This window comes from Sphingosinithalassobacter sp. CS137 (assembly GCF_014334115.1).
Classification (GTDB): domain Bacteria; phylum Pseudomonadota; class Alphaproteobacteria; order Sphingomonadales; family Sphingomonadaceae; genus Sphingomonas.
On the sequence record NZ_CP060494.1, the window covers coordinates 1834111 to 1890110 of the forward strand.

The 56000-nt window shown below is 66.2% G+C and carries 54 protein-coding genes and 1 tRNA gene (2 of these 55 only partly in view); 30 read left to right on the forward strand and 25 right to left on the reverse strand.

Translation table 11 applies throughout. The features are described 5' to 3' along the window. Both H7V21_RS09025 and H7V21_RS09030 read left to right on the forward strand, forming a co-directional pair. Positions 1–6, forward strand: partial view of a WecB/TagA/CpsF family glycosyltransferase gene (locus H7V21_RS09025; RefSeq protein ID WP_223177010.1) — the final stretch only. The gene continues 837 nt to the left of window position 1, outside the view; only the last 6 of its 843 coding nucleotides appear in the window; its start codon lies off the left edge, out of view; its stop codon occupies positions 4–6. Positions 7–8: 2 nt separating this feature from the next. Next, positions 9–1187: a glycosyltransferase gene (locus H7V21_RS09030; protein ID WP_188053201.1), complete on the forward strand. Its 1179-nt coding sequence runs from the start codon at positions 9–11 to the stop codon at positions 1185–1187. A 108-nt stretch (positions 1188–1295) separates the two neighbouring features. On the opposite strand, the gene H7V21_RS09035 is transcribed toward H7V21_RS09030, so the two are convergent. Then, positions 1296–3095, reverse strand: a complete 1800-nt coding sequence (locus H7V21_RS09035) for a hypothetical protein (protein ID WP_188053203.1) — start codon at positions 3093–3095, stop codon at positions 1296–1298. A 147-nt stretch (positions 3096–3242) separates the two neighbouring features. Between H7V21_RS09035 and H7V21_RS09040 the strand changes: the two genes are divergently transcribed. Genes H7V21_RS09040 through H7V21_RS09065 form a run of 6 tightly spaced genes read left to right on the forward strand, consistent with a single transcriptional unit; the run spans position 3243 to position 8012 of the window. Continuing rightward, a complete protein-coding gene (locus tag H7V21_RS09040; protein WP_188053205.1) occupies positions 3243–3653 on the forward strand; it encodes a hypothetical protein in 411 nt (136 codons plus the stop codon). 14 nt (positions 3654–3667) lie between these two features. Beyond that, positions 3668–4462: a glycosyltransferase family 2 protein gene (locus tag H7V21_RS09045; protein WP_188053207.1), complete on the forward strand. Its 795-nt coding sequence runs from the start codon at positions 3668–3670 to the stop codon at positions 4460–4462. Beyond that, positions 4455–5414 (forward strand): flippase-like domain-containing protein, encoded by a 960-nt coding sequence (locus H7V21_RS09050; RefSeq protein ID WP_188053209.1) that lies wholly within the window; start codon positions 4455–4457, stop codon positions 5412–5414. The genes H7V21_RS09045 and H7V21_RS09050 overlap by 8 nt, the downstream gene beginning before the upstream one ends. Beyond that, positions 5411–6883, forward strand: a complete 1473-nt coding sequence (locus tag H7V21_RS09055; RefSeq protein ID WP_188053211.1) for a hypothetical protein — start codon at positions 5411–5413, stop codon at positions 6881–6883. Before H7V21_RS09050 ends, H7V21_RS09055 begins: the two co-directional genes overlap by 4 nt. Further along, the gene (locus H7V21_RS09060; protein WP_188053213.1) at positions 6880–7278 is read left to right on the forward strand and encodes a capsular biosynthesis protein; all 399 of its coding nucleotides are present in this window, start codon (positions 6880–6882) and stop codon (positions 7276–7278) included. Before H7V21_RS09055 ends, H7V21_RS09060 begins: the two co-directional genes overlap by 4 nt. Beyond that, positions 7275–8012 (forward strand): glycosyltransferase family 2 protein, encoded by a 738-nt coding sequence (locus H7V21_RS09065; protein ID WP_188053215.1) that lies wholly within the window; start codon positions 7275–7277, stop codon positions 8010–8012. Before H7V21_RS09060 ends, H7V21_RS09065 begins: the two co-directional genes overlap by 4 nt. A gap of 23 nt (positions 8013–8035) precedes the next feature. Here the strand turns inward: H7V21_RS09065 and H7V21_RS09070 are convergent, their stop codons facing one another. The 6 genes from H7V21_RS09070 to H7V21_RS15890 form a co-directional block, all read right to left on the reverse strand. Then, positions 8036–8830: a class I SAM-dependent methyltransferase gene (locus tag H7V21_RS09070; protein ID WP_188053217.1), complete on the reverse strand. Its 795-nt coding sequence runs from the start codon at positions 8828–8830 to the stop codon at positions 8036–8038. A 20-nt stretch (positions 8831–8850) separates the two neighbouring features. Then, entirely contained in the window at positions 8851–10053 is a 1203-nt protein-coding gene (locus H7V21_RS09075) for a hypothetical protein (RefSeq protein WP_188053219.1), read from the reverse strand. A 4-nt stretch (positions 10054–10057) separates the two neighbouring features. Then, entirely contained in the window at positions 10058–11482 is a 1425-nt protein-coding gene (locus tag H7V21_RS09080; RefSeq protein ID WP_188053221.1) for a lipopolysaccharide biosynthesis protein, read from the reverse strand. After that, entirely contained in the window at positions 11413–12285 is an 873-nt protein-coding gene (locus H7V21_RS09085; RefSeq protein ID WP_188053223.1) for a hypothetical protein, read from the reverse strand. Before H7V21_RS09085 ends, H7V21_RS09080 begins: the two co-directional genes overlap by 70 nt. 100 nt (positions 12286–12385) lie before the next feature. Then, entirely contained in the window at positions 12386–14032 is a 1647-nt protein-coding gene (locus H7V21_RS09090; RefSeq protein WP_188053225.1) for a hypothetical protein, read from the reverse strand. Positions 14033–14149: 117 nt separating this feature from the next. Beyond that, a complete protein-coding gene (locus H7V21_RS15890) occupies positions 14150–15550 on the reverse strand; it encodes a sugar transferase (RefSeq protein ID WP_262503795.1) in 1401 nt (466 codons plus the stop codon). Between the two features lie 398 nt (positions 15551–15948). On the opposite strand from H7V21_RS15890, the gene H7V21_RS09100 reads away from it, so the two are divergent. Continuing rightward, positions 15949–16839, forward strand: coding sequence for a replication initiator protein A (locus tag H7V21_RS09100; protein WP_410482656.1), 891 nt, complete (start codon positions 15949–15951; stop codon positions 16837–16839). Between the two features lie 37 nt (positions 16840–16876). On the opposite strand, the gene tldD is transcribed toward H7V21_RS09100, so the two are convergent. After that, complete coding sequence (gene tldD, locus H7V21_RS09105; RefSeq protein ID WP_188053229.1) at positions 16877–18307, reverse strand: metalloprotease TldD; 1431 nt, start codon at positions 18305–18307, stop codon at positions 16877–16879. 18 nt (positions 18308–18325) lie between these two features. Further along, positions 18326–18556, reverse strand: coding sequence for a zinc-finger domain-containing protein (locus tag H7V21_RS09110; RefSeq protein ID WP_188053231.1), 231 nt, complete (start codon positions 18554–18556; stop codon positions 18326–18328). Positions 18557–18620: 64 nt separating this feature from the next. Here H7V21_RS09110 and H7V21_RS09115 point away from each other — a divergent pair, with 64 nt between their 5' ends. Beyond that, on the forward strand, positions 18621–19547 hold the full coding sequence (locus H7V21_RS09115; protein ID WP_188056451.1) for an ABC transporter ATP-binding protein: 927 nt from the start codon (positions 18621–18623) through the stop codon (positions 19545–19547). On the opposite strand, the gene H7V21_RS09120 is transcribed toward H7V21_RS09115, so the two are convergent. Further along, entirely contained in the window at positions 19522–20508 is a 987-nt protein-coding gene (locus H7V21_RS09120) for a hypothetical protein (protein ID WP_188053233.1), read from the reverse strand. The genes H7V21_RS09115 and H7V21_RS09120 overlap by 26 nt on opposite strands. A gap of 62 nt (positions 20509–20570) precedes the next feature. On the opposite strand from H7V21_RS09120, the gene nadB reads away from it, so the two are divergent. Then, entirely contained in the window at positions 20571–22175 is a 1605-nt protein-coding gene (nadB, locus tag H7V21_RS09125) for an L-aspartate oxidase (RefSeq protein WP_188053235.1), read from the forward strand. Here nadB and H7V21_RS09130 read toward each other — a convergent pair. Then, positions 22172–23395, reverse strand: coding sequence for a cation:proton antiporter (locus H7V21_RS09130; protein ID WP_188053237.1), 1224 nt, complete (start codon positions 23393–23395; stop codon positions 22172–22174). The genes nadB and H7V21_RS09130 overlap by 4 nt on opposite strands. Before the next feature lie 164 nt (positions 23396–23559). Here H7V21_RS09130 and H7V21_RS09135 point away from each other — a divergent pair, with 164 nt between their 5' ends. The 4 genes from H7V21_RS09135 to H7V21_RS09150 are packed head-to-tail and all read left to right on the forward strand — an operon-like array spanning position 23560 to position 29795. Next, entirely contained in the window at positions 23560–24633 is a 1074-nt protein-coding gene (locus H7V21_RS09135) for a serine hydrolase (RefSeq protein ID WP_188056452.1), read from the forward strand. Positions 24634–24689: 56 nt separating this feature from the next. Next, entirely contained in the window at positions 24690–27449 is a 2760-nt protein-coding gene (polA, locus tag H7V21_RS09140; RefSeq protein WP_188053239.1) for a DNA polymerase I, read from the forward strand. Further along, on the forward strand, positions 27446–28282 hold the full coding sequence (locus H7V21_RS09145) for a hypothetical protein (RefSeq protein WP_188053241.1): 837 nt from the start codon (positions 27446–27448) through the stop codon (positions 28280–28282). The genes polA and H7V21_RS09145 overlap by 4 nt, the downstream gene beginning before the upstream one ends. Next, on the forward strand, positions 28254–29795 hold the full coding sequence (locus H7V21_RS09150) for a lipopolysaccharide biosynthesis protein (protein WP_188053243.1): 1542 nt from the start codon (positions 28254–28256) through the stop codon (positions 29793–29795). The genes H7V21_RS09145 and H7V21_RS09150 overlap by 29 nt, the downstream gene beginning before the upstream one ends. Before the next feature lie 18 nt (positions 29796–29813). Here the strand turns inward: H7V21_RS09150 and purH are convergent, their stop codons facing one another. The 5 genes from purH to htpX are packed head-to-tail and all read right to left on the reverse strand — an operon-like array spanning position 29814 to position 36168. Then, complete coding sequence (purH, locus tag H7V21_RS09155; RefSeq protein WP_188053245.1) at positions 29814–31403, reverse strand: bifunctional phosphoribosylaminoimidazolecarboxamide formyltransferase/IMP cyclohydrolase; 1590 nt, start codon at positions 31401–31403, stop codon at positions 29814–29816. Positions 31404–31443: 40 nt separating this feature from the next. Beyond that, complete coding sequence (locus tag H7V21_RS09160; RefSeq protein ID WP_188056453.1) at positions 31444–33171, reverse strand: heparinase II/III family protein; 1728 nt, start codon at positions 33169–33171, stop codon at positions 31444–31446. A gap of 5 nt (positions 33172–33176) precedes the next feature. Next, a complete protein-coding gene (rpe, locus tag H7V21_RS09165; RefSeq protein WP_188053247.1) occupies positions 33177–33836 on the reverse strand; it encodes a ribulose-phosphate 3-epimerase in 660 nt (219 codons plus the stop codon). Positions 33837–33888: 52 nt separating this feature from the next. After that, positions 33889–35187 carry an RsmB/NOP family class I SAM-dependent RNA methyltransferase gene (locus tag H7V21_RS09170; protein WP_188053249.1) on the reverse strand — a complete coding sequence of 433 codons (1299 nt, stop codon included), beginning with the start codon at positions 35185–35187 and terminating at the stop codon, positions 33889–33891. Further along, on the reverse strand, positions 35188–36168 hold the full coding sequence (htpX, locus tag H7V21_RS09175) for a zinc metalloprotease HtpX (protein ID WP_188053252.1): 981 nt from the start codon (positions 36166–36168) through the stop codon (positions 35188–35190). It lies immediately after the preceding gene. 67 nt (positions 36169–36235) lie between these two features. Between htpX and H7V21_RS09180 the strand changes: the two genes are divergently transcribed. Then, positions 36236–36403 (forward strand): DUF1674 domain-containing protein, encoded by a 168-nt coding sequence (locus H7V21_RS09180; protein ID WP_188053253.1) that lies wholly within the window; start codon positions 36236–36238, stop codon positions 36401–36403. A 3-nt stretch (positions 36404–36406) separates the two neighbouring features. Here the strand turns inward: H7V21_RS09180 and H7V21_RS09185 are convergent, their stop codons facing one another. From H7V21_RS09185 to tsaD, 3 genes are read right to left on the reverse strand one after another with little or no spacing between them, the layout of a single operon-like run. Next, positions 36407–36952 carry a DUF1697 domain-containing protein gene (locus H7V21_RS09185; RefSeq protein WP_188053255.1) on the reverse strand — a complete coding sequence of 182 codons (546 nt, stop codon included), beginning with the start codon at positions 36950–36952 and terminating at the stop codon, positions 36407–36409. Beyond that, the gene (locus tag H7V21_RS09190; RefSeq protein ID WP_188053257.1) at positions 36949–37926 is read right to left on the reverse strand and encodes an NAD(P)H-dependent glycerol-3-phosphate dehydrogenase; all 978 of its coding nucleotides are present in this window, start codon (positions 37924–37926) and stop codon (positions 36949–36951) included. The genes H7V21_RS09185 and H7V21_RS09190 overlap by 4 nt, the downstream gene beginning before the upstream one ends. Next, positions 37923–38963: a tRNA (adenosine(37)-N6)-threonylcarbamoyltransferase complex transferase subunit TsaD gene (gene tsaD / locus H7V21_RS09195; protein WP_188053259.1), complete on the reverse strand. Its 1041-nt coding sequence runs from the start codon at positions 38961–38963 to the stop codon at positions 37923–37925. The genes H7V21_RS09190 and tsaD overlap by 4 nt, the downstream gene beginning before the upstream one ends. Before the next feature lie 39 nt (positions 38964–39002). Here tsaD and hemC point away from each other — a divergent pair, with 39 nt between their 5' ends. Genes hemC through H7V21_RS09230 form a run of 7 tightly spaced genes read left to right on the forward strand, consistent with a single transcriptional unit; the run spans position 39003 to position 44808 of the window. Next, on the forward strand, positions 39003–39920 hold the full coding sequence (gene hemC, locus H7V21_RS09200; protein ID WP_188053261.1) for a hydroxymethylbilane synthase: 918 nt from the start codon (positions 39003–39005) through the stop codon (positions 39918–39920). Further along, positions 39917–40591 carry a uroporphyrinogen-III synthase gene (locus H7V21_RS09205; RefSeq protein ID WP_188053263.1) on the forward strand — a complete coding sequence of 225 codons (675 nt, stop codon included), beginning with the start codon at positions 39917–39919 and terminating at the stop codon, positions 40589–40591. The genes hemC and H7V21_RS09205 overlap by 4 nt, the downstream gene beginning before the upstream one ends. Positions 40592–40622: 31 nt before the next feature. Beyond that, positions 40623–41519, forward strand: a complete 897-nt coding sequence (locus H7V21_RS09210; protein ID WP_188053265.1) for a hypothetical protein — start codon at positions 40623–40625, stop codon at positions 41517–41519. A gap of 10 nt (positions 41520–41529) precedes the next feature. Next, positions 41530–42714, forward strand: coding sequence for an acyl-CoA dehydrogenase (locus H7V21_RS09215; protein WP_188053267.1), 1185 nt, complete (start codon positions 41530–41532; stop codon positions 42712–42714). Then, complete coding sequence (locus H7V21_RS09220) at positions 42714–43244, forward strand: GNAT family N-acetyltransferase (RefSeq protein WP_188053269.1); 531 nt, start codon at positions 42714–42716, stop codon at positions 43242–43244. Before H7V21_RS09215 ends, H7V21_RS09220 begins: the two co-directional genes overlap by 1 nt. After that, entirely contained in the window at positions 43241–43696 is a 456-nt protein-coding gene (locus H7V21_RS09225; protein ID WP_188053271.1) for a GreA/GreB family elongation factor, read from the forward strand. The genes H7V21_RS09220 and H7V21_RS09225 overlap by 4 nt, the downstream gene beginning before the upstream one ends. Then, entirely contained in the window at positions 43693–44808 is a 1116-nt protein-coding gene (locus H7V21_RS09230) for a CaiB/BaiF CoA transferase family protein (RefSeq protein WP_188053273.1), read from the forward strand. Before H7V21_RS09225 ends, H7V21_RS09230 begins: the two co-directional genes overlap by 4 nt. A gap of 35 nt (positions 44809–44843) precedes the next feature. On the opposite strand, the gene H7V21_RS09235 is transcribed toward H7V21_RS09230, so the two are convergent. From H7V21_RS09235 to H7V21_RS09250, 4 genes are all read right to left on the reverse strand, one after another. Next, a complete protein-coding gene (locus tag H7V21_RS09235; RefSeq protein WP_188053275.1) occupies positions 44844–45641 on the reverse strand; it encodes a DUF72 domain-containing protein in 798 nt (265 codons plus the stop codon). Further along, positions 45628–46677, reverse strand: coding sequence for an AI-2E family transporter (locus H7V21_RS09240; RefSeq protein WP_188053277.1), 1050 nt, complete (start codon positions 46675–46677; stop codon positions 45628–45630). Before H7V21_RS09240 ends, H7V21_RS09235 begins: the two co-directional genes overlap by 14 nt. Before the next feature lie 91 nt (positions 46678–46768). Then, positions 46769–47188, reverse strand: coding sequence for a DUF2147 domain-containing protein (locus H7V21_RS09245; RefSeq protein WP_188053279.1), 420 nt, complete (start codon positions 47186–47188; stop codon positions 46769–46771). A 76-nt stretch (positions 47189–47264) separates the two neighbouring features. Then, positions 47265–47339, reverse strand: a tRNA-Gly gene (locus tag H7V21_RS09250). A 199-nt stretch (positions 47340–47538) separates the two neighbouring features. On the opposite strand from H7V21_RS09250, the gene H7V21_RS09255 reads away from it, so the two are divergent. From H7V21_RS09255 to H7V21_RS09265, 3 genes are read left to right on the forward strand one after another with little or no spacing between them, the layout of a single operon-like run. Further along, entirely contained in the window at positions 47539–48435 is an 897-nt protein-coding gene (locus tag H7V21_RS09255; protein WP_188056454.1) for a tetratricopeptide repeat protein, read from the forward strand. Beyond that, a complete protein-coding gene (locus tag H7V21_RS09260) occupies positions 48432–49040 on the forward strand; it encodes an LON peptidase substrate-binding domain-containing protein (protein ID WP_188053281.1) in 609 nt (202 codons plus the stop codon). The genes H7V21_RS09255 and H7V21_RS09260 overlap by 4 nt, the downstream gene beginning before the upstream one ends. Continuing rightward, positions 49037–49219 (forward strand): Trm112 family protein, encoded by a 183-nt coding sequence (locus tag H7V21_RS09265; RefSeq protein ID WP_188053283.1) that lies wholly within the window; start codon positions 49037–49039, stop codon positions 49217–49219. The genes H7V21_RS09260 and H7V21_RS09265 overlap by 4 nt, the downstream gene beginning before the upstream one ends. On the opposite strand, the gene H7V21_RS09270 is transcribed toward H7V21_RS09265, so the two are convergent. After that, entirely contained in the window at positions 49216–49581 is a 366-nt protein-coding gene (locus H7V21_RS09270; RefSeq protein ID WP_188053285.1) for a hypothetical protein, read from the reverse strand. The genes H7V21_RS09265 and H7V21_RS09270 overlap by 4 nt on opposite strands. A gap of 62 nt (positions 49582–49643) precedes the next feature. Then, entirely contained in the window at positions 49644–50861 is a 1218-nt protein-coding gene (locus H7V21_RS09275; RefSeq protein WP_188053287.1) for a UbiH/UbiF/VisC/COQ6 family ubiquinone biosynthesis hydroxylase, read from the reverse strand. A gap of 146 nt (positions 50862–51007) precedes the next feature. Here H7V21_RS09275 and H7V21_RS09280 point away from each other — a divergent pair, with 146 nt between their 5' ends. The 4 genes from H7V21_RS09280 to ribA form a co-directional block, all read left to right on the forward strand. Continuing rightward, complete coding sequence (locus tag H7V21_RS09280) at positions 51008–53305, forward strand: FtsK/SpoIIIE family DNA translocase (protein ID WP_188053289.1); 2298 nt, start codon at positions 51008–51010, stop codon at positions 53303–53305. An 87-nt stretch (positions 53306–53392) separates the two neighbouring features. Next, the gene (locus H7V21_RS09285; RefSeq protein ID WP_262503799.1) at positions 53393–54013 is read left to right on the forward strand and encodes a LolA family protein; all 621 of its coding nucleotides are present in this window, start codon (positions 53393–53395) and stop codon (positions 54011–54013) included. Positions 54014–54218: 205 nt separating this feature from the next. Then, entirely contained in the window at positions 54219–55013 is a 795-nt protein-coding gene (locus H7V21_RS09290; RefSeq protein WP_188053291.1) for an exodeoxyribonuclease III, read from the forward strand. 20 nt (positions 55014–55033) lie between these two features. Continuing rightward, positions 55034–56000, forward strand: partial view of a GTP cyclohydrolase II gene (gene ribA / locus H7V21_RS09295; protein WP_188056456.1) — the 5' portion only. 71 nt of this gene lie beyond the right edge of the window; 967 of the gene's 1038 nt are visible here — the first part of the coding sequence; it begins with the start codon at positions 55034–55036; the stop codon falls past the right edge of the window.

Sequence of the window (56000 nt, forward strand, 5' to 3'; positions counted from 1 at the left end):
TCGTAGTGATGCCCGACCAATTACGGATCCTGGTCGTCCACAATCGCTATCAGCAATATGGCGGAGAGGATTCAGTCGTTGAAGCGGAGATCGGACTGCTCCGCGCCGCCGGCCATGATGTCACGTTTCTGGCGGCGGACAATGAGCACATCACCGGTGTCGTCGCGAAGGCGAAGACCGCTGCGTTGACCATCTATAATCCTTATGCCCGTGACCGGTTGAAGCGGGTGCTGGCGGAGGCGCGCCCCGATGTCGTGCATGTCCACAACATGTTCCCGACACTCAGCGCGTCGATCTTCGACGCGTGCCGGGAAGCCGGCGTCCCCGCAGTCTGGACGCTGCACAATTTCCGCGTGGCCTGCGCCAACGCTTTCCTGTTCCGCGATGGCAAGCCTTGCGAGGATTGTCTGGAGAAATCGGCGCTGCATGCCGTCTTGCATCGTTGCTATCGCAATTCGTTGTTCGGATCGATGACGCTCGCCGCCTCAATCGGCTATCATCAGGCTGCTGGCACATGGCGAAACAAGGTGACCCGCTTCGTCGCGCTGACCGACTTTTCCCGGCAGAAGCTGCTGGCGGCGGGGCTTCCGGTCGAGCGCGTGACTGTGAAACCCAATTTTGTACCCGACCCCCTGGCCGGCGGCCAGGTAGGGCTGCAACCCGCCGAGGCCGCGCTGTTCATAGGGCGCCTCAGTGTCGAAAAGGGTGTGAAGACGTTGGTGGAGGCGTGGCGCGAGGTGGACGCACCTCTGCGGATCGTGGGCGACGGGCCCGAGGGCGCGATGCTGCGCGAAATGGCGCCTCCCCATGTCCAATTCCTTGGACGCCGCTCGCGCGAGGAAGTGTTTGCGGAGATCGCGCAAGCCGCATTCGTCGTGGTGCCATCGCTCTGGTATGAGAATTTTCCGATGACGGTTGTCGAGGTGATGGCGATGGGTAAGCCTATCCTCGCATCGGACATTGGCGCGCTGCGGGAAATCGTCACGTCCGAGATTGAAGGTGCACATTTCGCGCCCGGCGATCCCGCTGCGCTCGCCGCCGCAGCGCGCGCGATGCTGGCAAATCCCGACCGGCTGCAGACGATGGGCGCGAATGCGCGTCGGCGATACCTTCGGGATCTTTCGCCAGAGCGTAATCTGGAGATGCTCGTCGCTATCTACAGGGACGCCATGCGGGAGGCGACGTAGCGCTGCCTGCCGCATGGAACCGCGCGATCGGTCTGCGCAGCAACGGATCGACCAATGCACGGGCGGTTTTCGCAAACCGGATATGGCCCGGTTGATGAAACCCGCTCGCTAGCGCGCTGCACGACCTGTCGGCTCGCGTAGTTCAGCTTCCGCCACAGCGTCCCCTGCCCGCCCGTTCGAGGCACCGGGCGGTACCGTTTCCAACGCAGCACGTGTTGGGGGAAGGAGGAACGATTTCACCAAATATCCGGCATCGCTCCCGATTTCCGGTCGGCTGCCGCGCAGGCGGATATCGATGAACGGCGCAGCCCGCTCCTGCGTGGGTGCGCCGGCGACCATCCTGCCCGCCATGCCGGAGAGCTGGCTCATCGGCCTGGTGGTCACCAGCAGCACCGGCAAATCGCTCCCACCCCATTCGCGCAGACAGGGAAACAGCTGTTCCGCCGCCAGGCGTCCCGCTGCCTTTTCGCCCAGAAATGGTAGCGTGGCTCGGAAGTGATGGACGATGTCGCCATCATGCCCAAAGGCTTCGGCATAGCGCTCGCACGCCTGTGACCCCTGCCGCGACAGCGGGCTGTACCCCGCGAGCGCAAGCGACCAGAGCGCCAGGCGGTCGCCGTTCCAGTCGTGCGAGAAGATCACGCCATTCGGATGCGCCGCCACATAAGCGGCAATCGAATGCAGGGCGTTGCGGTTGCTGGTTTCCAACTGCCCCAGATATTGCCACCACCACAGGGCCGTAGGTACTTGTCCGACGAACGGGCGCGGCCCTTCCTCGGTCCGGCCGAGCGGATAGGCAAACGTCGCCACGAGAAAGATCCCGACCAGCGATGCGACCGCCTTCTGCCAGCGATGACCGGCCAGCGAAACGGCGGAGCGCAGATGCTGCAATCCCCATACGGCGAGCAGCATCGCGGGCGGGGTGATCGCAAGAAGTTGCCGCGAATTATAAAGATTGCCGAAGGAAAAGGCGACGAACAGCAGGATCGGTCCCAAAAGCATGAGCAGGATTGCATGCTGTCGCGCGATTGCCAGGCGGATAGTGCCGACCATCGCCAGCAGGACAAAGGCAGGCTGAGCGAAGATCATCAGCACGGTGATCTTGTTGAGCGGCGCCAGCGGCCGTGCCCACATTGCAATCGCCTTGCCGGAAATCGCCAGCGCCTCAAAGATGGACGTGCCGTTCGCCAACAGGAAAATATTCGGAATAGCTGCGGCCAGCACGCCTGCCGCCGCCAGTTTCGTTCCCCGGCTACGCCAGTCGCCTGGCTGCAGGAGCAGCCACAGCGCGAAAAAGGGAGCCGCCAGCAGCGATTCCAGGCGCAATATGATCGCCACGCCCAGCAGCATGCCGGCAACCAGGATCTGCCACCAACGAGTGCCGTAAGCCAAGGTGGCGGCTGCGGCGCAAACAACCGCAGCGGAGGTGAGGCTGTCCGTCGCCAGATAGGCGGAGAAGAAGACGCTCTGCAGCAATGCGGTCAGCAGGATCGTCCAGCTCCATTCCAATCCCGTCACGCGGCGCGTGAACAGCAGCAAGGAAGCAACCATCAGGATCAGGCTGCCGACGGCGATCCCGCGGGTGGGAAGCAGTGGATCGATCGCATTCAAGGGAACGAAGAGGCTCAACAGCCAATTACTGCCGAGCCGGCTCAACAGGAAGAATTCCTGGTTGAGTGGATAGATCTGGTCCGTCAGCGCCGGGGTGCCCGCATGCAGATGCATTGCCACGGCCAGCGCGTTATACTGAAAGCCTTCGGTAAGGCCGCTGCGCAGGGCGGGAAGCGACTGAACGATCAGCAGGAAAAGGCCGAACGCCCATGCGATCCAGGTTGCGCGGCGATCGGCTGTGGTTTCCGGCACGCGCATGGAGCGGAATGCCGAAGCGACGTCGACCTGCCACTGCACCCTGGTTTCCCCCTATTCTTTGTAGCTTGCGCTATCCGCTCCCACTGCACCGCGCAACTGCGATTTCCTCTTGACGCTGCCGCCCGGCGCCCGGTACGCCGCCTAAATCTATCGGGGGGGGCGTCTGCGACGTCGAAGCGCAGCGGGATGAATAAGAACAGTTTTCATAGCCTTGGTGTTCGGATTTTCCGCTTTGGCGCTGTATCCGGCCTTGGTCTCCTATTAGATACGATTGCCTTTCTTGTTTTGCATTATTTTGGACTTCCCCCAGCGGCGGCAAATTTCCTGTCTGCAGGCCTTGCTGTCACTTTTGTATTCTTCGCCTCTGTAAAACGCATCTTCATTTATGAAGGGCATTTTGTTTTTCGCCTGCTGGCCGCTTATGTCGCCTATCAATTCCTGGCGATTGCCGCAGCGTCCGCGGCGGTCGGATTTCTCGCAACGATATTCCCGAGCCTGCTGGCCAAACTGCTCATCCTTCCGGCAACATTTGCGGCGAACTTTGCCTTTATGTCTTTCCTGACTGGGAACATGTCGCATAACCGGGCACGGTCGTAAGAAGCGGACACATCATGCAAGAACGCACCCTCCTGTTCATTCCGATGTACAATTGTGCGGCGCAGATCGGGCGCGTGATCCGCCAGCTCACACCTGAGGTGCAGGCGCATCTTGCCGGGGTGCTGGTGGTCGATAATCGCAGTACTGACAATGGCGCCGATGTAGCGGTGGCGGCGCTCGGCGACCTCGCCATCCCGGCAACGCTGGTGCGCAACGACGCCAATTACGGGCTCGGCGGATCGCACAAAGTAGCGTTTCAGCATGCGTTGGCGGGGGGGTATGACTATCTCGTCGTGCTCCATGGCGACGACCAGGGAAGCATCGCGGATCTATTGCCGCTTCTGGAGCGACGCGCCCACGAAAATTGTGATGCACTGCTTGGTGCGCGCTTCATGCAGGGCGCACGGCTAGAGGGCTATTCGCCGGCACGCACGCTGGGCAATCACGTCTTCAACCTGCTGTACTCGGCGGCGTTGCGCCAGCGCGTCCATGATCTTGGCAGCGGTCTCAACCTCTATCGTGTCGCCGCGTTGAAGGACAAATGGTGGTACCGGAACGCAGATGATCTGACGTTCAACTATCACATGCTTCTGCGCAGTTATGCCGCAGGCTGGCGAATTTGCTATTTTCCGCTCAGCTGGCGTGAGGACGATCAGGTTTCCAACGTCAAGCTCTTCCGCCAGGCGACGCGCGTTGCGTCGCTTCCGCTGCTATATGCCCTGCGTCGGCGCCGTTATCTGGAGACCGATTTCTCCAAATACGCACCGGGCCAATATACGAGTAGCGTTCAGGCCTCACTGCATGGCTGAAACCCTTTCCAGGAAATCGGCGGCACCCGCGCTTCGCTGGCTGCGCGCAATTGCCTTTCTGGTGGGGCAGGCGGTACTGCTAGCCGTCACCGTTGCCGTTGCGGTCAAGCTTGCTACCGGGGTCCCCGGGACGCTGCATCCGCTGATGTTGCTGGCGACGATCCTGTATCTTGGCAGCCATTTGCTGCGCATTGCGCGTCTTGCGTTGATCATCGCCGATCCGCGGTGCAGTCTGCGTGTTCTCACCAGCTTTCACTTCTGGGCCGCTGCGGCGTCGCTCGCCATTCCGTTCAAACTTGGCGACGCATTGCGGGCCGGCGCGCTCGCGGCGGTCGTTGGCGGGACACGACACGGCGTGACCTTTGTCTGGATCGAGCGCCTGTTCGATGCTGCCATCTTCATGCCGCTGCTGCTGGTGGTGGCGCTGCTGGCGCCCGGATCGATTGGCATATTTGGCGGCTTCCTTGCGCTTACCATTGTGTTCGTACTCGCCAGTTTCGGGATGCTGCTGCTTGCGCCGGATAATCTCCGTCGGGCCGCTACTTTCATTCTGCGGCGCTACAACAGTCACGCCTCCATCGCCGCATTGCACCTTATCAAGACCGCGCGAAGCTTCCTAAGCGAGGCAGTCGACAAGCTGCGCGGCCGGACGCCGCTACTGCTTGCATATAGTCTGTTCATCTGGATTGCCGAACTTGCCGCGCTCTGGATCGTGTTACTGGCGACGAGCGGTGGCCAGGACCCAGTGGTGGCGCTGCTGGCGTTCTTTTCGTCCGTGGTCGAAGGGCGGACGCTGCCCAGCAGTCTGGATGGGGGTGTGGCCAGGCCATTCGATCTTGGCGTTGGATATGTGCTCGTCACTCAGCTGCCGTTGGCATTGTGTGGATTGCTTGCCAGCTGGCATTTTGGCCGGTGGAGCCTGACTGCCGCCGGACGGAGAAGTGCACGATGAGCCTCACGCTATTGTACGACAGCTCCGCCCCGGCCGCGCCCTCCATCACTGCGCTCCTGGGGATAGCGAATTTTCGCGATCTGGTCTTTCGGCGGCGCAGCCTGCTGCACTGGCTTACCGGCGGCGCGCGCGAGGCTGGATTGGAAGACCCGATCGAACTGCGCTCGACCGCAGACTGGCAAGCATTGATCGATGGCATCGATCCGGACGCCCCCGATGACGCGCTGTATCTTCTGTGTCCCGCGAATATCGGTGTGCTGGCGGATGCGGCACAGCTTGGCCTGTTCTTGCGGCAGTCGGCCTATGCCCCCGCACTTTATCATATTCCGACGCTCAACGCGGGCGGCCGTGCGGGATGGATGCTGCTTTCCGCCAGGCTCCTGCGCGAGCGCGGTGCCAATCTTGCCAGTGCCGAAACGCGGCAGGAGGTGGGAGAGACCCTGATGGAAGTCAGTGGCCGTATCGGGCTGGTCGATCTCAATGAAGAGAGTGCGCTGCTCGAATTTCTCGGGGGCGGTTTCGATGCGCGATATTTCAACGAGCTTACACTGAATCGTTACATCGTCAGAAAAAGCTCGGCCGATCGCACCAAGCTAAAGCGCGAATTTGATTTCCATGCGCTGATTCCTCCGGAAATGCGCATGTTCTTCCTCACTCCGTTCGATTTTGCAGAGGACGAACAAAGCGCACGGTACCAGATGGAGCGGCTGTTCGTTCCCGACATGGCGTTGCAGTGGATCCATAGCGGTCTGCAGCAGAAGGAGTTTGAGCAGTTTCTCGACCGGCTGTTCTATTTCGTCTCCCGGCGCGCCGAACGACCCGCGAGCCAGGAGGAAGTAGCCGCCGTTGCCGACGCGCTATACTGGCGGAAAGTCGAGGAACGGATCGAGCAGTTGCGGAAGCTTCCCGCCTATCCAGCGCTTGCTCCGCTGCTGGAGCGTGCGGTGGGCGGCATAGACAATCTGCTTGCAAGGTATCGCGCGGCTTTTGAAAAGCACCGGCACCGGCTGCTGGGAAACAAGCTGGTGGTCGGGCATGGAGATCTGTGCTTTTCGAACATGCTTTACAGTAAGCCGACCCAGTCACTGAAGCTGATAGATCCCCGCGGTGCCACGAATGCAGCGGACCTTTATACTCACCCCTATTATGACATCGCCAAGATCAGCCATTCGGTTCTCGGCAACTATGATTTCATCAACCATGACATGTTCGAAGTGCAGGTCGACGAGGAACTGCGCCTGAGCGTCGAACTGGACCGCAGTCCCCCGGCATGGGCCGGTACGCTGTTCCTTGAGCGTGTGCGGGAGGCGGGCTTCGACCCCTATGTCATGCGCCTTGGAGAAGCTTCGTTGTTTGTCAGCATGTTGCCGCTGCACATTGATCGCCCGCGCAAGGTGCTGGGCTTTGCGATCAATGCGGCGACCATTCTTGATCAACTCATCGGGCGACCTGCAGGAGTTCTGACGTGATCCGACGTGAAAAGTGCATCGTCTTCGATATCGACGGCACGATCTGTACGATCAAGACTGCTGACCAGAGCTATGACGATGTCGTGCCGCACCCGGAGGTGCTGGCGAAGCTGCGGGAGTATCGCGCGCTTGGCTTTTACATCATCCTCGCGACGTCCCGGAACATGAATTCCTACAACGGCAATGTCGGCTTGCTGGTTGCCCGCACTGCAAAGCAGTTGTTCGCGTGGTTCGACCGCTACGATATTCCCTATGACGAGCTACATGTGGGCAAGCCATGGCCAGGCAGAAACGGCTTCTATGTCGATGACAAGGCCATTCGCCCCGACGAGTTCGTCAACCTCGACTATGCCCAGATTCTGGCACTGGTGGGCGATGCGCAGGAGGCCGAATGACCACCGCGATCATCACCATGGCTGGCTTTGGAAGACGCTTCCTGGATGCCGGCTACACGGTCCCCAAATATTGTATCGAAGTGCACGACCGCTCGCTGTTCTGCTGGTCGATGGCCAGCCTGCGCGGGTTCATCGAGGCGGGCGCGGACTTTGTCTTCATTGTTCGCAGCGCTGATGCGGCGGCGGATTTCATTGCACGTGAGGCGCGCAAGGCGGGGATCGCACGGTTCGAGATAGTTGAGCTCGACGCGCCCACCGATGGACAGGCAACCACGGCCATGCTCGCGGCACCCGCTGTGGCGCGCTCGGCCGAGCCGATGCTGATCTACAATATCGACACGTTCGTGCATCCTGACATGCTCCCTGCGCCGAGGGTTCGCGGGGAAGGCTGGATTCCCTGCTTTGCCGCAGAGGGCGACCATTGGAGCTTTGTCAGAACCGATGCCAATGGTCGGGCCGTCGAGGTGCGCGAAAAGGTCCGGATCGCGCCGCATGCGACGATTGGCCTTTATTGGTTCGGTTCGTTCGATCTATATGCGCGCACGTATCACGAATTCTATGCAGATCCGGCCAATCTGGAAGCGAATGAGCGCTATGTCGCGCCGATGTACAATCATCTGATCCGCCAGGGCTCGCCGGTCTATATCCACGATGTCCCGCTCGAAGCGGTGGTTCCGCTTGGCGTGCCTCGTGATGTGGAAGCGTTCAGGGAGAGTGACCCGCCACACCTTTGAGGGGTGATCGCGCCCTGAGTCCCTCACGCGTCGGGCTTGCGCGCCAGGATCACCAGATTGTGGAACAGCGCGTCCGAGCGAGGCAGGATCTTGCTCGTCCCCAACCCCAGCAATGTGGTAGGAAAGATCAACCCGAGTTGTATCAAGGGCCGGAGCGGACCCAGTTTAACGCCAATCTCTTGATGCAGATAGGCAATCCACAATTGGGCGATTGAACGGACATAATTGCCTGACTTGCGAAGTTCTACGACCTCATAGCCTGCCCTGGCGAGAAGATGTGGCACCGCGAAGCTGGTGTAGCGGGCAAAGTCGTAAGGTGCCTCATGCTCGTCCCAGGCAAAGGGAACCGAAAACAAAAGCGTTCCACCCGGGCGCAGTACGCGCCGGATTTCCGCCAGCATCTCCTCAAGATTGAAGACATGCTCGAAGGTTTCGAAGCTAACGACCGCATCGAACGAGCTGGCGTCGAAAGGGATGGTCTTGCCGTCGTAAAAGACGTCGACCTCGCTATTCTTGTGGTCATGCCCGCTCTCGCCGACGTCGAGCCCGATATAGGCTTCGGCATGATCGAACAGATGGCGATAGGGTTTCGATCCGCAACCAAAATCAAGGATGCGACCCTTCGCCTGCGGCGCGAGCACAGCGATCGATTGATGCAATGCCCGGCGAATGAGGAAATAGGGGTTCGCGACCAGCCCGATCAGGCGAGGGTCGAATTTTTCGCGCTTGAGCAGGCGCGCAATACGCCCCTGCCCGCCGTTTGCCCGGTTCGGAAGCATGGCCGCCGCTTCTCGACCGTCGATGGATCGCGCCGGCATGTTCGTCTCCTCCGCCATCGTCAGCTTAGTCCCGCCGCCTTTCGCTCGACGAGCAGCCATGCGAGCAGCATGCTGATGCCGATCTGCGTGTCGATTGCCGTCATCGCTGGCGTCACGGCGCAGCTGATTACCAGCAGTGCGGCCGTGGGTACCGCAGTGGGCGTGACGGCCCCGCGCACTACGCTGAACATCCAGAGCGCAAAGCCCCCAGCCCCCAGCACTCCCATGCGCAGGGCAAAATCGTAAAAGGTGCTGTGCGTGGAAATGAACAGGCGATTGTCGGCATCCTCGGTCGTCAGGCCCCAGCTGATGCGGCCCACGTCGCCGAACCAGTTAGTGATATATTCGGTCCCGAAACCGACCCCCAAGCCGTGGCTTTGCATAACCGCCAACTGCGCGTCGCGCCAAAAGATCGTGCGCACGCCAGAATTTCCGTCGAGGGTGTAGATCGCGTCATAGTAGAAGGGACTGATCAGCTGGAACGCCATCAGCGCGATGAAGAGCATGATGAGCATGGTCGTGCGTCCGCCGACCAAGCGCGCTCCCATATTGATGAGCGCGAACAATCTTGTCGCAGCTGAGGTGGACACCAGTGCGGTGAATAGCGTCAGCAGGATTTGCAGGCGCCACCGCCCGTCGACGCGATGCGCGGCGATTCCAAGCATGAGAAGCAGGGGCAGGGTGTCGTTGTTCGGGCTGTACAGGCCGTAGATGCCGAGCGGCACATCGGCATACCAGTACAAATCCTGTTCCCAGAAACTGGCGATGAAGCGGATAACGAATGCGATCGCGCAAAGCAGCAGCGCATATTCGATGATAAACCGCCGATATTGCCAGAACAGCAGAAACATCGCCGTCGTCAAGATTGGCGTCGTGACAAGTGGAATCCACTGGCGAAGCGCCGCAAAATCGTCGTGATAAATAGTCCAGGCACTGGGAAGGACATCAAAGCGCGAAAGGATTATATAGAAGAACGACAGGACGACCAGAAAGCGCTGGCCGGGAAAGAATTTCAGCTGGCGGCTCCCTGCACAGGCAAGCGCGGCCAGCCCGACGATAAAGATATAGGCCAGCTCTCCGAACTCACGCGTGATCGTGAACAGACTACCATAGAGAAGCGCGGGAATGGCCAGCAGGCCCCAATAGTCGCCCTGAATCGGCGCGACGGCGTTACTCGGGCCGAGGTTGGGCGGCGCGGCAATGGCGGGCGGTCGGCTTGCCATTGCTTCAGGCCTTCCCTTCGCGATAGGTGCGCGCCGAGTCCAGACATATCCGCCGGCGTAGCGCCAGCGCCAGCCCCGAGACTTCGATAATATAAAGGCAAAGCAACGCGATTGCCAAACCCACGATGCCGAACAGGTGCAGCAAGGGAATGACGATCAGTAACGATGCTCCCACTCCCGCCAGGTTCGGCAGAAGAAGTTGGTCGCTTGCGCCCAGGGCATGAAGCCAGGAAGAAAGCGGATTATGAAGCAATATGGCGACGTACATAAGACTGAGCCAGGGCAGAAGAACCGAGTATTCGAGATATTTCGGGCCGACGAGAGCTGATACGACAGGGCGCCCGAACAGCGCGAAAAATGCCAGCAGCACCAGCCCGAGCAGGACGAACAACAGGCTGAGCTGGCGCGTTACCTGATACAGGCGGGCATTGCCGTATTTGCGGTGCAGCTCGACATATTTGACCGGCAGAACCACGACAATCGCCTGATAGAGCAGATTGAGTACGCTGGTAATCTGAAACATGGCGCGAAACCCCCCGACCGCCGCCGGGCCGAGCAGAACGCTCGCCATGGCGAGGCCCGCATCGGGGCCCAGCCTGGACGACAGCGCGGTCGGTACCATCCATCGAGAATAATGCCACGTCCTTCCCGCAGTGGCCCAGAAGGCTGCGGCCGATAGCTGCGTTCCCTGGATGATTGCAACCAGGCCGATCGCCGCCAGCAGGAGCGTCAGGGCCGCCAGACCCCAGGTGGCCGCGCCGAGCAGCGTCAAGTCCGTCGCCCCTCGAATGCAAAGCAATACCAGGCCGATCGAAAGCAGGGCCCGCGCGCCTTCTAGCAGGTTGAGCAACCCCAGCTTGCCAGCGACGATCAATGCGCGACGATTATATTCCACCAGCATCCAACCGCAGGCAAAGGGGCCAAGGCCGACCCCCAACCATGTCGGCATATCCAACCATGCCGCTCCGGCGACACCCGCCAGCCCGGCAATGATGCCGGCCCCCGCCGCATAGGCGAGCGCCAGCAGGCTAATCCCCACCAGGCAGTCCTGATCCACCGAGCCGTCATCGGCACGCGACAGGATCTGTGCGGGAATCTGAACGAGGACATAGTGGAACGCCGTCAGGACGGCGACGACGATCCAACCAAGCGCCCAATAGCCGAACAAATGGGGTCCGAGCGCTCCTGCGAGCAGGATGTTGACTGCGAAATTGCCGCCGCTCGCAAAAACCTGGCTGACCAGTGCACTCGCGAACAACCGCTGTCCGCTCGCCAGTGCCAGCAGGCGAGCGACCCGCGAAGTCCGGTGATCATCCATCAAGCGCTGTCCGCCTACCCTGTCTGTTGCCGGTGAGGCCTTCAGCGCACCGGCGAGGTCCGCTTGCGCGCAACGAACATCAATGCGACGTTCGTTGTTACGAGAACGCATTCATAGTCCCGCTGCAGCAGTACGCCGACCACTTCCCACACGGACTGCGCGGCAAAGGCGATATCCTCGACCACAATGAAGCCGCCTGGCCGCACCCGCTCGGCTGCAAACTGGACAACAGCGAGATTTGCTGCCGGCGAATGCAGGCCGTCGTCGATCACGAGATCGAGTTCCCGACCAATATCGCCGCCCAGCCGGTCGAAGGTGTCGAGTTCCGTCTGGTCTACGAAATAGGTCGAAATCCGATCTTCGCTAAAGAGAATACGCCGGTCGATATCGGCGCCGAAAATCTGTGCTTCAGAAGCATGATCGCGAAAGGCGCGAAGCGATGCGCCGGGTGATCCCTTGGCCCCCATATTCGAAGGAATGTCGGTATTGTTGGTTCCCAGACCGACCTCGAGCATGGCCGAAAATTCCGCTATGCGCGCGATGATCGAGCCATAGACCAGATGATAGTTGTGAACGCCTGCCTTGTCGCTGCCATAGTGACGAAATCGTTCGGCGAGCTGGGCACAGGCGGACCGTTCTTCTGCAGTCTCTGGAAAGGCTTCGGCATCGACAACCTTGGGCAGTTCGGCACCGGTCTTCAACAACAGTGTGCGCAGAACCGGGAAAACGGTATTCGCATCGTTCAGCGCCAGCTTCAGCATCATTTCTGAATCACCGGCAGAATAGGGCGAAAACACCGGTATTTTCTGAAGAATTGCGGTGTTCGCATCCATCGAGGCCATCACGGCGCGCCCCGCCTGGCGAACCCCGGGAACCTTCTTCGCGACTGTCTTCAACTTCCTGAGGGTCGTCATCGTCGTTCCAGTGCATGAGTGAAATGCGCGGACACAGCGCTCCGGCGCCCGCATATTTTGCCTAGTCGGACTATATAGGCATTGCAACTGAGCTGGATCATCACCGAGCGCAGGCGCCGGGTGCGGGCCGCGCCGCGTTGTTTCCTGCAACCGACAGATGGGAAAAGCCCGGATTAGTGATCCCGCCGACTGTACCGCCACGGAAACAGCCAAGCGAAATATCCTGTCCGAACTGACCGCCGCCGCGCAGCAACTGGACAGGGTCGCCGCGCCCGTCGATCGAGTGTAGCTCGCCGATGCGGATCGCATCCACAACATCCCCGTCTCCGGACGCAAGTATCTGGACAATCGGTCCGGCGATTCCGCTCACCGCAACATCGTCGATCGCGACATCGCGTACCCGGTCGAGCAGAATCGCGACTGCTCCCGGAGCGGCATTGCCTGCGATCTGGATATTGTCTCCGATCGTGACCTGCCGCGCATTCTGGATGCGAATGGCGCGCACGTCCGCCAGTTCGGGATGCAACTCGACGCGGACCGCCTCCAGATGCGTTCCCAGCGCGCGCCACGCGTTACGCGTCTCCAGATCGGGACCTACGACGTGGATGCCGGTGTCGGCGGGCAGGAAAATCCGGCAATCGGCGGCAAGCAGGTTGTGGTTCGGCCAGCGGTCTGCATGCTGGTGATCGAGCGAAATGCCTACGCGGGTCACGCCGTCGCACACCGCTGTGCAATCGCGGATCGCAATATTCGGCCCGGCGGCCGCTTCGAACCCGCAATATGCCGCGCGCATTGCCGTCCCGGCCGAAATTTCTCCGCCGTTCTGCCGTGAAATTGATTGGCCGAGAAAGCCCCCTTCCGTTCGACAACCGATTATCCGACCGCCATTTCCGGGCGACCAGATTTCGATGCAGACGGCGCCGTTCCTGTCTTCTGTGTGCTCGGCCATGCGCGCTACGCAGTTTTCGACCACACAATCGATCGTGTCGCGCGCCGTTGCTTCGGGGCCGCGACGCGAGAATTTGAAACAGCCTTGGGTGGCATCTGCGCCGTTCATCCGGCGATCGCCCACACAATCGCGGATCGAGCATCCCACAAGATCAGCGTCGAGTGCACCGGGCGTGGCGTTTCCGGTTGCAAACAGCACCAGATTGCCGACGGCATCGGAAAATTCGCCCCCGATCACGTGGCAGTCGCGTGCCGCCACGGCGAAGACAAGATCGGTATTGCCGTTGCGAACCGCCGTCGGCCGAAACGTGACGCCGCTGATCTGGGGATCGTCGAGCCGGTCGGAATGGATGCGGATGACGATATTCTCGCTCTCCCGCATTGCCGGCCGATTACCGTCCCAGACTCCCCCGGTGATCGTCACGTTATTCGCGTTGACCTCCAGAAGCGCTTCGCGGCTCAGCGCCTCGGGCGCGAGCTGGAGGATTGCGTCGGCGGCAGCAGTGATTTCCAGCGGTCCCCCGCTGCGCGCGATTTTCCAGTTGCGAATGCTGTAGCGTCCGGCCGGAATCACCAATTGGCGCCCCTGTGCCTGGGCGGCACGCGTGGCTTCGTTGAAGGCGCGACTGTCCTGGACGCTGTTTCCAGTACCGGCGCCGAATTGAAGAACCGAAATCGCTGCATCATTGGATGCCAGGTCCGGGGCTGAGCGCGCGGCGCGCGAACCGCTTGGAAGCCATGTCGCGCCCGCTGCCAGAAGTGCGCTGCCAATGCCGGCACCCAGCATGGTTGCCAGCATGTCCCTTCGGTCGGTGAACATCTGTCTGCGCTGCGTCTGGTCTTTGTGAGATTTCAAGGCGGCGGTTGCTTTCCGGCTTGTCCTTGCCCGTACTGCGGCTCGGCAATGGACGAAGGATCAGAATGCGTTGCGGTGCAAAAGGACCCGCAGCGTCAGAAAGACGACGACGATATCGCGCCAGAGCGACCAGTTATCGAGATATTCAAGATCCGCCTGCAGCCGGTTGGTTAGATATTCCTCGATCATTGTTGCGCCGCGATAGCCGCGAATTTGAGCAAGTCCGGTCAATCCGGGCTTGGCAGCATGGCGGTGCCAGTATCGCGAATCGATTTCCCAGAAAAGCTTGTTGGCCGCGCGGCTGCTGAGCGCATGGGGCCTGGATCCTACGATGCTCATATGCCCGCGCAGGACATTGTATAGCTGTGGCAGTTCATCGATGCTGCTTGACCGGATCCACCGCCCGACGCGGGTGATCCGCTCATCGTCGCGCGCTGTGGAGCGATGTCCGCCCGAATCGCCATCCTCGACGCGCATGCTGCGAAATTTGAGTATTTCGAAGATTTTGTTCCCGCGTCCGATCCGCGGTTGGCGGAACAGGACCGGCCCCCGGCTGTCGAGCTTGATGGCAATCGCCACGCCGATCAGCAGCGGCAGGAGGAGCCACAAGAGGATGCTGGCAATGACGATATCAAATGCGCGCTTGACGACGCGGTCGGATAGTTCGAGCGGGCCGGTTGCGACAACCATCGTTGCGTCGCGGCCAAGCCGGTCGATCGCGATCGGAGAAAGCGCAGCGAGTTCCGGCACCAGTATTTCGCTCTGAAGGTTTGTGCCCTTCAGTGCGTGCGCCCATGCCGTTCGGCGTTCTGGTCGGCATGCAACGATCACGCGGTCGGCAAATTGAAGCCGCTTCGCCAGGCGATCGTACATCAATGGGTCGTGGCGGTCGGGATCGATGCCAATCTCATCCGGCGTCAACACCTGGCCATCGGTCGACACACAGGGCGTGCCATCTTCGCGGATCACGAGCGTAATGAAAGGTGAGTCCATGAATGTGGCGAAATGCCGAAGGAAAAAGTAGCGACCCAGCGCCATCACGATGCCGCTAAAGATCAGCCCGATGATCGTGACCCATCGAGAAATATCTTCGCTGGCCTTGAACGAAAAGGCGGTGAAGATCGTCAATGCGGCGGCGACAGCCAGCGATTTCAGGCCCAGCTTGGCGCCGAGGAACGGCGCGTTGATCACGCGTTTGAGCGAATAGGCATGCGAATTCGCCGCGACGATGACGTGTACCGGCACTACCGTCCCAAGCAATATTCCGGGGTTGGGACTGCCGAGAAAGATGTGGCGCAACAGGGCGGCCATGCCGATGCCGAGGCCGATGCTCATCAGGTCGATTCCGATGATGCAGACGACGATACGCAGGCGCAGCCAGGCCGGTTTCACCGGCGTACGGACAGGGGAGGCGCCAGCGCGAGATTCGATCTGCCCGGCAAGACTGGGCGACGCTTCCATTCTCCAAATCCTTCTTGTCCCTGGCGGGCGCGGCACTTCACGGCAAAAAGGCCTTATAGCAAAGCGCTTGTACAGAATAGATTTTGCGTCGGCGAGCGTCTGGCATGATTTTCAGGTACTGGCGGGGATCCGGCTTACGCATTTGCCGATGGCGCCAATCTGCAATCACTGCTCATTGCGGCAGTCATACCCGAAAGCACGAACGCGGTTCGGATTTGCGCGTTACGGTGTCGTTCTTGCCACTAGTTTCTGTCCAAAGTTCATGCTTTCGAGTATGAAATTGCGCGATGAGCGCTAACTCCTCCCCGTCTTCCGCCGCCCCTGACCCCACGCCTTCCCAAAAACTGTCCCGTGAGCGGGATGACACGCAGCATGACCTGTTCACCCTCGACAGTCCGATGCTGGGCGAGATACGCGGCGAGCGGTCGCTGATGGCCTTTCCCTTTTTCGCGATGGCGAAAAATGCCTGGATGAAGCCGCTAACCTACCAGAATGACGGGGTTTCCATCGAAGTCCGGCCCAGCGCCAACGGCGTTGCGACCATTTATGACAAGGAAATCGTCCTGTATATCGCCAGCCTGATGGCGGCGAAGATCGATGCCGGCGAACAGGTGGGCCGCGACTTTGTCTTTACCGCGCACGACCTGTTCACCGTAACCGGATCGAACCAGTCGGCGCGTTCCTATGCCCGGCTTTCCGAGGCGCTGGGGCGGCTCCAGGGCACGCAGATCAAGACCAATATCGAAGCGGGCGGCGAAGGCGAGGAAGGCTTTTTCTCGTGGCTGTCCGAAGCCAAGCTGCATTACGCCAGGACGCGCAAGGGCGAGCGGCGGCTGAAGGCCGTGAAGGTCCGGCTGTGCGACTGGCTCTACCGCGCGATCCTGCTCGACCAGCATGTGCTCGATTATGCCAATGCCTATTTCCAGCTCGGCCCGATCGAGCGGCGGATTTACGAAGTCGCGCGTTCGGGATGTGGCGAGGAAGGGATGGAGGTCGGCCTGGAGACCTTTCGCCTGCAGATAGGGTATCAGAATCCATTGGCGAATTTTCGCTATGCTCTCAAGCAGATAGCCGAAGCGGACGCGATTCCGGACTATCGGTTGACCCTGGTGGAAACCGTCGAGCAGGACAGGGATGCGCCGCGCCGCCGCGGCCGGCGGCCGAGCGTGGTGCAGGTGCGGATCACGCGACGCCCCCCTGCCCTGCCCGATGATCGCGTGGGCGCGCCGGACGATTCGGACGCGCGACCAGCGCGCCGCGACTCGCAGCCGCGCTGCGCCGACGGTTAGCGCGGGAAGGCTACTCGAAAGCACGAAGTCCCTCGGTTCAATCCGACGCCGTGCCGCCGACCGTCAAGCCTTCGACCAACAGCGTCGGCTGACCGACACCGGCGGGCACGCTCTGTCCGCCCTTGCCGCACATGCCGATGCCTTCGTCGAGCGCGAAATCGTTGCCGATGCCGATCACGTCCTGCAGCACCGTCGGCCCGTCGCCGATCAGCGTCGCGCCTTTGATCGGCGCGCCGAGCCGGCCGTCCTCGATCCGATACGCCTCGGTGCAGGAGAAGACGAACTTGCCCGAGACGATGTCGACCTGGCCGCCGCCGAAGGATTTGGCGAAGATGCCGCGCTTCACCCGGCTCAGCAGCTCGGCGGGATCGTCGTTGCCGCCTTTCATGAAGGTGTTGGTCATTCGCGGCATCGGCGCGTGCTGGAAGCTCTCACGGCGACCATTGCCGGTCGGCGCGACTCCCATCAGCCGCGCGTTGAGCCGATCCTGGATATAGCCGCGCAGAATGCCGTCCTCGATCAGGATATTCTCCTGAGTCGGCGTTCCTTCGTCGTCGATCGACAGCGAGCCGCGACGCTCGCCGATCGAGCCATCGTCGATCACCGTCACGCCCGGCGCCGCCACGCGCTCGCCGATCCGCCCCGAGAAGGCGCTGGTGCCCTTGCGGTTGAAATCACCTTCGAGGCCATGGCCGACGGCTTCGTGCAGCAGCACGCCCGGCCAGCCGGGGCCGAGCAGCACGGTCATCTCGCCCGCCGGCGCATCGACTGCCTCGAGGTTGACGAGCGCCTGCGCCAGCGCCTCGTCGATCGCACGGTTCCAGGTGGCGGGTTCGAACAGGCGGCCGTAGAGCGCGCGGCCGCCGGTGCCGAAGCTGCCGGTTTCGCGCCGGCCGTTCGATTCGACGACCACCGACACGTTGAGCCGGACGAGCGGGCGCACGTCGGTGGCGACGAAGCCATCGGGACGCACGATCTCGACCACGCTCCACGATCCGGTAAGTCCGACCGACACCTGGGCGACGCGCGGATCGCGAGCGCGCGCCGCGGCATCGATCGTCTGGCACAGATTCACCTTGTCGGCGAAGGGGACGAGATCGAGCGGATCGGCATCGGTATAGAGATGCCGGTTGTTCCGGCGCGGCGGCGGCGCTTTCGCGCCCTTCGCAGGATCGATCAGCACCATCGTCTCGGCGGCGCGGCGGATCGCCGGAGCGCTCATTTCGGTGCCATGCGCGAAGGCGGTCGTCTCGCCCGAGACCGCGCGGAGGCCGAAGCCCGACTGAGTGTCGTAGTTCGCGGTCTTCAGCCGCCCGTCATCGAAGCCGAACGCTTCGCTGCGGCGATACTGGAGATAGAGTTCGCCATCCTCGGCCTTGCCCAGCGCCTCGGCGGCAAGTCGGGCGGCGGAATCGGGATCGAGCTGATCGCGATAGAGGAAGGCGCGCGGATCGGTGGGAAGAGTCATCCCACCGATATAGGCGGCTCAGATGCTGGCGCCAGACGCGATATCGGGAAGCTCGCTCTGGTCCGCGCCATCGGCGGGGCCGCCGATGAGGATGAAGCGGCGATCGCAATAGCCGCAATCGACATAGCCATGCTCGTCGATCTGAAGCCAGACGCGCGGATGGCCGAGCGATGCGGGAATGCCGTCGTGCGCGCCGTCGCAGGAGACGCGGGGGTGCGCAACGCGCGTGATCTGGGGCGGCGGGATCATGGGTTCGCGGTAGCAAAGGGAAATGCGGCTCGCAATCGGCTTCGCACCGGCCTATGCGGCGCGCATGAGCGACGCGGCGATCGAGATCGAGAACGTCTGCAAGATCTATGCAGGCGGCAAGCAGGCACTCACCGACGTGAGCTTCGACGTGCCGCGCGGCCAGATCTTCGGGCTGCTGGGGCCGAACGGCGCGGGCAAGTCGACGCTGATCAACATCCTGGCCGGGCTGGTGAACAAGACCGGCGGGCGCGCCGCCGTGTGGGGATTCGACGTCGACCAGCATCCGCGCAACGCCAAGGCGTTGATCGGGATCGTCAATCAGGAGATCACCTTCGACCCCTTCTTCACGCCCGCAGAGACGCTGGAGATCCAGGCGGGCCTCTATGGCGTTCCGAAGGGCGAGCGGCGGACGATGGAGCTGCTCCGCGCGATGCATCTGGAGGACAAGGCCGATGCCTATTCGCGCACGCTTTCGGGCGGGATGAAGCGGCGGCTGATGGTCGCCAAGGCGATGGTGCATGCGCCGCCGGTGCTGGTGCTCGACGAGCCGACCGCGGGGGTCGACATCGAGCTGCGCCAGCAGCTCTGGGCCTATGTCCGATCGCTCCACGCGCAGGGCGTGACGGTCGTCCTCACGACTCATTATCTCGAAGAGGCCGAGGAGCTGTGCGATCGGATCGCGATCATCAATCATGGCCGGGTGATCGCCAACGAGCCGACCCGCACGCTGATCGGCATGGCGCAGGAGAAGGTGGTCGAAGTGACTGTCGACCGCGACGTGCCCGCGCCGCCCGAAAACCGCTGTTTCCAGAAGATCGAGCTGAAAGCCGAGCGCACGCTGGCGATCACCTACCGCAAGGATCAGGTGAACGCGGGCGAAGTGCTGGGCGCCGTGCAGGCGGAAGGATATGGCATTGTCGACGTTTCGACGCGCGAGGCGGACCTGGAGGACGTGTTTCTCAATCTCACCCGGGCAGCGAATGCCGGCTGAGGCCCGAGGCCGCGCCGTAGATCCAGCGCCGATGGAATTCGAGCGACCAGTCGAGGGAGGGATCGAAGAAGATCGCCTGAGTCGTACAGGCATCGAGGATCGCAGCGAGATGCGAATCGAAATCGGTACGCGAGAGTTCCACCGGAATCGCGTCGAGCCATGGCTGGAACCGGACGCGCCCGGCCGCCGGTGCCCGAGCGGCCACGAAATCGCGCACGATCCGGTCGCGCTCGTCCCGGGCCGCGGGGAAGGGGACGCTGAGATCGGGCTTCCCCGCATGCCGCGCGATCCGCGCCGGCGTGATCCGCAGCGGCATCAGCGACTTCATGTCGTAGCGATAGCATAGCCGCGCGCGCACTCCGCGCTCGACGAGCATACGCCGGACGTCGGCAAGGTCGCGGCGCATCTGCCGGTTCGTCTCGCGCATCTCCGCGAAGCGCCGCGCGCTGTCCTCACCCGCGACGCAGGACAACACCCAATCGCCGTCGATGCGGATGAGCCAGGGCGCGGGCAGCTCGACGATCCAGATGTCGTTCCAGCAGGGCGCGGCGGCGATCAGCGCCTCCATGTGGCGCACCGCATCGTCATAGGGCAAGCGGAAGCCCACCCAGTCCCGTTCATAGAGCACCGCGACCGGTGCCGTCCGGCTCGCCAGTTCGCTCAGCATGGCGCAGACCGCGGCCGCGCGCGCGGCGGGATCGGTGCCCGTCTCGACGATATGGGGCGACGAGGAGAGATGCCACGGGATTTCGCCCCAGCCCTGCGGCACCCACGCCGGAATCCAAGCCCCCAGCGAATTGATGTCGCCGAAGGTGAAGTCGACTCCCGTCGCCTCGAGCGGATCGAGCGCGGCGGCATAGGCCGTGCGCTGCGCACCGCGCACCGTGGAAGTGGTGCGGCTGCCGCCTTCACGAAGCGCGGCTCGGCGCGCCTCAAGTTCCGCTCGCTTGTCCGCATCCATCGAACACCGCTAGCACGGGGCCGACAGGCGGGCGATAGCGCCTGCGGCACAAGGAAACAGAGTTGAGCGACGCGAGCCATACCACCGAAGTCCTCGTCATCGGTTCGGGCGCGGCCGGGCTGACCGCCGCGCTGAACCTTGCCCAGCGGTTCAAGGTGACGGTGCTCGCCAAGGGCGCGCTCAACGAGGGTTCGACCGCCTGGGCGCAGGGAGGGATCGCCGCGGTGCTCGAGCCGGGCGACACGTTCGAGAACCATGTCGAGGACACGATGCGCGCCGGCGCCGGCCTCAACGACCGCGACGTCGTCGAGATGGTCGTCGAGGACGCGCCGGCGGCGATCGCCCGGCTGGTCGAGCTGGGCGTTCCGTTCAACACCGAAGGCAATACGCTGCACCTTACCCGCGAGGGCGGGCACAGCCACCGCCGCATCGTCCATGTCGACGACGCGACCGGCTGGGCGGTGCAGGAGGCGCTGCTCCGCGCCGCTCGGGCCCATCCGAACATCACGCTGGTGCCCGACCGAGTGGTGATCGATTTCGCCACGAGCCGCCACGAGATGCGCTATTCGGGCGCGGGAAGCGTGTGGGGCGTCTATGCCTGCAATCGCGCGACCGGGCGCGTCGAGCTGTTCACCGCGCGCGCCACTGTGCTGGCGACCGGCGGCGCGGGGCGGACCTACCGCTTCTCAACAGCCCCGCGCGGCGCCACCGGCGACGGGATCGCGATGGCGTGGCGCGCGGGATGCCGCATCTCCAACATGGAGATGATGCAGTTCCATCCGACCTGCCTCTACAATCTCGACGTCAAGAACTTCCTGATCACCGAGGCGGTGCGCGGCGAGGGCGGGCAGCTGCTGCTGCCGCCCGACGCCGAGGACGAAGCGGGGCACCGATTCATGCCGGGCTTCGACGCACGCGGGGAGCTGGCGCCGCGCGACATCGTGGCACGGGCGATCGACCATGAGATCAAGCGGCTCGGGCTCGATTTCGTCCATCTCGACATCAGCCATCGGGGCGCGGAGTTCGTGAAGGGCCATTTCCCGACGATCCACCAGCGACTGCTCGAGCTGGGGATCGACATGACCCGGCAGCCGATCCCGGTGGTGCCGGCGCAGCACTATACCTGCGGCGGCGTGGTGATCGACCGGAACGGGCGAACCGATCTGCCGAACCTCTATGCCGCGGGCGAAGTGTGCGAATCGGGGCTGCACGGGGCCAATCGCCTCGCCTCGAACAGCCTGCTCGAGTGCTTCGTGTTCGGCGAAGCGGCGGCGAACGACATCGCCGCGCGGTGGAGCGACTTCGCGCCGCCGCCCGCGATCCGCCCTTGGGACGAGAGCCGCGTGACCGATTCGGACGAGGAAGTCGTCATCAAACAGAACTGGACCGAGATCCGCCGGTTCATGTGGAACTATGTCGGCATCGTGCGCACGACCAAGCGGCTCGAGCGCGCCGCGCACCGCATCAAGCTGCTCGGCGACGAGATCGCCGACTATTACGGCCATTTCCGCGTGACGCCGGACCTGATCGAGCTGCGCAACCTGCACCAGGCAGCCGACCTGATCGTCCGCTCGGCGCTCCACCGCAAGGAGAGCCGCGGACTGCACTATACGCTCGACTATCCCGAGACGCTCGACGTGGCGGTGGATACGGTGCTGGTGCCCTAGGCGCGCCGCTCCGCCTCCGCCTGGTCGGGCGGCGGGTCGTCGGCAAGCAGGCCGAGCCGCCGGATCAGCCACGGCATCGTCAGCCCCTGAACGAAGATCGAGAAGGCGACGACGGCGAAGGCGACGGTGATGATCGTCTCGCGCTCGGGAACGGTTGCCGGCAGCGCCAGCGCCAGCGCGAGCGCCAGTGCGCCGCGCAGCCCGCCCCAGAAAAGCACGTGCTTGTACTTCCAGGGAACGCGCAGCCGCGTTCCCGCAAAGGCGACCATCACCGGATAGACCGCCGCCGCGCGTCCGACGAGCGAGAGCAGCGCCGCGACGGCCGCGATCCCCAGCACATGGCCGATCGGCATTGCGACTTCGCGCCCGCCGATCAGGATGAAGATCAGCGAGTTGACGAGAAAGGCGACGAATTCCCAGTGGTTGAGCACTCCGGCACGCCCGTCGTCCGAAATCGATCCGAGAAAGCCGTAGTTGCCGACGATCAGCCCTGCGGTGAGCGTCGCCAGCACGCCCGAGAAATGGAAATGCTCGGCCAGCAGGAAGCTCCCATAGGCGATCAGCATGGTGAGCGTGACTTCGACCAGCCGATCCCGCGTGCGGCCGGCCAGCAGGATCAGCGGCACCGCGACAAGCGCGCCCGCGGCGATGCCGCCGGCAATCGTCTCGACCAGCTCGAGCGCGATACCCGTCGCGCCGGTCTCGGCGCCGGCGGCGATGCCGACGAGGATCGCAAAGGCGACGGCGGCGACGCCATCGTTGAGCAGGCTTTCGGATTCGACCAGCAGGTGCAGCCGCTTCTCGACGCGCAGCGCCTTGAACGCCGCGATCACCGAAACCGGATCGGTGGCCGCGATCAGCACGCCGAAGAAAGCGGCGCCGATCCAGCTCCATCCGACAAGCCAGTGCATGCCCACCGCGACCACTCCGGCGGCGAGCAGAACGCCGATGGTGACCAGCGTGACCAGCAGCGGCAGCTCGCGGCGAAACGGCCGCCACGGGATCTGGATCGCCGCCTCGAACACCAGCGGCGGCAGGAAGACGAAAAAGATGAGCTCGCGAGTCAGCGGCAGATCGATACCGAGCGGCAGCAGCGCGAGGGCAATTCCCGCCGTGACGAGGCCAACGCTGTACGGAAGCCGCAGCCGATGCGTGGCGATCGCCACCAGCGAGGCGACAAACAGCAGCAATCCCAAGGTGGTAACCTCGAACGGCGCCATTCATTTGCCCCCTGTTCACGTTCTGCCGCTATGATACGGGCATTCGTCGCAACGCATGCAACCAACTGCTTGTTGCGTGAAGGTGGCACCGCCATTGTCATGAACGGGCAAGGGGCAGATCGACCGTGAAGAAGCTAGAGCGTTTCACCATCACTCAGCGCGCGATGACCGTCGCCGGCCTGGCGCCGGCGCTGCTCGTCGGCTGCGCCGTGACCGAGCCGCCGCGCGCCGCCGGCCACGTGCCGCCGGGCTATGTCGCATCGATGCCGGTCCCGCCGCCCGCACCGGCGCCCGCGCCGCCCCCGCCGCCGGTCGCACCGGCGGGGCTGGTAGCGAACGTCAGCCATCTCGCCCGCACCTTCGACGGAATCGTCGGAATCGCAGTGCGCAGCATCGATCAGGGCTGGAGCGTCACTGCGAATGCCGACCAGCCGCTGCCGCAGCAGAGCGTGAGCAAGCTGTGGGTGGCGATGACCGTGCTCGAAGCGCGCGACCAGGGCCGGCTGACGCTCGACGATCCGCTGGTGATCGGCAAGGACGACCTGACGCTGTTCCACCAGCCGATCGCGAGCCTGGTGGGCGACGAAGGCTATCATACGACGGTGCGCGACCTGCTGCGCCGGGCGATGACCTCAAGCGACAATACCGCGAACGACCGGCTGCTGCGCTATGTCGGCGGACCCGAGGCAGTGCGCAGCTTCATCGCGCGCCACGATCTGGGATCGATCCGCTTCGGGCCGGGCGAGCGGCTGCTGCAGAGCGGCACCGCGGGGCTCGAGTGGCGGCAGGAATATTCGCTCGGCCGCGCCTTCTACCAGGCACGCGCGGCATTGCCCCGCGACGTGCGGCTGGCGGCATTCGAAGCCTATCTCGCCGATCCGCCCGACGGCGCTTCGGCCGGAGCGATCGCGAATGCGCTGGCGCGGCTGAAGCGCGGCGAGTTGCTGTCGCCCGAATCGACCGCATGGCTGATCACGACGATGGAGGCCTCGCGCACCGGACGCCAGCGGCTGCGCGGGGCAGTGCCCGCCGGATGGGACTTCGGGCACAAGACCGGGACCGGCCAGGACCTGCTGGGCCGCACGGCGGGCTATAACGATGTCGGCATCCTCACTGCTCCCGACGGCCGCTCCTATGCGGTCGCCGTGCTGATCGGCGTGACGCCGCAGCCGATCCCGGTGCGGCAGGACCTGATGCAGGCGGTGGTCGCATCGGTGGTTGCAAGCCACCAGCGCTGACGCGCGACCGCAGATCACATCTCGCCCCTGCCGATGCGCGCTGCTAAGCCGCTGGCATGGGCAACCATCTCTATCTTGTCGACGGTTCGGGCTACATCTTCCGCGCCTATCACCGGCTGCCGCCGCTCACCAACAAGCATGGCGAGCCGGTGGGCGCCGTCTATGGCTATACCACCATGTTGTGGAAGCTCGCCGACGAGCTGCACAAGGCGGACGGGCCGACGCATATGGCGGTCATCCTCGACAAGTCGTCCAAGTCGTTCCGCAACGACCTCTACGATCAGTACAAGGCGCATCGGCCGCCGCCGCCCGAGGATCTGGTCCCGCAATTCCCGATGATCCGCGACGCGACGCGCGCGTTCAGCCTGCCGTGCATCGAGGAGGAGGGCTGGGAAGCCGACGACCTGATCGCCTCCTACGCCAAGGCGGCGCTGGCGCAGGGCTGGCAAGTGACGATCGTCAGTTCGGACAAGGACCTGATGCAGCTGATCGAGCCCGGGCTCGACCTCTACGACACGATGAACAACCGGCGGCTCGGGCCCGAGCATGTGCTCGAGAAGTTCGGCGTCGAGCCCGGCAAGCTCGGCGAAGTGCTCGCGCTGATGGGCGACAGCGTCGATAATGTGCCTGGCGTCCCGGGGATCGGCCCCAAGCGCGCCGCCGAGCTGATCCAGCAGTACGGCGACGTCGAGGCCGTGCTGGCCGCGGCGCCGGACATGAAGAAATCGAAGATGCGCGAGAATCTGATCGAGCATGCCGAAGCCGCCCGGCTGTCGCGCCGGCTCGTCGAGCTCTCGTGCGACGTGCCGCTGCCCGATCCGCTCGACCAGCTCGCGCTGCAGGGCATCCCCGACGCGCCGCTGCGCGCCTTTCTGGAACATCACGGCTTCAAATCGCTGCTCGCGCGGCTTTCCGCCGTCGCCGATGCGCCGGTCGACAGCCCGACGCCGGTGCCGATCGAGGAAGATCCGCCGTGCGACCACGACAAATATGAGACGGTGACCGACGAGACGGCGCTCGAGCGCTGGATCATCGCCGCGCGGCACCAGGGATGGGTGGCGATCGACACCGAGACCACGGCGCTGGGCGCGATGCACGCCGATCTGTGCGGGATCAGCCTGGCGCTGCACCCCAATCTCGCCTGCTACATCCCGGTCGCGCACGGCGGCAGCGATATGTTCGCCGAAAAGCCGCAGCAGCTCGATCGTGACTATGTCATCGCGAAGCTGAAGCCGCTGCTCGAGGATCCGGCGGTGCTCAAGATCGGGCACAATCTGAAATACGACATGATCGTGCTGGCGCGGCTGGGGATCGACGTCGCGCCTTATGACGACACGATCGTGATGAGCTTCGATCTCGATGCGGGGCTGCACGGCCATGGCATGGACGAGCTGGCGGCGACGCATCTGTCGCACAGCTGCATCGCATTCAAGGAAGTGGTGGGCACCGGCAAGAAGCAGCTCGGCTTCCACGAAGTCGATCTCGCCACGGCCACGCGCTACGCCGCCGAGGATGCCGACGTGACGCTGCGGCTGTGGCGCCGGTTCCGCCCGCGGCTCGCCTATGAGAGTGCGACGCGCGTCTATGAGATGGTCGACCGGCCGCTGGTGACGGTCCTCGCCGGGATGGAACGCGCCGGGGTGAAGGTCGATGCCGGGGCGCTGGCGAAGCTTTCCGAGGAATTCTCGGGCCAGATCGCCGCGCTGGAACGCGAGATCCACGATCTCGCCGGCACCAGCTTCACGATCGGCAGCCCCAAGCAGCTCGGCGACGTGCTGTTCGAACAGCTGGGGCTGAAGGGCGGCCGCAAGGGCAAGTCCGGCGTCTATTCGACCGACGTCAACGAGCTGGAGCGGATCGCCGCCGACAAGGACCAGCCGAAGGGCGCGGCGATCGCCGCCAAGGTGCTCGACTGGCGCCAGCTGTCGAAGCTCAAATCGACCTATACCGATGCGCTGCAGAACGAGATTAACCCGGAGACGGGGCGAGTCCACACCAGCTACAGCCTGACCGGCGCGCAGACCGGGCGGCTTTCGTCGACCGACCCCAATCTGCAGAACATCCCGATCCGCACCGAAGTCGGCCGGCAGATCCGCGACGCCTTCGTCGCCGAGCCGGGCAACGTGATCCTGGCCGCCGACTATTCGCAGATCGAGCTGCGGCTCGCCGCGCATATCGCCGACGTTCCGGCGCTGCGCCAGGCGTTCGAGAACGGCGACGACATCCACAACATGACCGCGCAGGAGCTGTTCGGCGAAGTGAATCGCGACACCCGCGGCCGCGCCAAGACGATCAACTTCGCGATCCTCTATGGCATCTCGCGCTGGGGCCTCGCCGGACGGCTCGACGTGACACCCGACGAGGCGCAGGACATGATCAACCGCTATTTCGAGCGGTTTCCCGGGATCAACCGCTATATCGCCGAGACGCTGACGCTGGCGAAGGAGCGCGGCTATACGACCACGCTCTTCGGCCGGAAGACGCATTTCCCGCGGATCAAGTCGCCCAACCAGAACGAGCGCGCCGGCAGCGAACGCGCCGCCATCAACGCGCCGATCCAGGGCACCAGCGCCGACATCATCAAGCGCGCGATGGTCCGGATGCGCCCGGCGCTCGAGGACGCGGGCTTGCCGCGGGTGCGGATGTTGATGCAGGTTCACGACGAACTCGTGTTCGAACTGCCGGAGGGGGATGTTGAGGCCGCAAAGCCGGTGATCGAGCGCGTGATGGCGACCGCGGCCGAGCCGGCGGTGCAACTCAGCGTGCCCCTGGGTGTCGAAATCGGCGTCGGCCCCAGCTGGGGTGCGGCGCATTGAGGCGCTGGTTTGCAGCATTGGGATCGCTCGCGCTCTTCGCGAGCAGCGGCGCCGCTGCGCAGGACGATGTACGACTGACGCTGGCCGAGGCGCGGGGCATGTCTCCCGATGCGCTCGCGACTCGGCTGCTGGGCACGGCGGTGGCGGCAGACTATCCCGAAGCCGATGTGCACGGCGACGGCGGCGGCATGATCCCGGCACCCGGCCTGAACTACATCACCTTCTATCGAGCTCCCGTTCCGGCCGGGTTTCCCGGTTTGTGCCGTGTCGACGGGCTAGTCGTCCGGTTCGAGAATGGTCCGCCTAATTCGCGCTCCGATGCACCTCATCGTGTCGTGGGGCGCGACGCCTTCACGCGATACCTGATGCTGGCACCCGGCACCGCAGAGGGCCGTCCGGCTACCGATGCCGCCGGCTGTGCGGCACTGGCTCCGGTGGCCGGGCGCACGGCACCGCGGCTCTTTTCGGTGCGACCCGACACCCCCGAATCGGCCTATTTCGCTGCGCGCGCCGCCGCGACCGCGGTTGGCGAGGCGGAATCGCTTCGTGGCAGGATCCGGTGCAACGACATGGGCTCCGATGCACCCGCGTCGTGCCGTTCGCCATCTGAGGCACTCGCCGGCTTCCCCGTCGCGGATGTCCATGCGTTCGAAGTCGCACGCTGCGACGGCGAGCGCCTGTGCGTCACCGCCCATTGGCGGCAACAACTAGGATTCGGGTGCTCCCCCGTGGTCGACGTGACCGTCGAGACATCGGCTCGCCGGACCGACCCTTCTCCGGAGATCAGAATCCGCTCGGTCGATTATGTTGCCGGAACGCTTTGTGTCGACTGAACCGGCGGGCACGTCCGACGACATCGCGACGCTCGCCAAGGGCGGCCGGACCAACATCCTCGGATTCGTCCTGCGGCTGGCCGCGCGGCTGCCGTTCCTGTTCATCGCCGGGCGAGTCTATGGGCCGGAAATCGTCGGCCGATTCGCGCTGGCGGTGCTCGTCATCGAAATCGCGGCGCTGCTTGCCACGCTGGGCCTGAAGCGCGGGCTGGCGCAGGCGCTGGCATCGACCGATCGGCCGCACAGCCATGTCGTGTGGGACGCGATGGTGGTGGCATTCATCGCGTCGATCGCAGCAAGCGCACTGCTCTTCGCGGTCCCCGAGATCATGTATCCGAACAGCCAGGTACAGGGGATGGAGCGGTTCCTGTCGCTCGCGGTGATCGCCGTCGCCTGGTCCGACGTCTCGCTCGCGGCGCTTGCCTATCGCCACAACATCAAGGCATCGGTGACGGCGCGCGCGATCGTCGAGCCGTGGACGATCAGCATCGCCGCCTGGGTGCTCTCGTACATCTCCGCGCGCGACGGACTGATCATCGCCTATGTCGTGTCGATGACCGCGGCGCTGTTCGCCTCGCTCTATCCCTTCATACGCGAATATGGCCTGCCGCGCGGCTGGGTGCCGCATCCCAGCGCGATCTTCGCGCTGGCGCGGCGCAACGTGCCGCTGGCGGGCGCCGACGCGATCGAATGGGGCACGCGCAACGTCGACCGGTTCATCCTCGGCCTGCTGTTCGTGCCCGAAGTGGTCGGCATCTATTACATGGCGCAGCAGGTCGCCTCGCTTCCGCAGCGGCTCAAATCGAGCTTCGATCCGATTCTGGGGCCGGTCGTCACCAAGAGCCTGGCCGAAGGCGATCTGGCCGCCGTTGCACGCCAGGTACGGCAGGTCGGCTTCTGGATCATCGCCGCGCAGGCGGCGCTGATGGTGATGTTCGTGATCCCGGCCGAAGGCGTGATGGGGCTGATCGGTCCCGAATTCGTGATCGGCGCGGGCGCGCTCGTGGTGCTGCTCGTCGCCGAGGTGCTGGCGTCGCCCGGTGCGGTGAGCGAAGTGGGTCTCGTCTACACTGCGCGGCACCGCAATCTGATGATCTCGCTGCTCGTGCTGGGGCTGCAGGTGGCGCTGAGCTTCGCGCTCGTCTTCCTGATGCGCGACTTGGCTTGGCCGCGTGAGTATCAGGCGGCGGGGCCGGCGGTCGCGCTGCTGATCTCGGTCACGATCGGCTCGGTAGCCAAGAGCTGGGTGCTGAGCCGGATGCTGGGCGCGAATGTCGTCAGCTTCCGCTGGGCGTTCGTTTGGGCGATCCTTACCGGCGGCGTCGTCGGCATGGCCTTCGCCTCGCTCCCCCCGGAATATGAATGGGCCGAGCTGAGCATCGGCATGCCGGCGATCCTAGTGAGCTACCTCTACGTCATCATCAAATTCGCGTTCGGACCCGAAGACCGGGCGCTGTTCCGCAAACTGCCGAAGAGCAGCGGGCCGACATTACCGGTGGAGGAGAAGCTCTGAGCCGGCTTCGCCCGCCGATCAGTGGCGGAAGTGACGCATTCCGGTGAAGACCATTGCCAGCCCGGCCTCGTCCGCAGCGGCGATTACTTCGGCGTCGCGGATCGATCCGCCCGGCTGGATCACTGCGGTGGCGCCCGCTTCGACTGCGGCGAGCAGCCCGTCGGCGAACGGGAAGAAAGCGTCCGACGCGACCGCCGAACCGATCGTGCGCGGCTGCGCCCAGCCGGCCTTTTCCGCTGCGTCCTTCGCCTTCCATGCAGCGATCCGCGCCGATTCGAGCCGGTTCATCTGTCCGGCACCGATGCCGGCGGTCGCCCCGTCGCGCGCATAGACGATCGCGTTGGACTTCACATGCTTGGCCACCGTCCAGGCGAAGCGGCAGTCGGCGAGTTCCTGCGCACTCGGCTGCCGCTTGGTCACAACCTTCAGATCGGCCGCGGCGAGCATGCCATTGTCGCGCGACTGGACCAGCATGCCGCCTGCGATCGACTTCATCGTCAATCCGCCCCGCGCGGGATCGGGAAGCGCGCCGGTGAGCAACAGCCGCAGATTCTTCTTCGCGGCGAAGATCGCGCGCGCCTCGTCGCTGGCATCGGGCGCGGCGACGACTTCGGTGAAGATCTCGGTGATCGCACGCGCCGTTTCGCCGTCGAGCGGGCGATTGACCGCCACGATGCCGCCGAACGCCGACACGGTATCGCAGGCGAAGGCGGCGCGATATGCCTCGAGCAGCGTGTCGCCCGAAGCGACGCCGCACGGGTTGGCATGCTTGACGATGACGACCGTCGGCGGACCGTCGCGGAATTCGCTGACCAGCTCGAGCGCGGCATCGGCGTCGTTGAAGTTGTTGTAGCTCAGCTCCTTGCCCTGTAGCTGCTCGGCCTGGGCGATGCCGCGTACGCCCGGCGCCTGAGGCAGATACAGCGCAGCCGACTGGTGCGGATTCTCGCCGTAGCGCAGCTCCTGCCCGCGCGTGAGCGCCACCGAGATGCGATCGGGCAGCGCCTGCCCGTGATCGGCAAAGGCGAACCAGCCGGCGATCGCCGCGTCATAGGCGGCGGTGGCGGCGAAGGCCTTGGCCGCCAGCCGCTTGCGCGTCGCAAGGCCGAGGCTGCCGCCGCTGCCCTCCAGCTCGCCAAGGACAGCGCGATAATCGGCGGGATCGGTCACGATCGCGACGAAGGCGTGGTTCTTGGCCGCCGAACGGACCATCGAAGGGCCGCCGATGTCGATGTTCTCGATCACCGTCGCGCGGTCCGCGCCCTTCGCGACCGTAGCCTCGAACGGGTAGAGATTGACGCAGACCAGATCGATCGCGCCGATGCCGTGCGCTTCCATCGCCGCGACATGATCGGCGTCGTCGCGCACCGCGAGCAAGCCGCCATGGACCATCGGATGCAGCGTCTTGACGCGGCCGTCCATCATCTCGGGGAAGCCCGTGAGCTCGGACACGTCGCGCACCGCGAGCCCCGCGTCGCGCAGCGCCTTCGCGGTGCCACCGGTCGAGACCAGCTCGGTACCGGCAGCGGCGAGTGCACGGGCAAAGTCGACGATGCCCGTCTTGTCCGAAACGGAGAGGAGCGCGCGGCGAATGGCGATATCGGTCATGGCGCGGGCTAATGGGCAAGCCGCGCCCGGCTGGCAAGGGCTAGCGCGCGCGGTGGAACACCCAGCTCACGCTGGTGCCGCCCGGCGCCGCCTCGCCACTGACGACGAGCTGCTGGCTGGGGATCGCGCGGCCGTTGCCGTCGATCCAGATACTGTCCTCGATCGCGAGCGCACCGCCGCGGCAGCGGAACTGCCACAACGCACTGGCCGGCGTGCGCAGGATCGCCGCCATGCCGTCGGCGGTGGGCGAGATTTCGACGTGGGGCGAGAGATGGAAGCGGATTGCGAATGGCGGCGCCTGTTTGCGCCGGCGCTTGTCGGAGGGAAGCAGACTGTCCTCGCCACGCACGTCGCGCCCGTCCGACGAAAGCGCGACGAGCCGCCGGTGAATGAGGCCATAGCGCCGCGCATAGCCGTCGTGGCTCGCTTCGATCCGGCTCGAATTCTCGCTCTCGTGGCGGCTGAGCTCGACTTCGCCGACCCCGCGGCCGAGCGTGCCATCGGCGTGGATGGCAGTCGAATTGCTGTCGCCGACGACCAGCGTCGAGTGGGCGGCGGTGGTCCGCAGTCCCTCGGCGAGCGCGGCAGTGGCGGCCATGCGCGCGCCGCCGCAGTTGACGACGATGCGGTCCGGCCCGTCGGAGAGCTCGAACGCCAGCGTGGAAGCACAGCCGCCCTCCACCAGCCGCGCGACCGGCGGGGGCGCGGCATCCATGATCAGCACTGTCTTCTGCGCGGACAGGCGCTGATAGCCCCAGTCGCGCGCCTGCTTGAGCGGCCGAGTGCGAATTCCAGTGGCTTCGACAATCTGCTCGAGTACCGCGCCGGGGACGGGGCCGGCGCCCTGCCAGCTCGAAAGCCCCTTGTCGCCGTGGCACACGCCAAGCAGCGCCGTCACCATCCGCGCCAGCGCCACTTCGACGAAGCCGGGCGGGTCGAGCCGGCGCGCCGCATAGCCTTCGCACAGCATGGCAAGGAGCATCACCGCGTCGAGCTGTGCTGCCGGCGAACGCGTGACGATGCCGCCATCGTCGAACACCGAGAGTTCGAGCGCCCGCTGGAGGCCCGCCTCGCCGAACGAACGGCGCGGATCCCCCCCGGGGATCATCAACCCGGCGACCAGCACGCCGCACCAGGCGGCGATGCGCGGCGGCCCCACCTGCACGCGATCGGCGGCGCGATCGAGATGACGCGCGCCCCGCGCGAGCGCGTGCAGCACCGCCGAGCGATAGACGAGATCGGTGCTCGAAAGGATCAGCGGAGCATGCGCCGTCCAGAACAGGATGCGCCGGCCCCAGAGATCGGCCCGCCAGGCGGTTTCGGACACTTTCTCGGCATGGGCGGCGAGCCAGGGGCGCATCATCGCTTCGGCGACCGGCGCCGCACGGGCGCGCGTGGTGACCGTCGACAGATCGCGTAGCCAGGCGAAGCTGTGCAGATATTCGCCGAACGGCTTCGACCAGTCGGCGCGGGCATAGTCGAGCCCCGCGATTTCGCGGCTCTCGCCTCGAAACGTCACCATCCCGTCGAGCAGCGCATTGCCCCTGGCGGGATCGCCCAGGAAGGGATCGTCGGCGACGGCGATCAGCTTGAGCGGATGCCGCCCCCGCAGCCGCATGGTGTGGAGCGGCGTGCGCCAGGTGAGCCGCTGAAGCCGCTCAGACACACGCTCGGCGAGCGAGAGGCCGCGATCGCCGCCCAGACGGATCAGCCGCTTGCCTTCCTCGATGCCGTCGGCTTCGGGGGATTTCGGCGGCTGTTCCAGCATGCCGCTCACGCGCCCCGCAGCGCCCGGATATTGTCGGCGTACCGATCCGGCCCGCCGGTGAAGGTCGCGGTGCCGGCGACCAGCGCATCGGCTCCGGCGGCGATCGCCTGCGGCGCCGTCTGGCGGTCGATGCCGCCGTCGACTTCCAGGTCGATCGGGCGCCCGCTCGCGTCGATTCGGCGGCGCAGCTCGGCGATCTTGTCGAGCTGGCTCGGCAGGAACTTCTGCCCGCCGAAGCCGGGGTTCACGCTCATGACCAGAATGAGATCGACCATGTTCATCACGTGATCGAGCACCGAAACAGGCGTGGCGGGATTGAGAACCACGCCGGCGCGCTTGCCGAGCGCCTTGATCGTCTGAAGCGTGCGGTGGAGATGCGGGCCCGCCTCGGGATGGACAGTGATCGTGTCCGCCCCGGCCTCGGCGAACGCCTGGAGGAAGGGATCGACCGGAGCGATCATCAGATGCACGTCGAACGGCTTGGCGGTGTGCGGGCGCAGCGCCTTCAGCACCGCCGGCCCGATCGTGATGTTCGGCACGAAATGCCCGTCCATCACGTCGATGTGGATCCAGTCGGCTCCGGCCGCATCGATTGCGCGCACTTCTTCGCCCAGCCGGGCGAAGTCTGCGGAGAGGATCGATGGCGCAATGCGGACAGCAGGCATGGCGGGAACCCTTAGCATGGCCTGAACCGCCCGCAACGGGGTTCGCGAGACTTCAGCGCACGCGCACCAGCGGCGCGATGAAGAAACCATCGAGCCCGCCCTGCCCGGCCAGCATGCCCGGAAGGATGCGGAGCCAGCCGCGCGGGTCGATCCCGACGCCTGCAGGCATGGCGTCACTCGACGGCGGATCGAGCGTGAAATCCTGGTTCTCAGCCAGAAAAGCTTCGATCTGCTCCTCGCCTTCCATGGGCTCGAGCGAACAGGTGGCGAAGACCAGCCGGCCGCCCGGGCGGACCCAGCGCGCGGCACGGGCGAGAAGCAGACGCTGCAACGCCGCCATCTCGGCGACCAGCGCGGGGCGAACGCGATGCAGCACGTCGGGATGGCGGCGGAAGATGCCGGTGGCGCTGCACGGAGCATCGAGCAACACCGCATCGGCGGCAGCGCCAGGCTCCCAGCTGCGCAGATCGGCTGCGATCACTTCGGCCGAAAGGCCGGTGCGGCACAGATTCTCGGCAAGTCGCGCGAGACGACTTTCGGACGAGTCGACACTGGTGACTTCCCAGCCCGCCGCGGCGAGCTGCAGCGTCTTGCCCCCGGGAGCCGCGCACAGATCGAGCGCCTTGCCCGCCCCCGGTCCGAGCAACCGGGCGGGAAGCGACGCGGCGAGATCCTGCACCCACCAGGCGCCTTGCACATAGCCGGGCAGATCGGGAACCGAAGCCCCCGCAGGCAGGCGAACATGGCCAGGCATCAGCGACTCGCCCCCGAGCGCCTCGATGGCGGCCGTGTCGGCGGGATCGCGCAGGCTGAGGTCGAGCGGCGGCGGGGCGGCGATCGCGCGTGCGGACTCGCCGACCATGGAATCACCCCAGGCCGCCTCCCAGCGCTCGGCAGCGGCGGGCGGCAGCGTCGGCACCTCGGGCAGCGCTGCGCCGCTGCGCATCAGCGTGCCGAACACGCCATGGACCAGCTTGCGCGGCCCGCCATCGACGAGCGGCAGGACCGTCGAGATCGCCGCATGCGGCGGCGTACCGAGTGCCAGCGCCTGGACCAACGCGATTCGCAATGCGGAGCGCGCCTTCGCGTCATGGGGAAGCGGCCGCGCCGTCGCCGAATCGATCAGCGCATCGAGATCGGGCAGGCGTCGCAGTGCCTCTGCGGCAATGGCGTGGGCGAGCCCCCGGTCCGACGGCGCCAGCTTCCCTGCGGCAGCTTCGAGTTCGGACTCGAGCGCCAGACCGCGGCGCAGCACCGCGTCGAGAAGCCGCAGCGCCGCACGACGCGCGGGAACGCCAGGGGGCTCGGCCGGGCGCGGTGCCGGTCGTGTGCGGGTGTTGCGGGAGCTCACTTAGTCGCGGCGCAGCGGATCGAGCGCGCTGGCAGGCCGGCGGCGCGTACCGGTGCGGGGGACCGAAGCGACACCAGGACGCGCGGCGACGACCGGTTGAGCGGGCCAGGAAGACGAAGCCAGCGCCGTGCCCGTGCGGGTGGTGCCACCCATCTGCTGAGCGAGCCGTTCGAGTTCGGCGATCCGATTCGCCGTGTCGGGATGGGTCGAGAACATATTGTCGCCGCGCCGCGCGAGGCCGGGCACGATGTAGAGCTGCGAGGCAGCCGGCACCCGTTCGGCGACCGGATTGGGAATCCTCCGCGCGCCGCATTCGAGCTTCGCCAGCGCCGAGGCGAGCGCCGCAGGGTTGCCCGAAATCTCCGCACCCGCGCGATCCGCGCCATATTCGCGCGTGCGGCTGATCGCCATCTGCACGATCATAGCCGCGAAGGGAGCCACGAACACTGCCATCAGCCCCGCGATTCCCGCGCCGCGACCATCGGCACCGCGAAAGAACAGGCCGAAGTTCGCGAGCATCGAAATCGCACCGGCAATGGTGGCGACCATCGTCATGATCAGCGTATCGCGATTGCGGACATGGCCCAGCTCGTGCGCCATCACCGCCGCGATCTCGTCGCGATCGAGCATGTCGATCAGACCCGTGGTGGCGGCAACGGCGGCATGATCGGGATCGCGCCCAGTGGCGAAGGCATTGGGGTGCGGCGATTCGATCAGATAGACCTTCGGCATCGGCAGCTTGGCGCGCATCGCGAGATCGCGCACCAGCCGGACGAACTCGGGCGCGCTCGCCTCATCCACTTCGCGCGCATTGTGCATGCGGAGCACGATCTTGTCGGCATTCCAGAAGGTGAAGAGGTTCATGCCCGCGGCAAACAGCAGCGCGAGCATCATCCCGGCGCGACCGCCGAGGGTGAAGCCGAGCGCCATGAACAGCGCCGTCAGCGCCGCGAGCAACATCGTCGTCTTGAAACCGTTCACTTGAACCCACTCCTTGTCCGACCAATGTGGTGCGCGACGCCGCTCAAATCAATTCGGAACCAGAGCCATGGGCAAGCGCCCCGACCATGTGAAACCGCCCGCCTATCTGAGCGCGAACACGCCGGTGCCCGAGCCGCGGGCACCCGCGCCCGACGCGGGGGACCAAGACCCGCTGGAACGCGATCCGACTCGCTATGGCGATTGGGAGAAAAAGGGCGTGGCGATCGACTTCTGAGGCTCACAAGCCGGGCGCGAGCCGCGCGGCGAGCTTGCCGACGGTGTTCCAGTTGCGCGCCGTCGCCACCTTTGGGAAGCCGAGTTTCGCCATCGCCGGCTGGAGCTGCGAGCGCGCCTGCCCGTCGCGATAGTCGATGTAGAGTTCGCGCCCGCGCGCGTGCAGCCGCTCGGAGACGGAGTAGCGCTCGGCCAGCGCATCGAGCAGCGCCGGATCGGGCGGGGTCCGGTGAAACAGCACGACGAGCCTGTTCGGGCGTTCGCGGGCCGCGTCCGGAAAGGGATTGGCAGCCATAATGTCGCGCAGCTCGCGCCCGTCGCGGACGAGGAAATCGATCGGAAAACCGAACTTGGCCGCCGCCTCCTGCTCGAGCGCGGCTTCGAGCGCGGCGGAGTCGCGCTGTTCGGTCGAAATCAGCGCGTTGCCCGATGCGAGCAGAGTCGCGACGTCGGCAAACCCCAGCGATTCCAGCATCGCGCGCAGATCGGCCATCGCGAGCGTCCGCCCGCCTACGTTGACGGCGCGCAGCAGCACCGCCCAGCGCTTCACACGCCTTCTTCGCGCAGCGGACGGTTGAGCAGACCGTCGACGACGTCCGCCACTTCGGCGCCGTCGAGCAGCGCGCACACGGCCTGCGCGACCGGCATGTCGACGCCCGCCGCCAGTGCGGCCTCGCGCAGTACCGGCGCAGTGAAGGCGCCTTCGGCCACGGTCTTGCGATCCGCCAGCAGGCTCTGCGCGCTTTGTCCCCGCCCGAGCCCGACGCCGAGCGAATAGTTGCGCGAGCTGGTCGACGAGCAGGTGAGAACGAGATCGCCCAGGCCGCACAGGCCGGCGAGCGTTTCCACTCGCGCGCCGCGCGCCACGCCGAAGCGAGTCATTTCGGCAAAGCCGCGCGCGATCACCGCCGCACGCGCATTCTGGCCTAGACCGGCCCCCTCGACGACGCCGCAGGCGATCGCGAGCACATTCTTCACCGCGCCGCCGATCTCCGCCCCCACCACGTCCGACGAGACATAGGGGCGGAACGAAGGCCGCGCGATCACGCCGGCGAGTTCGTTGGCGCAGTCGATCGGATCGGCGGCGAGCGTGACGGCGGTGGGCAGGCCGGAGGCGACTTCGTGCGCGAAGGTGGGTCCGGAGAGCACCGCGATTCGGGAGCCCGGCACTTCCTCGGCCGCGACATGGTGCAGGAACTGGTGCGATCCCGCCTCGATCCCCTTCGAGCAGAGGATCAGCGGCTGCCCCCTGCCGGGCAGTTCGCGGAGCACCGCGCGCATGTGCTGCGCCGGCGTCACCACCAGGATCGGATCGGCATCGGCGAGATCCCCGAGCTCCTGCGTCGCGCTGACGTTCGGCGAAAGCGGAATACCAGGCAGAAAAACGGTGTTCTCGTGGCGTTCGTTGATCGCGTCGACCACTTCCGCCTCGCGCGCCCAGAGCCGAACGGCGGTGCCTCCCGAGGCCAGTACCTGTGCAAGCGCAGTGCCCCAGGCACCGCCGCCGATTACTCCGATCGTCATGCCTTCACTCCCGCACCGCGCACCTTTTCGCCTGTCGGATCGAGCGGCCAGCGGGCGCGGGCCGGCACGTCGAGCGGATCGGTGAGCCCGGCACCGAATCGCTCGGCGCCCGCCCAGGCGATCATCGCCGCATTATCGGTGCACAGCCAGAGCGGCGGCGCGACGAACCGCAGATCGCGGCTGGCAGCGAGCCCCTCGAGCGCAGCGCGCACCCCCTGGTTGGCCGCGACGCCACCCGCGACGACCAGCGCGCTGACGCCGACGCCCGCCACCGAATCGAGTGCGCGGGCAGTGCGATCGAGCAGACAGTCGATCACGGCCTGCTGGAACGAGGCGGCGATATCCTCGGCGCGGTGGGTGCCTGCGTCGCGCGCGCGCGATACGGCGCTCTTGAGGCCGGCGAACGAGAAATGCGGCTCGTTCGATCCCAGCAGCGGGCGCGGCAGCGGCACCGCGCGCGGATCGCCCTTTCGCGCCGCCTGCTCGACCGCGGGGCCGCCCGGAAAGCCGAGCCCGAGCAGCTTCGCCGTCTTGTCGAACGCCTCACCCGCGGCGTCGTCGATCGTGGTGGCGATCCGCCGGTAGCGGCCGACGCCTTCGACCAGCAGCAGCTGGCAATGGCCGCCCGAAACGAGCAGCAGCAGATAGGGAAAGGCCAGATCGGGATCGGTCAGGCGCGGCGAGAGCGCATGTCCCTCGAGATGGTTCACCGCGACCAGCGGCTTGCCACCCGCCAGCGCGAGCGCCTTGCCGGTGACGAGCCCGACCATCACACCGCCGATCAGCCCCGGCCCCGCCGTCGCCGCGACTGCATCGACATCGGCCAGCGTCACTCCCGCCTCGTCGAGCACCGCCTCGACCAGTGGGCCCAGCATTTCGACATGCGCGCGTGCCGCAATCTCGGGAACGACACCGCCATAGGGGGCATGCTGGGCATCCTGCCGCGCGAGCCGATGCGCACGGATCGTCCGATCGCTCGCGACCAATGCCGCGGCCGTCTCGTCGCAGCTCGATTCGAGGCCCAGGATCAATGCCATCGCTTCCATCTAGAGGCGCCGGCCGCTAGCACAAGCGGCATGCCCAGCCCCTTTCGCATCGGAACGCGCGGATCGCCGCTCGCGCTCACTCAGGCCAATATGGTGCGCGACGCGCTGATCGGCGCGCACGACTGGGCGGAAGATGCGGTGGAGATCGTGACCATCCGCACCACCGGCGACCGGGTGCAGGATCGTGCGCTCGCCGAAATCGGCGGCAAGGCGCTGTGGACCAAGGAGCTCGACCGCGCGCTGCTCGACGGCGAGATCGACTGCGCCGTACATTCGATGAAGGACGTGGAGACGCTGCGGCCGCCGAGCGTCACGCTGGCCGCCGTGCTGGCGCGAGCGGATGTGCGCGACCGGCTGATCGGTGCCGATTCGATCGAGGCGCTCCGGCAGGGCGCACGTCTCGGCACCAGTTCGCCGCGCCGCGCCGCGCAGCTGCGCAAGCTGCGACCCGACCTCGAGATCGTCCTGTTCCGCGGAAACGTCGATACGCGGCTCGCCAAGCTCGCGGCGGGCGAGGCCGACGCGACTCTTCTCGCCGCCGCGGGGCTGGAGCGCCTCGGGCGGCACGATATCGGCGTGCCCGTGCCGGTTGACGTCATGCTGCCGGCGCCCGCGCAGGGGGCGGTCGGCGTCGAAGTGCGCAGCGACGACCAGACCGCGGTCGAGCGGCTGGCGGCGATCGATCATCCCGAGACGCGTGCCTGTGTCCTCGCCGAGCGTGCCCTGCTCGCGGCGCTCAAGGCCGACTGTCATTCGCCCGTGGGTGCGCTGGCGACGCTGGACGGCGCGATCCTGACGCTGCGCGCCGAATTGCTGTCGGAAGACGGGCAGGCGCATGTCCACGGGCAGGAAGCGGGCGCCCCGCGCGATCCGAAGCTTCCGGAGATCATGGCGCGCGACCTGCTCGCCCGCGCCCCGGAGACGGTGCGGCGGCTGTTCGCGGGATGAGCCGCCCGATCGCCGTCCTGCGACCGGAGCCGGGCAACCGAGTGACGGCGGCTGCAGTGGAGGCGACCGGACGCCGGGCGATCCGGCTTCCGCTTTTCGACGTCGTGCCCGTCCCCTGGCAAGCGCCTGATCCGAGGGAATATGACGCGCTGCTCCTGACCAGTGCCAACGCCGTCCGCCATGCCGGACCCGAACTGGCCGCATTGCTGGCGCTGCCGGTCCATGCGGTGGGCGAAGCGACTGCGGCGGCCGCGCGGCGCGCCGGGTTCGTGGTGGCGGCGATCGGACACGACGGCGCGCACACCCTGATCGCCGCTGCCGCCGGGGCAGGCGTTCGCCGGGCGCTGCATCTCGCCGGGCGCGATCGGCTGATCGAGCAGGGCGGGATCATCGCCGACGTGCGCACTGTCTATGCCAGCGAGCCGCGCGAGATCGCGGAAGCTGCGGCGCAGCGGCTGTCTGGTGCCGTCGCGATGGTCCATTCGCCGCGCGCGGCCGCGCGACTCGCGGCGGTGCTCGACGCGTCGCGCGTCGCGCGTGGCAGCGTCGCCGTCGCGGCGATCAGCGAGCGGACAAGAAGGGCCCTGGGAAGCGGCTGGGAGCGCGTGGCGGTGGCGGCAGTTCCGGAAGACGACACGCTCCGGGACGTCGCCCTCCGCCTCGCCGATTGACCGCGGCCGCCGGCGCGGGAATAAGGGCGCCATGAGCCGCGACGAGCCTACCGCGCTGAAGCCGGCCCGCGGCCTTTCCGCACTGGGAACAACGATCCTCGTCGGCCTGCTGGCCTTTGTGGGCGGAATTGCCGCGACCGCCGCGCTGATTCACTTTTCCGGGATGGGGCCGTTCGGGAGAACGCCCGCGCCCGTGGAGACTGAGGCCGCCCCCGCCGAAGCCGTGGTCGCGCCGCCGCTTCCGGCAGGAACCGACCTTGCCACGCTCAATGCGCGCGAACAGATGCTGGCCGGCCGCCTCGACGAGCTCGAGGAACGGCTGGTGGCGGTCCGCAGCGCGTCGCGAGTCGCCTCCAGCTATGCCAATCGCGCCGAGGGGCTGCTGATCGCCTTTGCGACGCGCCGCCTGCTTGATCGCGGCCTGCCGCTTGGCGGCGTGGAAGGGCAGTTGCGGCTGCGCTTCGGCGCATCGCACCCTGAGGAAGTCGCCGCGATCCTGCGCGCGGCCAACGATCCGGCGACGCTGGAGGATCTCCGCCTTGCGCTCGATGCGATCGCGCCACGGCTCATCGCCGGCGGCCCCGATGAGGGCGTGTGGTCGCGCGTGCGGCGGCTGTTCAACGATCTCGTCGTGCTGCGCCAGGAAACCTCTCCCAGCCCGCGCCCCGCCGACCGGCTGCGCCGCGCTCGGCGCGTTCTCGAAGCCGGGCAGGTGGAAGCGGCTCTCGCCGAGATCGCCCATCTGCCGGGCGCGGAAAATGCCGAGAGTTGGATCGCGGCGGCGCGACGCTATATCGCGGCTCGACAGGCGCTAGGCGATATCGAACTGGCGGCGATGCAGGCGCCCGGGGCACCGCCCGCACCACCTTCGGCGTCGGCGCCGGTGGTGCAATCGGAAACTTCGGCAGCCGCCGCCGAAACGGAATAGGACAGGACGCATGGCAGAAATGGGCCGGTTTGACTGGCAGGACCCGTTCGCTCTCGACGCACAGCTCACCGAGGAAGAGCGGATCGTACGCGATACCGCGCATGGCTATGCGCAGGAGAAGCTGCTGCCGCGCGTGACGAAGGCGTTCCTCGACGAGAGCTTTGATCGCGAGATCATGCGCGAGATGGGCGCGCTGGGTCTGCTCGGCGCCACGATCCCCGAAGCCTATGGCGGCGCGGGGCTCGGCTATGTCTCCTATGGTCTGGTCGCGCGCGAAGTCGAGGCAGTCGATTCGGGCTATCGCTCGGCGATGAGCGTGCAGAGTTCGCTCGTGATGCACCCGATCCACGCCTATGGCACCGAGGCGCAGAAGCAGAAATTCCTGCCCAAACTCGCCACCGGCGAATGGGTGGGCTGCTTCGGCCTGACCGAGCCCGATGCGGGATCCGATCCCGGCGGCATGCGCACGCGCGCGGAGAAGATCGACGGCGGCTATCGCCTGAGCGGCTCGAAGATGTGGATCACCAATTCGCCGATCGCCGACGTTTTCGTCGTCTGGGCGAAATCCGATGCGCACGGCGGCGGCATCAAGGGCTTTGTGCTCGAAAAGGGCATGAAGGGGCTCTCCGCTCCCAAGATCGAAGGCAAGCTGTCGCTTCGCGCCTCGATCACCGGCGAGATCGTGATGGACGGCGTCGAAGTCGGCGAGGACGCGCTGCTGCCCGAGGTGCAGGGGCTGAAGGGGCCGTTCGGGTGCCTCAATCGCGCACGCTACGGAATTGCCTGGGGCAGCATGGGGGCGGCCGAGGCCTGCATGCGCGCCGCGCGGACCTACACGCTTGACCGCGCGCAGTTCGGCAAGCCGCTCGCGGCCAACCAGCTCGTCCAGCTGAAGCTGGCGAACATGCAGACCGAAATCGCGCTGGCGCTGCAAGGCTGCCTGCGCGCCGGCCGCATGTTCGACGAAGGCACGCTGGCGCCCGAGGCGATCAGCATCCTGAAGCGCAACAATTGCGGCAAGGCGCTGGAGATCGCCCGTGTCGCGCGCGACATGCACGGCGGCAACGGCATTTCGGCCGAATTCCATGTGATGCGCCACGCGATCAACCTCGAGACCGTCAACACCTATGAAGGCACCCACGACGTGCACGGGCTGATCCTGGGGCGGGCGATCACCGGCATCGCGGCGTTCTGATGAACCTGCAGCCGACGCTCCGCGGCGCGCTCGTGACGCTCGAGCCGACGGTCGCCGGCGACTGGTGCGCGCTGTTCGCCGCGGCGGCGGACCCGGAGATATGGGCCCAGCACCCCGCCTCGGACCGCTGGAAGGAGCCGGTGTTCCGCGCCTATTTCGACGATGCGCTGGCGAGCGGCGGCAGCCTCACGATCCGCGATCGCGCGAGCGGAGAGGTGATCGGCGCCAGCCGCTACGCCAATCACGACCTGCAGCGCGACGAAATCGAGATCGGCTGGACCTTCCTCGCACGACGCTTCTGGGGCGGCCCGGTCAACGCCGAGGTGAAGCGGCTGATGCTCGATCATATTCTGGCCGAAGTGCATGCCGCGGTGTTCGTGGTCGGCGCGGAGAACCTCCGGTCGCGGCGCGCCATGGAGAAGATCGGAGGCGTAGTCGAGCAGGGGCGCACGCAGCGCGGCGACGGTTCGCGGATGGACCGTCACGTCTTCTATCGAATCGCGCGCGAGCATGGGGCGGCCGCGGCATGAGTGTCGCCTTCCGCCGCGAGAGCGACGACGAGCACAAGGAGCCCGAGTTCGAGCTGCCGATCCCGGTCGGACCGAATCTGGTGACCGAACGCGGGCTGGCTCTGATCGAAGCGAAAGTCGCCGAACTGAAAGGCGCCGTTGCCGCCGAAATCGACGAGGCGGCGCGCAAGAAGCTGGAGCGCACGCTCCGCTATTGGTCCACCCAGCATGCGACCGCGCGCATCGCCGATCGCCCCGAGGCGGGCGAAGCCGGAATCGGATCGCTGGTGACAGTGCGCCGCGCCGGACGGACGCAGCGGTTCCGGATCGTCGGGCACGACGAAGCCGATCCGGCGAGCGCGCTGCTCGCGTTCACGGCGCCGCTGGCGCGCGCGGTGATGGGCGCGATGGCGGGCGAGCGCGTGGCCTTCGGCGGGAGCGCGGATGCCCTCGAAGTGGTGGAGGTCGCGTGAAACCGCTCGAGGGCATTCGAGTGGTCGAGCTGGCACGCATCCTCGCCGGCCCGTGGTGCGGCCAGTTGCTCGCCGATCTCGGCGCGGAAGTGATCAAGATCGAGCGGCCCGGAACCGGCGACGACACGCGACACTGGGGGCCGCCGTTCCTGCACGACGCGGAGGGCAACAGCCTCGACGCCGCCTATTTCCACTCGACCAATCGCGGCAAAAGCGCCCGCTTCATCGATATCGCCACGCCGGCCGGGCAGGCGGAGGTGCGTGCGCTGGCCGCCGAGGCGGATGTGGTGATCGAGAACTACAAAGTGGGCGGGCTCGTCAAATACGGCCTCGACTCCGCCAGCTTGCGGGCGGCGAATCCTCGGCTGATCGTCGCCTCGATCACCGGCTTCGGCCAGACCGGCCCCTATGCACATCGCGCCGGCTATGACTTCATCATCCAGGGCATGGGCGGCTTCATGAGCCTGACCGGCGAGCCCGACGGCGCACCGCAGAAGGCCGGGATAGCCTATGCCGACATCTTCACCGGCACCTACACGGCCGTCGCGGTGCTTGCGGCGCTGCGACGCCGTGACGTCACCGGCGAAGGCGCGCACATCGACATGGCGCTACTCGATACGCAGGTTGCGGTGCTGGCGAACCAGGCGCTCAACTGGATGGCATCGGGCACGGTGCCGCACCGGATGGGCAACGGCCACGCCAATCTGGTGCCGTACCAGGCATTCGCCTGCGCCGACGGCGAGCTGATCGTCGCGGTCGGCAACGATTCGCAATTCCGCCGGCTCTGCGCCGTGCTCGGACTCGACCTCGGCGAGGATCCGCGCTTCGCGACCAATCCGGGCCGTGTCGAGAACCGTGCCGCGCTGATCCCGCTGCTCGCCGCCGCAATCAGGAGCTGGGAGAAGGCGGCGCTCTACGAACGGCTCGAGGCCGCGGGCGTACCGGCAGGGCCGATCAACCGAGTCGACGAAGTGTTCGCCGACCGGCAGGTGCAGGCGCGCGGCATGCGGATCGCACCGGGCGGGCTCCCGGGCGTCGCCAGCCCGATCGTGATCGACGGGGTGCGCATGACGAGCGGTCGGCCCAGCCCTCCGCGGCCCGCGAACGACTAAGCAGTCGAGGCGCGCAGCCGGGTAGCTGTTCCGCCTTATCCCAGCCGTTGCAGCAATGCCGTGGCCGCCGCGGGCGCACGCACCTTCGCGCCGTTGATCATAAAGATGTAAGTTTCACGTGGAACCACAGGCGGTTGGTCGTCGGTCACATAGGGTAGCCCCTCCGGCCGACCGCCTTCGCTCCAGCAGCGTGCGGCCTCCGCCCAGCGATCGAGCGCGGCCGGGGAATAGCCTTGCGGATGCCCCTCCTGCGCATTCTCCAGCCGCACATAGACGAAATCGCCGCTGACGTCGGCGATCGCCGGATACTCCGCCGAATCGGCATGGACGATGGCGACGCCATGGGCGCGGGCAAGCGCGACGAATTCCGGCACACGGAAGCTTTCGTGGCGCACCTGAATCGCGTGGCGCAGCGGCAGGCCGGCGTGGCGGTCGGGAAGAAGCTTCAGGAAGGCGCCGAAATCCTCGGGGTCGAACTTCTTGGTCGCCATGAACTGCCAGAGGATCGGGCCCAGCTTGTCGCCGAGCTCGACGATCCCCTGATCGAGGAAGGTCGTCACCGCATCGCCGGCCTCTGCCAGCAGCTTCCGGTTGGTGCAGTATCGCGACGCCTTCACTGCAAAGACGAAGCCTTCGGGGGCCGTCGCTGCCCATTGGGCGAAGCTCGCCGGCTTTTGCAGCCGATGATAGGTGGCGTTGATCTCGATCGCCGTCACCGCGCTACTTGCGAATTCGAGCTCGCGCTTCTGGGGGAGGCCGTCGGGATAGAAGGTCCCGCGCCACGGCGCATAGGTCCAGCCGCCGATACCGACCCGCACGTCAGCCACCGTCATCCCCCCGCGATCGGCGGCGGCCGGGAACCCGCACGTCATAGCCCAGCGCGTTCCGCGACCAGAGCATCGTCACCAGCGTATAGAGCACCACCGCCAGCGGCGCGGCGAGCAGGATGCCGAGGATGCCGAACAGCGATCCCAGCGCGCCCAGCGCAAACAGCAGCAGCGCGGGCGGAATCGACACTGCCCAGCGCTGGACGAGCGGGGTCAGCACATTGCCCTCCGCCTGCTGCGCGACGAGATAGACCAGCGAGGCGGCGATCAACGCGTCCGGCCCCTGCGCAAAGGCGAGCAGGATGCCCGGAATGGCGCCGATCACGGGGCCGACCAGCGGGATGAAGTTGGCGACGCCCACGATCACGCCCAGCGCACCCGCCGAGGGCAGACCGACGAATGTGAGGCCGATCGCGACCAGCGAGCCGACGACCGTCATGGTGAACAGCTGCCCCAGCAGATATTTCTGCAACGCGACGCCGCTCGCGTTCAGCGCATCGACGACGCGCGGCCCCTGCTCCTTGGGAAACAGCCGCTCCGCCCCGCGGACGTACAGGCCCGGCTGGAGCGCGAAATAGATCGCGCCGATCACCACCAGCACCAGATTGGTGATCGCACCGACCGCGCCGAAGGCGAACGAGACGGCGCGCCCGAAATAGCTTTGCAGGTCGAGCGAGGCGAGGCTGAGCGACTGGCCCCAGGGCTGCTGCCGCAGCCAGTCGCGCGCGCTGTCGATCGCCGAGGGCAGCTGCGCCGCGACGTTGGAGAATTCCTGTCCCAGTTGCGCCCCGAACAGCCAGCCGACCAGATAGAGGATCGCGAAGATCGCCAGCACGCCCAGCAGCACCGCCGGCGTTTCGGGAATTCCCAGCATGCGGAACGGCGCCGCCGCCGAGCGGATCAGCACCGCGATCAGGATGGCCGAGAAGATCAGCAGCAAGGTGCCCGAAAGCGGCACGAGCAGCAGCGCGAGCCCAACGAGCAGCAGGACGATCAGTGTCTTGCGGACGACCGCGCCTTCCGTGTTGCCCTGCACGTCCATTCCGCCCCCTTTTGGCCGATGCACCGGCGCACCGCCAGCGAACGGGGAGCTTTGGCGAAGGTTCCGCACCGGTCAAGCCGGCGCGAAGCGCCTATTCGACGCGCGTCCAGCGCTGCGACTTGCAGATGATGCCCAAGGCAGCGCAGCCCTCGGCACTCAGCGTATCGCCTTCGAACCGGATCGTGCCCGAAAAGCGCTTGCCCAGATCGGGAACGAAGACTTCGCCTTCCCACGCGCCGGAAGGTTGCTGCGTGAAGTTGCGGAACAGGTTCGTTCCGACCAGCGATTCGGTGCCGCCTTCGCGTGCGTCGCGCTTGGCCTCTTCATTCGCCCAGGTGACGCGGCCGCATAGCTTTCCGTCGCACGAATAGGAGCGGATATGGACGCTGCCGTCGGGATTGCTCCAGACTGCCTCGGGCACTTCCCCGGCGCTCTGCCCCGCCACGGCAGCGGGGAAGAGCAGCGGCAGCGCAAGCGCGCAGGCACCGGCGAACGTGCGGATCGGTTTCATCGGCGAGTCCTTTCGGAAAGAGATGCACCAGACGCAGCGGCATCGATTCGGTTGCAGGCAGGGAACTGCCGGCACCTGGAGCGGGCGAAGGGATTCGAACCCTCGACCCCAACCTTGGCAAGGTTGTGCTCTACCCCTGAGCTACGCCCGCTCTGGCGTCATGTCGGCGGCGCTGGATGCGCACACCGGGGCAAGGCGGCGGCTGTTAGCACCGGCCGGGCGGCCCCGCAAGCCCTTCCGGAAAAGGCTTGGCCTGTCGCCCGAGAACGCCCACATAGGCGCCGCAACACCTGCCCGCGCGCAGGCAATTTGAGGAGCGTCCCTTGGCCACCCCGCCCGGCATGTCCGCACTGTCCAGCACCGAACGCGAAGCCGTCGAGGCATTTCGGCGCGACATCGTCGAACCGTCGATGACCAGGCTGGTGATCCTGGATTTCTGGGCCGAATGGTGCGGCCCGTGCAAGCAGCTCGGCCCGGTGCTCGAGAAAGTGGCAGCCGACTATGCGACCAAAGGCGTGGTGCTCGCCAAGATCGACGTCGACAAGGACCAGTTCATCGCCGCCCAATTCCAGGTGCGTTCGATTCCGACCGTCTATGCGATGTTCCAGGGCCAGCTGGTCGCCGACCTGAGCCAGGCGCGCACCGAATCGCAGCTGCGCCAGATGCTCGACCAGATCCTGCGGCAAATCCCGGTCGAAGGCGAATCGCAGCAGGCCGAGGCCGAGATCGAGCCGCTGATCGCGATGGGCGAGCAGGTATTGGCCGAAGGAGACGCCGAGCGCGCGCTTTCGCTGTTCGACCAGCTCGCCGAGATGGCCCCCGAGCATCCGGCGGTGCTTGCCGGCCGCATCCGCGCGCTGGTCCAGCTTGGGCGGTTCGAGGAGGCACAGTCGGCGCTGGATTCGGTGCCCGAGGAGGCCGCCAAGGCGCCAGAGGTGGAGCGCGCGCGCGCCGCGCTCTCGCTTGCCACCGAAGCGGCGCCGGTCGACGATCTTGCCGAACTGAAGGCCGAAGTCGCCGCGAACCCGCACGACATGGAAAAGCGCTATGCGCTCGCCGGCGGCCAGATGGCGGCGGGCGACCGCGAAGGCGCGGCGGAGACGCTGCTCGCGATGATCGCCGAGGATCGCGAGTGGAACGAGGGCGCGGCGCGCCAGCGGCTGTTGAAGCTGTTCGAAGTGGTCGGGCTCGAGGACCCTTGGGTATCGACCCAGCGGCGCAAGCTTTCGGCGATCCTGTTCGGATGACGGTCACGCGGCTGTCGGTGTTTCCCCTGGGCGGCGCGCTGCTGTTCCCGCGGATGCACCTGCCGCTCCACATCTTCGAGCCGCGCTATCGCGCGCTGGTGACCGATTCGCTCGCGCGCGACCGGCGGATCGGGATGGTGCAGCCGCGCGAGGGCGGTGCCCACCCCGGACTCTTCGATCGAGGCTGCGTCGGGCGGATCGCCGAGGTGCAGGCACTGCCCGACGGCCGGTTCGACATCGTTCTCGAAGGACTCGCCCGCTTCACCATCATGCGCGAGCTAGACGTCACGACGCCATTCCGACAGGTCGAGGCCGAGCTGGAGCCGGTGGGAGACAGCGAGATACTGGGGATGGGCGACCGCGCATCGCTCGAGATGGAGGCCCGCCGCTTCGCCGAGGGACAGGGCTATGCCGTCGACTGGGAAGCGGTTTCACGCCTCGACGACGAATCGCTGGTGAACGGCATCGCCCAGATCGCCCCGTTCGACATCGCTTCGAAGCAGGCGCTGCTCGAGGCCGAGACGCTGCAGGACCGCAGTCGGCTGATCGTGCAGCTGATGCAGTTCTTCGGCCGTTCGGGCGACGATGTGGGGACGCTGCAATGAGCGCGGAACTCGATCCCTGGCTGCTCGACCGGCTGGTGTGCCCCGCGACCCGCACGCCGCTGCGCTATGACGCAGCGCGCGGCGAACTCGTCTCGGAGGAAGCGGGGCTCGCCTATCCGGTGCGCGACGGCGTGCCGGTGCTGCTCGCCGAGGCCGCGCGGCCGCTGCGTCCGAACTAGCGGCGCACGAGGCCTGCGACGCCGCTCGCCAGCCACGCGAGGACGCCGCTCAACACACCCAGAACCAGCATGATCAGCAGGATCGTGAGAGCTCCGCCATCGCCGATGCCATAGCGCTGCATCGTCGCCGAATAGCTGTCGGGAACGATCAGCAGCGTGACGATTGTGCCGAGAACCGCGACGACCACGAAGCTGCCGAGCCCGGCCGAGAGCCCTGCGCGCCTGCCATGCGCCGCGGTCAGGCCCGCAGCGGCGCCGGCCAGCGTCGGCCAGAGCAGCGGCCAGGCGTTGCTGCCGGAAATCGAGGCATTGGCGACGAACAACAGACCGCCGAACGCGCCGAGAAGCAGCGACCGATTCATGAAACGTCTCCTCTCGCCGCAACCAACCGCCTCCGGCGCGTGAACGTTCCTTTGGAAGAAGGTCAGACCACCTCGCCCTGAAGCAGCTTCGGCACGGCGCCCGATTCGCCGCGCGCCTCGGCCATGAAGGCGTTCTTGAGCGGCGGCAGCCGGTCCACCGCATTGAGGCCGAAGCGACGCAGCGCGGCGGGAGCGCGGCCAGGGATGCCGAACAGCCGAGTCAGCCCGTCGGTCGCGAGCGCCACCATGAAGGTGTCGAGCGCACGCCAGCGCTGGTAGCGGGCGAGGAGCTGGGCATCGCCCGACTCGAGGCCGAGCCGTTTGCCCTCGACCAGCACCTCGACCAGCGCGGCCACATCGCGGAAGCCGACATTGACGCCCTGACCGGCGATCGGATGGATGCCATGCGCCGCGTCGCCGACCAGCGCCAGCCGATGATCGGTGATCCGCGCCGCATGATGGAACCCCAGCGGATAGCTGAACCGCGGCGTCGGCGCGCCGAGCTCGCCGAGGAAACCGCCCATCTTCTTCGACATTTCCGCCAGGAAGCCGCGTTCGGAAAGCTTGAGCATGCCCGCCGCCGCTCCGCCCTTCACCGTCCAGACGATCGCCGAGCGATGTCCGTTCGCATCGTCGTTGAGCGGCAGGATCGCGAAAGGCCCCTCCGGATAGAAGATCTCGAAGGCGGTGTTCTCGTGATCATGCTGATGGTTCACGGTCGTGACCAGTGCGGCATGATCGTAGCGCCAGCGCGCCACCTTGATCCCCGCCGCTTCGCGGGTCGGCGAGTTGCGCCCCTCGGCCGCGACGAGGAGCGGCGCCGAGACAGTCGCGCCGCTGTCGAGCGTGGCAGTCACTCCGAACTCGCCGCGATCGACCGAAAGCGCCCGCGTCTTCATGCGGATATCGACCCCGGGCGCCGCCTGAGCGGCCTCATAGAGCGCGCGGCGCAGGCGCCGGTTCTCATACATGACGCCGAGCGCCGCTTCGCCCTCGCGCGTCGCGAAATCGAGCTTCCCCGGCTCGAGCCCGTCAGAGACGCGAATGGCTTCGATCGGGCAGCCCGCATCGGCCAAACGCGCGCCGACGCCGATCGCATCGAGCATGCGATGCGGCGCGCTAGCGATCGCTGAAGCGCGCCCGTCGTGCTCGGCGGCCAGAATGACTTCCGGATCGGCGATGTCGATGACGATCGCCGTCAGCCCGTGCGCGTCGAGCGCGACGGCGAGCGCGCTGCCCACCAGTCCGCCGCCGAGAATAAGGACGTCCGCGCGATCCATGACCTGCTCTCCGATACAACTCGAGCGATATGCGTGTGGAAAGCTGTGTAGGCGCCTCGGCAGGCGCTGCCAACGCTCGCCTTGACGGGGGAATCGGTTCGCGCGATGTTCCGCGTCGGACTAGCCGCATTTCGGAGATACAGGGGATGGCGACTCGCGCGCAGCCGCCGCTTTGGCGCGACACGATGAAGGCCGGCGCCCGCCGCAGCAGCGCGCTGATCGGCGGTGCGCTGTTGTTCCTCGCCACGCTGGCGCTGATCCTGGCACTGGCGAGCTATCACCCGAGCGACCCTTCGCTGAACACGGCCTCGGGCGCCGATGCACGCAACCTGCTGGGCGCGCCCGGCGCCTGGATCGCCGATCTGCTGTTCGCGATCGCCGGATTGCCGGTGGTGCTGCTCACGCCGCTGGGCCTGATCGTCGCCCACCGCCTCTGGCGTGATCGGCCTGTCGGCGGCTGGCCGAAGATGCTGCGCGGCGCGGCGATCGGAGTCGTGCTGATGGGCACCGCGCTCGCCTTCGTATCGAGCGATTCGGTGCTCGCGTTGCCCGGCGGTTGGGGTGGCGCGATCGGACTGGCGGGCGCGGGCGTGCTGCAGTGGATGCTGGGGCTTGCGGGAGACCCGACGGTATCGCTGTGGGGCGGTCGGCTGATCGGCCTGATCTGCGGCATCGCGGGCGTTTTCCTCTGGGGGCGCAGCCTTGAGCTTAGCCTGCCCGACACCGGCGTGCGCGTGCCGCGCCTGCCGCGGCGCGACCCTGCGGCGGCACCCGAAACCGAGGCCGAGGCCGATAGGGCATCGGTCAAGCCAGCTCCACGCAAGCTGGCTCTGCCCGAGAATCGGCCCAGCCCGGTGATCGCCGATCGCACGCTTGCGCCCTCGCCTTCCAAGCCCAAGCCGACTCAGGCGTCGCTTGCCTTCCCCGACAGCTATCGCCTGCCGCCGCTCGAACTGCTCACCGCGACTCCCGCAAACGCCAATCCGGCGGTCGACAAGGCCGCGCTCGAGCGGAATGCGCGGTTGCTGGAGAGCGTGCTCGACGATTTTCACGTCAAGGGATCGATCGTCGAGGTGCGACCGGGTCCGGTGGTGACGATGTACGAGCTCGAGCCTGCGAGCGGCATCAAGGCGAGCCGCGTGATCCAGCTCGCCGACGATATCGCGCGCAACATGAGCGCGATCTCCGCGCGCGTGGCGACTATCCCCGGCCGCAGCGTGATCGGCATCGAACTGCCCAATGCGAAGCGCGAGACGGTGAGCCTGCACGAGCTGATCGGATCGGAGGCTTTCGAGAGCCAGGGCGCGACGCTGCCGATCGTGCTGGGCAAGAACATCGCGGGCGACCCGGTGATCGCCGATCTAGCGCCGATGCCGCACCTGCTGGTCGCGGGCACCACCGGATCGGGCAAGTCGGTGGGGCTCAACTGCATGATCCTGTCGCTGCTCTATCGGCTCACGCCCGAGCAGTGCCGGATGATCATGATCGATCCGAAGATGCTCGAACTCAGCATGTACAAGGACATCCCGCATCTGCTCGCCGACGTCGTCACCGATCCGCCCAAGGCGGTGCGCGCGCTGAAATGGGCGGTCGAGCAGATGGAAGACCGCTATCGGATGATGGCGAGCGTCAACGTCCGCAGCCTCGCCAGCTTCAACGACAAGGTGCGCCAGGCCAAGGCAAAGGGGCAGAAGCTGGGCCGCCGCGTGCAGACCGGATACGACCAGGAGACCGGCCAGCCGATCTACGAGGAGGAGACGCTCGAACTCACGCCGCTGCCGCAGATCGTGATCATCGTCGACGAGCTCGCCGACCTGATGATGACCGCGGGCAAGGAAGTCGAATTCCTGATCCAGCGGCTGGCGCAGAAGGCGCGCGCGGCGGGCATCCATCTGATCATGGCGACGCAGCGTCCGTCGGTCGACGTGATCACCGGCGTGATCAAGGCGAACCTGCCGACGCGCATCAGCTTCCACGTCACCAGCAAGATCGATTCGCGCACCATCCTGGGCGAACAGGGCGCCGAGCAGCTGCTCGGCAAGGGCGACATGCTCTACATGCCCGGCGGCAAGCAGATCGCCCGAGTGCACGGGCCGTTCGTCAGCGACGAGGAAGTGCAGGCGGTCGCCGAACACTGGCGCGCGCAGGGCACGCCGGACTATATCTCGGCGGTGACCGAGGAGCCCGAGGACGGCGGCTTCGCGCTCGATGGCGCGCCGGGCGGCGACGACAGTCCGGAGGAACAGCAATATCGCCGCGCATGCCAGCTGGTCGCCGAAAGCCAAAAGGCGTCGACGAGCTGGCTGCAACGCCAGCTGCGCATCGGCTATAATTCGGCGGCGCGGCTGATCGAGCGGATGGAGCGCGAAGGCCTTGTCTCCCGCCCCGATCACGTCGGCCGCCGCGACGTACTGATGGATACCGACGGGCGCCCGATCGCCTGACTCGGATCGAATCGCCTCGGCGCGGGTTCAGCGCGCATTCAAGCCGATCCGGCTAGCCGCATCGCCAGAATTGTTGGAGAGAAGCTCGTGGTTCGCACGTCCATCGCCCTTGCCCTTGCCGTCCCCGCGCTCGTCGCGGCGGCGCCCGCGTCTCAGCAGAACACGCTGGATCAGGTGCAGCGCCACCTGCGCGGCGTGACGTCGATGGTCGCGGATTTCAGCCAGACCGATCGCAACGGGCGGACGGTGAACGGCACGATGACGCTGAAGCGGCCGGGAAAGATCCGTTTCCAGTACGAGCGCGGCATTCCGCAGCTGATCGTCGCCGACGGCAGCAGCCTCTATTTCATCGACTATCAGGTTCGGCAGGTTGAACGCTGGCCTATCGGTAACTCGCCGCTGTCGGTGCTGCTCGATCCCAGCCGCGACATCGCGCGCTTTGCCCGGGTGGTGCCGACACGCGATCCGCGCGTCGTTTCGATCGAAGTGCACGACCCCGAGCACCCCGAATATGGCCGGATCACGATGATCTTCCAGCGCGAGGAAAACGCGCCGGCCGGATTGCTGCTGCAGGGCTGGGTGGCGCTCGATTCGCAGAACAATCGCACGACCATCCGATTGTCGGACCAGCGCCTCAACACCCAGGTTTCCGACGGAACGTTCCGTTGGAACGACCCGCGGCGCCAGGGGCGGCCCGGCGGACGCTGATCCATTCATCTCCGCGACAGCTTCGCTCGCCTAGAACCGTTCGTGCGGATGTGGGGCGTGCCGGGATTTTTCCCCCTGTTGCCCGGCGAGTTCCACATCCTGCCTGCGTGACGAACGCCAGGTCGGCCCCCGTTCCACTGCCCCCGGAGCGGGGGCCTTTCGCGTCTCTGGCGCATCGCGGCCGGGCTGGCTACATGGCTGCGCAATGGCCGACACGATCAAGATCGCTTCCTGGAACATCAACTCGGTTCGCTTCCGCATCGGAATCGTCGAACGGTTCCTGACCGAGGAGTCTCCTGACATCCTCTGTCTCCAGGAAACGAAAGTGATCGATGGCGACTTTCCCGCCGCGGCGTTTCGCGAGCTGGGCTATGAGCACATCGTCGTCCATGGCCAGCGGATGCATCACGGCGTGGCGATCGTCAGCCGCGTTCCGCTCACCGAGGACGACAGGCTCGACTGGCAGGCAAACGGCGAGGCGCGGCACGTGGGCGTGCGGCTGGCGAACGGACTGCGGCTCGAAAACGTCTATGTTCCCGCCGGCGGCGATGTGCCCGATCGCGAGGCAAATCCGAAATTCGGCCAGAAACTCGATTTCATCGAGCGGATGACGCGATGGTCCGAGGCGCTGAAGGTGCCGACGCTGCTGGTCGGCGATTTCAACATCGCCCCGCTCGAATGCGACGTGTGGAACCACAAGGCACTGCTCGACGTCGTCAGCCACACGCCGATCGAAGTCGAAGCGCTGGGCCGGATGCAGGCGGCGCACGACTGGGTCGATCTCGGCCGCCGCTTCATTCCGGCGCCCGAGCGCTGCTTCACCTGGTGGAGCTATCGCGCCAAGGATTGGGCCGCCTCGGATCGCGGACGGCGGCTCGACCATATGTGGGCCAGCCGAGAGGTCGCCGCCGCCGCGACCGGACACAAGGTGCATGAATCCTGCCGGAGCTGGCTCAAGCCTTCGGACCATGTGCCGCTCGTGACCGAGTTCGCGCTTTGAGCGACGTACGCGGCGTCGCCATGGCGCTGGACGCGCTGCGCCGCGGCTGGCCGGTGACGATCCGCGGATGCGCGGCATCGCTGGCGCTGCTGCCGGTGGAGACCGCGGACGCCGGGCGACTCGCGGCGTTCGATCCATCGGGAACAGCGCCACTCCTGCTTTCGGCCGGGCGCGCGGCGACGCTCAAGCTGGTCAATCAACGCGAAGCGGCAGTGCCCGACGGGCCGGTGCAGGTCGCGCGTACCGACTGGCTCGACTTCGACATGGGAGTCGCGCTTGCCGATCCCCAGCTCGATCTTGCGCGGCCGCTGAAGGGGCCGTTTCGCGCCGAGGCCGTGACGGAGCCGGAAGCGGCCGGCGCGGCGCTCCGGCTGGCACGAATCGCGGGACTGCTGCCGGCGTTCTTCGTTCGGGTGGGCGCGGACGATGGCAGCGGCGTCACACCGGACGACATCTCCGCGCATGAGGATGCCGGCCGGTTGCGGATCGCGGCGCGGGCGCGGCTGCCGGTGGCGGGTGCCGAGGATGCGGAGATCGTCGCCTTTCGCACCGATGAAGCACCCGGCGAGCATGTCGCGCTGCTGATCGGCAGTCCGACGGGCGCGCCGCCGCTGGTGCGGCTGCACAGCGAATGCCTGACCGGCGATGTGCTGGGTTCGCTCAAATGCGACTGCGGGCCACAGCTGAACGCCGCGATCGCGGCGATCCGCGCGAGCGGCTGGGGCGTGCTGCTCTATCTACGCCAGGAAGGGCGCGGGATCGGGCTGATCAACAAGCTGCGCGCCTATGCGCTTCAGGATCAGGGCTTCGACACGGTCGATGCGAACACGCGGCTGGGGTTTGCGATCGACGCTCGCGACTTCGCGGTGGCGGGCCGGATGCTCGAGCTGCTGGGGCAGCACGAGGTGCGGCTGCTGACGAACAATCCCGAAAAGGTGGCAGGGCTCGAATCGGCGGGGATCCGCGTGATCGAACGCGTCGCGCATC

Coding starts and splice junctions, on each gene's coding strand:
- H7V21_RS09030 (WP_188053201.1), top strand. CDS start 9: ATGCCCGACCAATTACGGATCCTGGTCGTCCACAATCGCTATCAGCAA.
- H7V21_RS09040 (WP_188053205.1), top strand. CDS start 3,243: ATGAATAAGAACAGTTTTCATAGCCTTGGTGTTCGGATTTTCCGCTTT.
- H7V21_RS09045 (WP_188053207.1), top strand. CDS start 3,668: ATGCAAGAACGCACCCTCCTGTTCATTCCGATGTACAATTGTGCGGCG.
- H7V21_RS09050 (WP_188053209.1), top strand. CDS start 4,455: ATGGCTGAAACCCTTTCCAGGAAATCGGCGGCACCCGCGCTTCGCTGG.
- H7V21_RS09055 (WP_188053211.1), top strand. CDS start 5,411: ATGAGCCTCACGCTATTGTACGACAGCTCCGCCCCGGCCGCGCCCTCC.
- H7V21_RS09065 (WP_188053215.1), top strand. CDS start 7,275: ATGACCACCGCGATCATCACCATGGCTGGCTTTGGAAGACGCTTCCTG.
- H7V21_RS09070 (WP_188053217.1), bottom strand. CDS start 8,830: ATGCCGGCGCGATCCATCGACGGTCGAGAAGCGGCGGCCATGCTTCCG.
- H7V21_RS09075 (WP_188053219.1), bottom strand. CDS start 10,053: ATGGCAAGCCGACCGCCCGCCATTGCCGCGCCGCCCAACCTCGGCCCG.
- H7V21_RS09080 (WP_188053221.1), bottom strand. CDS start 11,482: ATGCGTTCTCGTAACAACGAACGTCGCATTGATGTTCGTTGCGCGCAA.
- H7V21_RS09085 (WP_188053223.1), bottom strand. CDS start 12,285: ATGACGACCCTCAGGAAGTTGAAGACAGTCGCGAAGAAGGTTCCCGGG.
- H7V21_RS09090 (WP_188053225.1), bottom strand. CDS start 14,032: ATGCTGGCAACCATGCTGGGTGCCGGCATTGGCAGCGCACTTCTGGCA.
- H7V21_RS15890 (WP_262503795.1), bottom strand. CDS start 15,550: ATGGAAGCGTCGCCCAGTCTTGCCGGGCAGATCGAATCTCGCGCTGGC.
- H7V21_RS09100 (WP_410482656.1), top strand. CDS start 15,949: ATGCTGGGCGAGATACGCGGCGAGCGGTCGCTGATGGCCTTTCCCTTT.
- tldD (WP_188053229.1), bottom strand. CDS start 18,307: ATGACTCTTCCCACCGATCCGCGCGCCTTCCTCTATCGCGATCAGCTC.
- H7V21_RS09110 (WP_188053231.1), bottom strand. CDS start 18,556: ATGATCCCGCCGCCCCAGATCACGCGCGTTGCGCACCCCCGCGTCTCC.
- H7V21_RS09115 (WP_188056451.1), top strand. CDS start 18,621: ATGAGCGACGCGGCGATCGAGATCGAGAACGTCTGCAAGATCTATGCA.
- H7V21_RS09120 (WP_188053233.1), bottom strand. CDS start 20,508: ATGGATGCGGACAAGCGAGCGGAACTTGAGGCGCGCCGAGCCGCGCTT.
- H7V21_RS09130 (WP_188053237.1), bottom strand. CDS start 23,395: ATGGCGCCGTTCGAGGTTACCACCTTGGGATTGCTGCTGTTTGTCGCC.
- H7V21_RS09135 (WP_188056452.1), top strand. CDS start 23,560: ATGACCGTCGCCGGCCTGGCGCCGGCGCTGCTCGTCGGCTGCGCCGTG.
- polA (WP_188053239.1), top strand. CDS start 24,690: ATGGGCAACCATCTCTATCTTGTCGACGGTTCGGGCTACATCTTCCGC.
- H7V21_RS09150 (WP_188053243.1), top strand. CDS start 28,254: ATGTTGCCGGAACGCTTTGTGTCGACTGAACCGGCGGGCACGTCCGAC.
- purH (WP_188053245.1), bottom strand. CDS start 31,403: ATGACCGATATCGCCATTCGCCGCGCGCTCCTCTCCGTTTCGGACAAG.
- H7V21_RS09160 (WP_188056453.1), bottom strand. CDS start 33,171: ATGCTGGAACAGCCGCCGAAATCCCCCGAAGCCGACGGCATCGAGGAA.
- rpe (WP_188053247.1), bottom strand. CDS start 33,836: ATGCCTGCTGTCCGCATTGCGCCATCGATCCTCTCCGCAGACTTCGCC.
- H7V21_RS09180 (WP_188053253.1), top strand. CDS start 36,236: ATGGGCAAGCGCCCCGACCATGTGAAACCGCCCGCCTATCTGAGCGCG.
- H7V21_RS09190 (WP_188053257.1), bottom strand. CDS start 37,926: ATGACGATCGGAGTAATCGGCGGCGGTGCCTGGGGCACTGCGCTTGCA.
- tsaD (WP_188053259.1), bottom strand. CDS start 38,963: ATGGCATTGATCCTGGGCCTCGAATCGAGCTGCGACGAGACGGCCGCG.
- hemC (WP_188053261.1), top strand. CDS start 39,003: ATGCCCAGCCCCTTTCGCATCGGAACGCGCGGATCGCCGCTCGCGCTC.
- H7V21_RS09205 (WP_188053263.1), top strand. CDS start 39,917: ATGAGCCGCCCGATCGCCGTCCTGCGACCGGAGCCGGGCAACCGAGTG.
- H7V21_RS09210 (WP_188053265.1), top strand. CDS start 40,623: ATGAGCCGCGACGAGCCTACCGCGCTGAAGCCGGCCCGCGGCCTTTCC.
- H7V21_RS09215 (WP_188053267.1), top strand. CDS start 41,530: ATGGCAGAAATGGGCCGGTTTGACTGGCAGGACCCGTTCGCTCTCGAC.
- H7V21_RS09220 (WP_188053269.1), top strand. CDS start 42,714: ATGAACCTGCAGCCGACGCTCCGCGGCGCGCTCGTGACGCTCGAGCCG.
- H7V21_RS09225 (WP_188053271.1), top strand. CDS start 43,241: ATGAGTGTCGCCTTCCGCCGCGAGAGCGACGACGAGCACAAGGAGCCC.
- H7V21_RS09235 (WP_188053275.1), bottom strand. CDS start 45,641: ATGACGGTGGCTGACGTGCGGGTCGGTATCGGCGGCTGGACCTATGCG.
- H7V21_RS09240 (WP_188053277.1), bottom strand. CDS start 46,677: ATGGACGTGCAGGGCAACACGGAAGGCGCGGTCGTCCGCAAGACACTG.
- H7V21_RS09245 (WP_188053279.1), bottom strand. CDS start 47,188: ATGAAACCGATCCGCACGTTCGCCGGTGCCTGCGCGCTTGCGCTGCCG.
- H7V21_RS09260 (WP_188053281.1), top strand. CDS start 48,432: ATGACGGTCACGCGGCTGTCGGTGTTTCCCCTGGGCGGCGCGCTGCTG.
- H7V21_RS09265 (WP_188053283.1), top strand. CDS start 49,037: ATGAGCGCGGAACTCGATCCCTGGCTGCTCGACCGGCTGGTGTGCCCC.
- H7V21_RS09270 (WP_188053285.1), bottom strand. CDS start 49,581: ATGAATCGGTCGCTGCTTCTCGGCGCGTTCGGCGGTCTGTTGTTCGTC.
- H7V21_RS09275 (WP_188053287.1), bottom strand. CDS start 50,861: ATGGATCGCGCGGACGTCCTTATTCTCGGCGGCGGACTGGTGGGCAGC.
- H7V21_RS09280 (WP_188053289.1), top strand. CDS start 51,008: ATGGCGACTCGCGCGCAGCCGCCGCTTTGGCGCGACACGATGAAGGCC.
- H7V21_RS09290 (WP_188053291.1), top strand. CDS start 54,219: ATGGCCGACACGATCAAGATCGCTTCCTGGAACATCAACTCGGTTCGC.